Source organism: Cupriavidus taiwanensis, assembly GCF_900250115.1.
GTDB lineage: Bacteria > Pseudomonadota > Gammaproteobacteria > Burkholderiales > Burkholderiaceae > Cupriavidus > Cupriavidus taiwanensis_B.
Genome location: NZ_LT984804.1, coordinates 1 through 56,393, shown reverse-complemented (window position 1 = coordinate 56,393; position 56,393 = coordinate 1). Strand labels below are relative to the sequence as shown.

Sequence of the window (56,393 nt, the reverse complement as noted above, 5' to 3'; positions counted from 1 at the left end):
TGGTCAAGGACCAGTCCGGGCGCCCGGTGCAGCTGCTGCTGGGCCAGTACCGCCCCGACCGCTACGAATACCGGATGGAACTGTCGCCGGCCGGTGTCGACAGTGCCAACGTCTGGGTCGAGAGCGAGACCCGCCCGGGCCTGCGCGACTGACGCCACGGGAGTTGCCCCGTGCTTGCGTTGCCGCGAGTGCGCCGGACCCCGTTCCGCGCCATACTGCGCATCCCTGATCACATCGAGCGAGGAGCCGCCGCCATGCCTGAGTCCCGTCCGTCCAGCCCGACCCGCCTGCCTTCGATGCCGCGCCGCGCCATGATGCGGCGCCTCGCCACGCTCGGCACGCTGGCCGCCTGCGCGCTGGCGCTGCCGCTGCCGGCGGCGGCGCAGGCACAAAACCAGCCGCAGGCGCAGCTTGCCGGCGGCAAGCCGATCCGGATCCTGGTGGGCGCGCCGGCCGGCGGCACCACCGACACGCTGGCGCGCACCATCGCCCAGGAGATGTCGCAGGAGCTGGGCCAGCCCGTGGTGGTCGAGAACCGCCCCGGCGCCGGCGGCAATATCGCCGCGGACCTGGTCGCCAAGAGCGCGCCGGACGGCAGCACGCTGCTGATGAGCTTCACCAGCCATACCATCAACGCCACGCTGTACAAGAAGCTGCCGTTCGACCCGGTGCAGGACTTCACGCCGATCACGCTGGTCGCTACCGTGCCGAGCGTGCTGGTGGCCACGCCCCGGCTGGCGGCCAACAACGTGCCCGAGCTGATCCGCCTGGCGCGCTCGGAGCCGGGCAAGCTGAACTTCGCCATCGGCTCGGTCGGCTCGTCGCTGCACATGGCTGGCGACATGTTCAAGATGATGACCGGCACCTACATCGTCAACATCCCGTACAAGGGCACCTCGCCGGCGCTGACCGACGTGCTGGCGGGCCAGTGCGACCTGATGTTCGCCAGCACCATCAACGTGCTGCCGCACGTGCGCGCGGGCAAGCTCAAGGTGCTGGGCGTGACCAGCCCCGCGCCGCTGCCGCAGTTCCCGGGCGCGGCGCCGATCGGCAATACCGTCAAGGGCTTCGAGTCGAGTGCGTGGTTCGGGCTGTTCGGGCCGGCCGGCATGTCGCACGACACCACCCAGGCGCTGTACCAGGCCGCGCGCAAGGGGCTGGAGTCTCCCGCGGTGCGCAAGCGCCTGGAGAACGACGGCGCGCAGCCGATGGGCACGCCGCCCGAGGCCTTCGCTGCCTTCGTCAAGCAGGACGTCAAGCGCTGGGCCGGCGTGGTCAGGTACTCGGGAGCGTCGCCGGAATGAGCGCCCTTCCCGCCACGCTCGCGCAGAAGCTGGTGGCGCGCGCCGCCGGGCTGGCCCATGCCGAACCCGGCACCGTGGTGATCTGCCAGGTCGACCTGGCGATGTCGCACGACTCCAGCGGCCCGCGCCGCGTGGCGCCGCTGCTGCAGGAGCTTGGCACCGGAGTCTGGGACCCGTCGCGCTATGTGGTAGTGACCGACCATTTCGTGCCCGGCGGCGACGCCCAGGCTGAATCGATCCTGCGCTTCACGCGCGACTGGACGCGCCAGGCCGGCGCGCACTTCATCGACGCCGAGGGCATCTGCCACGTGGTGCTGCCCGAGCGCGGCCATGTGCTGCCGGGCCGCCTGATCGTCGGCGGCGACAGCCACAGCCCCACGGGGGGCGCCTTCGGCGCGTACATGTTCGGCGTGGGCGCGACCGAGATGGCCGGCGTGCTCGCCACCGGCGAGATCTGGCTGCGGGTGCCGGACACCATCCGGCTGCAATGGGACGGACAGCTCGCGCCCGGGGTCTGCGCCAAGGACATGATGCTGTTCCTGTGCGCCACGCTGGGCATGGGCGGTGGGCGCTACCAGGCGCTCGAATACACCGGCGGCGCCGTCACCGCGCTGCCGATGCAGGAGCGCATGACGCTCACCAACATGAGCACCGAACTCGGCGCGCAGACCGGGCTGGTGGCGCCCGACGCGGTCACGCTGGACTGGCTGGCTCAGGCCGGCGTGCCGGCGCCGACGCTGGCCGCCATCGATCTGGACCACTGGCGCAGCGATGCCGGCGCGCCGGTGCTGGCCACGCACCGCTTCGACGCCGCCGCGCTGGCACCGCAAGTGGCCGCGCCGCACTCGCCCGCCAACAGCGCGCCGGTCGACCAGGCCGCCGGCGAGGCGGTGCAGATTGCCTACCTGGGCGCCTGCACCGGCGCCAAGCTGGAAGACCTGCGCATGGCCGCGCGCGTGCTGCGCGGGCGCCGCGTCGCGGCCGGCGTAACGCTGCAGGTGGCGCCGGCCTCGCGCCGCGACCAGTTGCAGGCGGAGCAGGAAGGCACGCTCGGCATCCTCGCCGACGCCGGCGCGATGCTGCTGCCCAATGCCTGCGGCGCCTGCGCGGGCTATGGCGCGGCGCGCTTCCCGGCTGGCAGCCGCGCCATTGCCTCGACCGCGCGCAATTTCTCGGGCCGCATGGGCGACGCCGGCAGCGCGGTGTGGCTCGGCTCGCCGATGACGGTGGCCGCCAGCGCCGTCACCGGCCGCATCACCGATCCGCGCTCGCTGCTGGAGTAACGCGCGGCCCCCACCTCGTGCCCGCCGCCGGCGGGACAGAATTCCCGCATGACCTCTGCCCTCGCCCCCGCCCCTGCCGGCCGCCTCTGGCGCTTCGGCGACAACATCGACACCGATGCCATGGCCCCCGCCGTGCTGATGAAAGCGCCGCTGCCGGTGCTGGCCCGACATTGCCTGGCCTCGCTGCGCCCGGAGTTTCCCGACAGCGTGCGCCCCGGCGACGTGCTGGTGGCGGGAGCCAACTTCGGCATCGGCTCCTCGCGCGAGCAGGCGCCGCAGGCGCTGCGGGAACTGGGGGTGGGCGCGGTGGTGGCGCAATCGTTCGGCGGGCTGTTCTATCGCAACGCCATCAACCTGGGCCTGCCGGTGCTGGTCTGCGCCGACACCAGCCGACTGGCCGACGGCGCGCACGCGGTGCTGGACCTGGACACCGCGCAGTTGCGGCTGGACGACGGCAGCGAGATTGCGTGCGAACCGATCCCGGCGTTCCTGCGCGCCATCCTGGCCGCCGGCGGGCTGGTGCCGCACCTGAAGGCGCGCCTGGCGCGCGAACGCGGCCGCCAGGACTGAATCCCGGCGCGGCCGCTCAGGCCGCGGGCGGCGTGCGCAGCAGCGCCAGCGCCTCTTCGTCGCTGGTCTGGCTGAAATCGAGGTAGAACGCGCCGACCGCGCCGAAGCTGGGCGGCGTGTTCAGGCAGATCACCTCGTCGGCGGCCGCGGCCAGGCTGGCCAGCCCGTCCTGCGAGCCCACCGGGGTGGCGGCGATCACGCGCGCCGCGCCGGCCATGCGCACGCCTTCGAGCGCGGCGCGCATGGTGGCGCCGGTGGCCACGCCGTCATCGACCACGATCACCACGCGTCCGGCGCGGGCTGGCACCGGCTTGCCGCCGCGGTAGCGCTGCTGGCGCCGGGCGATCTCGTCGAGCTGGCGCCCGCGCTCGGCATCGAAGCTGCCGCTGTCGACGGCGCGGCGGGCCCAGGGGTCATCATTGACCACCGTATGCGGTCCGCCACCGCTGGCATCGCCCTCCACCACCGCGCCCAGCGCCAGTTCCGGGTAGCCGAGCGCGCCGATCTTGCGCACCAGCAGCACGTCGAGCTGCCCGTCCAGCGCGCGCGCCACCTCGAACGCCACCGGCACGCCGCCGCGCGGCAACGCCAGCACCAGCGGCGGCTGGCCCAGCTGCGCGGCGCCCAGGCCCAGCCCCGCCAGGTGGCGGCCAAGGTATTGGCCGGCCTCGCGGCGGTCGGCAAAGCACGGGGGCAGGGACATGGCGGCTTCCATGGGGAGAAGGGACCGCCAGCGCCGGCGGTCCCTCCGCCCAATATAGACCCTGGCGCTGCCGGCGGCGGCGGCTCGCGGGCCACATCCCGGGCGAGCCGGCGCGATTGCGCGCCACGGCGGGCCCCACCAGGGGCGCCATTGGGCGCGCTCGTGCAACAGTGTGTTGAGGCCGGGGTGGCTGACTTCGCCGCAGCGCAGCATTACGATGGCCGCTGGCGCTGACAACGCCGGACCGCCCTTGCCGGGCAGGGCACCATGCCCGCCCGGCCGACCGCATGAGCCCTGACATGACCACGCCCTCCCCCGCCCGCGCCGCGACGGCGCATCTCCAAGCCGACGCCACGGCAGACCTTTCCCCGCTCGCCGCCCCCGACATTCCGTTCGGTTCGCTCGAAGCCGCCGCCATGGCCGAGCTGCCCTACACCTTCCGCCCGGCCGGCAGCTGCGCCCGCTACTACAACGAGTTCTTCGGCTGAAGTCCGGGCGGCGCGCCCGCCGCCATCACGGTCTCGCACAGCGCGGCCAGCCGCGCCGCCATGTCGCGCGCCGCGGCCGGCAGGTCCGGCTGCGCGTGCAGGCTCAGTTCGACATCCGGCACCGCGGCCGGCCAGCCGTGCTCCAGCACGGTGTGATGCGCCGTGGCCAGGCGCCGCGGCAGCAGCGTCACGCCCAGGCCGTCGGCCACCGCCGCCAGGATGCTGGCCAGGCTGGCGCTGACAAAGGCCACGCGCCAGCGCCGGCCGCCGGCGTCGAGCGCGTGCGTCATCTCGCCGCGATACAGGCCGCCCACCGGGAACGCCACCAGCGGCACCGGGTCGCGTGCCACCGCCGGGCGGCTGCGGCTGTCGATCCAGCACAGCGGCTCCGGCCAGCTGGCCAGGCCCTGGGCCTGGCCGGTGCGCTGCTTGACCAGCACCAGGTCCAGCTCGCGGTCCTGGAAGCGCTGCCACAGTTCGTGGCTCATGCCGCTGGTCACCTCCAGCCGCATGCCCGGCCAGTCATCGGCAAACCCGGCCAGCACCGGCGTCAGCGGCCGCGCGGCAAAGTCCTCGGGCACGCCCAGCCGGATTTCGCCCTGGCCCGCGCTCTGGCGCAGCTGCCCGACCGCCTCCGCCATCAATTGCTGCAGCCGGCGCGCATAGCCCAGCAGGCGTTCGCCTTCCGGCGTGGTGGTGACATAGCGCCCGCCGCGGTCCAGCAGCACGCAGCCCAGCTGCTCCTCCAGGCGGCGCACCTGCTGGCTGACGGTGGACTGGGTCAGGTGCACGCGCTGGGCGGCACGGGTAAAGCTGCCGCTCTCGGCGACGGCGACAAAGCTCTGCAGCAGCACGGGGTCGAGACGGAGATCCTGCATGGCGGCGTATCCATTGATTTTTCCACTGCCAGCGATTTCATCATTTAATTTCCCGATTACCAAGCCCAGGCGTAGAGTTTCGGCACGATGCCCCGGCCTGCCGGGCGCCATCGTCCCGACTCCAGGCACCATGCCGCGTTGCACCCGAGCATGTACCCACTTTTTCTGCCAACCATGACCACTCACCAGGAATTCATGCGCGAGGCGGTGCGCCTCGCGGTGGCCAACCGCGACCGCGGCGCGCGCCCGTTCGGCGCCGTGCTGGTGCTCGACGGCGAAACCGTCGCCACCGGCGTCAACGACATCGTCCACAGCCACGACCCCACCACCCATGCCGAGATGGAGGCGGTGCGCGCCGCCGCGCGCAAGCTGGGCCGCCTCGACCTGCGCGGCAGCGTGGTCTATGCCAGCGGCCATCCGTGCCCGATGTGCCTGGCGGCGATGACCATGGCCGGGGTGCAGGCGGTCTACTACGCCTTCGACAACCACGATGCCGCGCCCTACGGCATGTCGAGCGAGGCGGCCTACCAGGCGCTGCGCCTGCCGCTCGACCCGCCGCCGCTGCCGCTCACGCGGGTGCCGGTCGAGCTGTCCGCCGCGCAGCTCTACGGCATGCGAGCGCGCCGTGGCTGAAGGCGCGCGCCCGGTGCCGCCGCGCTGGCTGGTGCTGGCGGCCGTGGCCGGCATCGGCCTGAACCTGCGGCCGTTCCTGACCGCGGTCGGGCCGCTCGCGCCGGCCATCCGCGGCGGCACCGGCCTGAGCTACCAGGGCATGGCGTGGCTGACGCTGCTGCCGATGCTGCTGATGGGAGTGGGCGCGTTCTTCGGCCCGGCGCTGCGGGCGCGGCTGGGCGCGCGCACCGCGGTGCTGGGCGCGCTGGCCTTGCTCGGCGCCGGCTGCGCGCTGCGGCTGGGCGTGGCCGGCGGGACCTGGCTGATCGCCTCGGCGGCGCTGTGCGGGCTGGGCGTGGCGGTAGTGCAGGCGGCGTGCCCGGGCCTGGTCAAGCAGGAGTTCCCGGCGCGCGTGGCACCGGTGATGGGCCTGTATTCGGCGGCGTTGATGGGCGGCGGCGCGCTGGGCGCGCAGCTGTCGCCCTATGTGACCGAACTTGCCGGCAGCTGGCGCGAGGCGCTGGCGCTGTGGGCCGTGCCCGCGCTGGCGGCGCTGGCACTGGCGTGGGTGGCGCTGCCGCGCGGCCCGGCGCGCGCGCCGGCACTGGTCCCGGCGGCGTGGTCCGGCGGTCCGGCCGTGGTTGCCGGCAAGACCCGCGCCTTGCTGCGGCGTCCGCGCACCTGGCTGCTGATGATCAGCTTCGGCGTGATGAATGGCGGCTATGCCTCGCTGGTGGCGTGGCTGGCGCCGTTCTACCAGAGCCATGGCTGGAGTGCGCCGGCCAGCGGCTCGCTGGTGGCGCTGATGGCAGTGGCGCAGGCCGCCGCGGCGCTGCTGCTGCCGGCGCTGGCGGCGCGCCGCCTGGACCGGCGCGCGTGGATGGGGCTGGCGCTGGCCCTGCAGGTCGCCGGCTTCGCCGGGCTGGCGCTGTGGCCGGACGCCGCCCCGCACGCCTGGGCCGTGATCGGCGGTGCGGGCCTGGGCGGCTGCTTCGCGCTCTACCTGGTGGTGGCGCTGGACCACCTGCCCGATCCTGACAGCGCCGGCGCGCTGAGCGCGGTGATGCAGGGCGGCGGCTTTCTGCTGGCGTCGCTGGCACCGTGGATCACCGCCATGCTGCAGGCGCGCACCGGCAGCTTCGCCGCGGGCTGGTGGTACCACCTGGCGTGTGCGGCGGTGGTCGGCGTGCTGACCATGCGGCTGGACCCGGCGCGCTACGGCGCCTCCTTTGCGTTGCCGGCGCCCGCCGGCTGCGCGCGGCAGGCCGGATGAAACCGGCCTGGCCGCACTGACCGCGCAAGGCTGATACCAGTCTGGCGTCAGCCGGCGCAAGCGCCCGGCTCAGCGCGCCGGCGCGGCCTCCACCACGGCCGTGGCATCCGCCGGCGCCGGCGCCTGCGGCAGTGCAAACAATGCCGCGGCGGGCGGCGACAGGCCCTGCAGCCATTGCAAGGCAAGCACGATAAGCATGACCGGCATGGCGCCTCCTTCCCGCATACGTGGCCACTTCCCATTGGTATAGCCCATCGCACCCGGGCAGCGCCCGAGGTCGACGCGCCGTTGCCACTGCGTACCCTTTTCTGCGTGGGTGCCGGGGCGGCCGGAACCTTCCAGCGACCACGCCGGGCGCGCCCGCCTTGCAAGATTTATTTCCCATGTAACGTCACATTACCTTCGCCGCCGCGCCCGTGCACCGCTCGCCGGGCCCGTCGTTCTGGCCGCGAAGCGTTGGCCGGCAAGGGTTTCCGGTGGGCATGCGAGCCCCGCGGGGGCTTGCTGGTGCCGTCACCGCATGTGAGACAGGCTTACAAGTGCAAGCGCGCAGCGCGGCGGCGGGCCGCTACATTGAGGCCGTGTCCAACGCGATCCCGCCAGGAGCCAAGATGAAACGAGCCCTCTCCCTGGTGGTGCTGCTGTCCACCGCCGCCGCACTGCTTTCCGCCTGCATCGTGGTGCCCCCGCGCGGCGGCCCGCCGCCGCGCCACCACCATCATCACTACTGATTCCGCCACCGCCCAAAGGAGCCATCCCATGAAACGCCAACTCCTGCTTGCTGCAGCCGTCCTTGCCACCGGCGGCGCCTTCGGTCTCACCGCCCCCGCCGAAGCCCACCAGGCGCCGGTCGCCCATGGCTACGGCCATCCGCCCCCGCCGCCGCGCTACGAGCCGCACCCGGCCGGGCGCCGCGGCCAGGTCTGGGTGCCGGGCCACTGGGAAGCCCGCGGCGGAAACTACGCCTGGCGCGGCGGCTACTGGCAGCCGCAGCGCGTGGGCTACCGCTATGTACCCGAGCGCTGGGTACGCGGCCCGCACGGCTGGGTCATGCGCCCGGGCCGCTGGGTCCGCTGAGCCGGGCGGCCGGCGCTATCATCCCGCAGCCGGCCTGCCCCCCACCGATGGGTGGTGGCAAGCCCGGCGCGGCCGGTGCCGCCGGCGCCGCAACGTTCATCCATGGTGGTAACCGCGCCTCATCCAGAAGCACTAGACCATGTGCGCGAAGGGCCGGCAAATCTGCCGAATTGATTTCGCAACCAACATTTCCGGAGCGCGTTTCATAATTGGAGCAGCGCGGCTGACGATGCTTTTCGGACACCCCTCAATGGGGTTATAAAATCGCCATATCCGGCCCAAGGATAATAGAATCTGTTTCAGATTTGCAACCAATTAAATTCTGTATGTCACATCGGTGAAACCACTGGGAATGGCTCCAGCGCGGCGTTTCAGGAACCTGCCGGGGATAATTACGAAATATTTGAAAGGATTATGAAGGTCCTTTCATTCCCTCCTTCATTCCAACCCTGACCCGCTGGCTTGCATTCCCCTCCCCCAACCCATAAGATGAATTCCAACTGATTTAGGAGTAAGCAGCACCTGGGTTCGGGTTTCGAGGTCATCCTTCCAGTCATGGGCAAGTTCCAGCCACAACAACGGAACCGCCCGGCATGGAAGCATGGGGGTCAGCCACAGAGCCAGCCACCAGTCACCATTCGCGGTGACGGCGGTCCTGTCACGTCTTCCATACGCAAAGTGCCCCGCAGTCCGCCCCCGGGTAAAAACGGGGAGTGAAGTCCATGAATGCGTTGCTGATCGAGGAGCATCCGCTGCTCCGGCTCGGGCTATTGCAGATGCTCGAGAACATCCAGGAATCCGCGCAGGTGGCGGCCGTTGCACCCGCGGACATCGCCAGGCTGGACGCCCGGCACCAGAACGCGGATCTGCTCGTATTCGGCATGCCCGCCGACCCTGCGCCCGGCTGGGTGCTGCTGGAACAGGCGCGGCAGACGCTCGCGCCACAACGCATCCTGATCCTTGCCGACGCCCTGCCCTTGCACGTGCCGAGCGCGGACAGCGCGCGCGGCATCTGCGGCTGCCTGCCCAAGTCCGCCTCGCTGGCGGTGATCGAGGCCGCCATCCGCATGGCCGTGTCGGGCGTGCAAGGGCTGCTCTTCACTGCCGACACGGGCACCCTGCCGTCGGCATCGCGCTCGGCGATGCCCGCCACGCAGTCACTCGCCTCGGCTGCGCCGCTGCCGCTCAGCAACGCGCATCCGGCCCAAACGCCGGGGGAGCAGCTGGCGCTGGCGCCCTGCGCCAGCACCCCGCGCGCCGCGCTGCGTACCACCGTGGCGCTGCGCGACCTGACCGAGCTGCGGCCCGGCCAGCCGTTGTCCGCGCCGGCCCCGGCGGCGGTCGCGCCCACGCCCGCGGCCATGCCGCTGACCGAGGAAGAACCCGGCTACGACGAGGCTGAGATGCTGAAGATCACACCGCGACAGTACGAGGTGCTGGTGCTGCTGGCGCGCGGCTATCCGATCAAGACCGTCAGCCGCATGCTCAACATCTCGGTGGCGACGGTGAAGAGCCACGCCTGCACGCTGTACCAGCGGCTCAAGGTGCGCAACAAGGGCGAGGCCGTCTACGCCGCCCTGCAGCGCGGCGCCACGCTGGAATGGGTCAGCGGCGACGAACGCATCACGCGCGAAACCAATGGCGCCGGGGTGGCGCCAAGGCGCAACGAACCGCCGTGCCAGGCGGTCAGGCCGGCGGTCTGAATGCCTGCCTGAAGGTTTGCCGCGCGCCGCGCCCGCACAGACGGGCCGGCGCCAACCCGGCGCTTGCCGGACGGGAGGGGTCATCATGCAAGCCAGCACGTTCTTGCCCAGCTTTTCCGTGTGCGTCAGCACGCGCGATCATCCGGAGGGCCTGCGCCGGACCTTGCAGTCGATCGCGGCCTCGACCATGCCGCCGCACCAGTTGCTGGTCTGCGACGACAGCAGCCACGACGCCACGCGCGCGCTGATGCGCGACGCTTACCCTGGCATCGCCTGCCTCGACGGTCCACGGCGCGGCGCCGCCGCCAGCCGCAACCGCCTGCTGCGCGCGGCCAGCGGCACGCACGTGCTGTTTCTCGACGACCACGCCACGCTGGGGCCGACCTTCCTGCAGCAGATGGGCGAGCGCCTCGCCGACGACTTCATCTACCGGGTCGCCGCGGGCGGCGATGCCGACGCGCTGGTGCTGGCCGGCACGGCGATGTGCGCCGGCGAATGCCTGCGCCCGCTGCGCCAGGATTTCCTCGGGCAGCCGTTGCGCCAGCCGCCGCGCCGGGCCGCGCGGGCGCGGCCGCTGTGCGCGGTGGTGCTGTCCAGCACGGTGTTCCCGCGCGCGCTGCTGGAGCGGCTGCCGTTCGACGAGGGCCTCGATGCCGACTACGACGTCGCCGACCTGGCCGGACGCGCGGTCTATGGCTGCGGCTGCCGCATCGAGCTGGTTCCCAGCGCGGTCAATCAGCTCGATGCACAGCGGCCGCCGCCATGCGCCGGAACCCCGGCCGCGGATGCCGCGCGCATGGTCACCATGTTGCACCGCTACGGCCGCAGCCAGCACCGCCACGACAAGGCCGCGTTGTTCCTGATGCTGGCCCTGCCGCACAACCTGGGCCAGCACCTGCAGCGCAGCGGCTGGCGCGGCGTGGCGCCGTTCTGGTCCACCACGCGCCTGCTGTGGCAGCACTTGCGGCTTGCGCCGGGCCACGACGGCGCCGCAGGGCGCGCCGGCGCCGAGGTCACGACGCCGATGCCGCGCACCTGATCCGTGGCGCAGCGCCCACACGGCCGGCCGCCGTTGTGTGGGGTAGCAGACGGTGCGGCGCCGCAGCGCGGCGCTAAAGTCGCCCCACTTGCTAACGGATCAGAGCCATGGGCGCAAACGAGCTGGACACACTCGGTCATATCACCGCCACCGGCCCGGAGCGGGCCCCGCCACGCGGGCGCAACGGCATCCGGCGCGCGCTGATCACCGGCATCACCGGACAGGACGGCTCGTACCTGTGCGAACTGCTGCTGGCCAAGGGCTATGAAGTCCACGGCATCAAGCGGCGCAGCTCGCTGTTCAACACCGAGCGCATCGACCACCTGTACCAGGACCCGCAGGCGCAGGAGCGCCGGCTGATCCTGCACCACGGCGACATGACCGACACCGCCAGCCTGGTGCGCGTGGTGCAGCAGTCGCAGCCGGACGAGATCTACAACCTCGCCGCGCAGAGCCACGTGCAGGTCTCGTTCGAAGAGCCCGAGTACACCGCCAACACCGACGCCATCGGCACGCTGCGCCTGCTGGAGGCGATCCGCATCCTCGGCATGGAAAAGCTCACGCGCTTCTACCAGGCCTCCACCTCCGAACTCTACGGGCTGGTGCAGGAAATCCCGCAGAAGGAGACGACCCCGTTCTATCCGCGCAGCCCCTATGCCGCGGCCAAGCTCTATGCCTACTGGATCACGGTGAACTACCGCGAGGCCTATGGCATGTACGCCTGCAACGGCATCCTGTTCAACCATGAAAGCCCGGTGCGCGGCGAGACCTTCGTCACCCGCAAGATCACGCGCGCGATCGCGCGCATCGCGCTGGGCCTGCAGGAAACGCTGTATCTGGGCAACCTGTCGGCGCTGCGCGACTGGGGCCATGCGCGCGACTACGTCGAGATGCAGTGGCTGATGCTGCAGCAGCCCGCGGCCGAGGACTTCGTCATCGCCAGCGGCGAGCAGCACAGCGTGCGCGAGTTCGTGCAGCGCGCGGCGCGCGAGCTGGGCATCACCATCACCTTCCATGGCAGCGGCGTCGACGAGGTCGGCATCGTCGAGCATGTCGATCCGCCCGCGCGCGGCGGCGGCATCGCGCCGGCGTGCAAGCCGGGCGAGATCGTGGTGCGGGTCGATCCGCGCTACTTCCGGCCCACCGAGGTGGAAACGCTGCTCGGCGATGCCAGCCGCGCGCGCGAACGCCTGGGCTGGAGCCCGCGCATCGGCTTCGCCGAACTGGTCAGGGAAATGATCGAGGCCGACTACGCCGCGGCGCGCCGCGACGCGCTGGTCAGGCTGGCCGGCTTCCAGGCCTTCAACCATCTTGAGTAGCCGCGTGCACGGCCATCGCGAGGATCCCATGAACCAGGCCCTGGCAGCGCGTCCGCGCATCTTTGTCGCAGGCCACCGCGGCATGGTCGGCTCGGCCATCGAGCGCGCCCTGCGCGCGCAGGGCGGCGCCGACATCGTCACGCGCACGCACGCCGAGCTGGACCTGTGCGACCAGGCGCAGGTGCAGGCGTTTTTCGCCAGCCAGCGCATCGACGCGGTCTACCTGGCCGCCGCGCGCGTCGGCGGCATCCATGCCAACCATACCTACCCCGCCGAGTTCATCCACCAGAACCTCGCCATCGCCACCAACGTGATCCATGCCGCCTGGCAGGCCGGCGTGCGGCGGCTGCTGTTTCTGGGATCGAGCTGCATCTACCCGCGCCTGGCGCCGCAGCCGATCCGCGAAGCATCGCTGCTGACCGGCGCGCTGGAGCCTACCAACGCGCCCTACGCCATCGCCAAGATCGCCGGCATCATGCTGTGCGACAGCTACAACCGCCAGTACGGCACCGATTTCCGCTGCGTGATGCCGACCAACCTCTATGGGCCCGGCGACAACTACCACCCCGACAACAGCCACGTGATACCGGGACTGGTGCGCCGCTTCCACGACGCCCGCCTGGCCGGCAGCGCGCGCGTGTCGGTGTGGGGCACCGGCAAGCCCTTGCGCGAATTCCTGCATGCGGACGACCTGGCGCGCGCCTGCCTGCATGTGATGGCACTGTCCGCACCGGCCTACCGCGAGGCCGCGCCCGCGGGCTTCCTCAACGTCGGCAGCGACGACGAGGTCTCGATCGGCGCGCTGGCGGCACTGGTGGCGCAGGTCACCGGCTATCGGGGCGACATCGCCTTCGAAACCGACAAGCCCGACGGCACGCCGCGCAAGCGGCTCGACAGCAGCGCCATCATGCGCACCGGCTGGCGCGCGCGCATTGCCCTGCGCGACGGCCTGCGCGGCGTCTACGAAGAGGCCTGCCGCACCGGCACCTTGCCCGGCGGCGTCGCGGCCGCACTGGCCTGATCCCCGACGCGCGCGGAGCGGCCATGAAGATCCTGATCTACTGCCAGAACTACGCGCCCGAACTGACCGGCATCGGCAAGTACACCGGCGAGCAGGCGCAATGGCTGGCCGCGCGCGGGCATGAGGTGCGCGTGATCTGCGCCCCGCCGTACTACCCCGCCTGGCGCGTCAGCGAGGGCTACAGCGCCTGGCGCTATGCCCGCGAGACGCACGGCGGCGTGACGGTCTACCGCGCGCCGGTGTGGGTGCCGCGCAAACCGTCGGGACTGCTGCGCATCCCGCACCTGATGAGCTTTGCGCTCAGCAGCGCGCCCTGCATGGCGGCACAGCTGCGCTGGCGCCCCGACGTGATCTTCGCGGTCGAGCCCACGCTGATGTGCAGCCCGGCCGCGCTGCTGCTGGGCAGCTGCACGCGCGCCCGCACCTGGCTGCACGTGCAGGACCTGGAGGTCGATGCCGCGTTCGCGCTCGGCGTGCTGCGCCATCCGCTGCTGCGCCGCCTGGCCACGCGCATGGAGCGCGCGCTGACCGCGCGCTACCACCGCGTCTCGACCATCTCGCAGGCGATGGCGGACGCGCTGCGCGCCAAGGGCGTCGGCCCCGCACGGCTGAAGCTGCTGCCCAACTGGGCCGACCTGCACGAGGCCCCGGCCGACGCGGCGCTGGAGTTCCGGCACGCCCTGGGCATTGCCGCCGATGCGGTGATCGCGCTGTATGCCGGCAACATGGGCAACAAGCAGGGCCTGGAGGTGCTGGCCGATGCCGCGCAGGCGCTGCAGGGCCACCCGCGCATCCACATGGTGCTGTGCGGCGACGGCAGCGGCCGCGCCGCGCTGCAGGCGCGCTGCGCCGGCCTGGCGCGCGTGCATTTCCTGCCGCTGCAGCCGCAGGCGCAGTTCCACGCGATGATGGCGGCCGCGGACATGCACCTGCTGCCCCAGCGCGCCGATGCCGCCGACCTGGTGATGCCATCCAAGCTCACCGGCATGCTGGCGAGCCGGCGCGCGGTCATTGCCACGGCGCAGCCGGATACCGAGCTGGGCCGCCTGGTGGCGCGCGTGGGCGTGCTGGTGCCGCCCGGCGATGGCAGCGCGCTGGCGCACGCCATTGCCACCCTCGCCTGCCAGCCGCAGCGGCGCGCCATGCATGCCGCCGCGGGCCGCGCCTGGGCCGAAGCCCATCTGGGCCGCGACGCGGTGCTGGCGCAACTGGAATCCGCACTGCAGGCGCTGGTATCGCCGCCTGCCGCGCAAGATGCCTCTGCGGTTGCTTGAGCGCAGAGGCGGCGAACGCCACTCACCCAGGGGGACCCGTCATGAGCCACGACACCGCTGCCACGCAGGCCGCGCTGGTGCAACGCCTGCTGCAGACCATCAAACCGCTGGTGCCCACCTGGCTGCGCACCTACTATCACGTGCGCCGCGAGCAGCAGCATGACGCGCGCTACGGCACCAGGCCGCCGGGCGAAGTGTTCTCCGACGTCTACCACAGCAGCCTGTGGGGCGAGGCGGACGAGCCGGGCTTCTTCAGCGGCACCGGTTCGCACGATCTGCGCATCGTCGAGCCCTACGCCGAGGCGGTCACCGCGCTGCTGCGCGAGCTGCCGCGCAAGCCCGACGTGGTCGACCTGGGCTGCGGCGACTTCCATGTCGGCAGCCGCATCCGCCCCGCCTGCGGGCGCTATGTGGCCTGCGACGTGGTGGCGCCGCTGATCGCCGCCAACCGCGCGCGCTACGCCCATCTCGACGTGGATTTCCGCTGCCTCGACATTGCCGGCGACGAGCTGCCCGCCGGCGACGTGGTGTTCCTGCGCCAGGTGCTGCAGCACCTGGACAACGGCCGGATCGCGCGCGTGCTGGCCAAGCTGCACCGATACCAGGTACTGGTGCTGACCGAACACCTGCCGCTGGCGCCGGACTTTCCGCCCAATGCCAAGAAGCAGCTGGGGGCCTCGACGCGGCTCGCGCGCATGGTGCCGAGCGGCGTGGTGCTGACCGCGCCGCCGTTCAACCTGAAGCCGGTGCACAGCCGCGTGCTGTGCGAGGTGCGCGAAGGCGCGGGCGTGATCCAGACCGTCGCCTACACCCTGCATTGAGTCGTGACCCGGGCCACGGCCCGGTCTGGCCGGCTTGCCGCCGGCCTCAGCGGGCCGTGCCGGCCTCCGCGGTCGCGGCGGCCGAGGCCGGCGCCAGCGCGGCCAGGTAGATGGCCTCGTACTGGTCCAGCGCGCGCTCCGCGGAGAAATGCCGCACCCACGCCAGCGAGTCCGCCGCAAGCTGGTCGAGCCGGGCCTGCGGCCACGACAGCAGCTCCAGCAGCACCCCCACGTTGCGCCGGGCCCAGGCCTGCGCCTGGTCCGGCTCCATCGGCTCCATCAGCAGCGCCAGCCCGCCGCCGATCTCCTGCATCGGCGCGCGCGCCGTGGTCAGCACCGGGATGCCGCACGCCATGGCCTCGATCACGGGCCAGCCGAAGCCCTCTTCCAGGCTCGGGAACAGCAGCACCGCCGCGAGCGCATAGGCGGCGTGCACGGCTGCGGTGGACATGCCCTCCAGGAAGCGCACCTTGCCGCCCAGCCGTTCCGCGCCGGCGGCCAGCTCGCGCATGGCGGGGGTCGGCTCCGGGCCGATCATCCACAGCGGGCGCGGCGCCGCGGCACCAGTGCCGCCCGCGTTGCTGGCCTCGCAATAGGCCAGGTATAGCGCCAGCACGCCTTCGCGGTTCTTGTACCACTGGTTGCCGCCGATATGGACCAGCATGCCGGGCTCGATCTCGTCGATGCTGGCCGCGCGCAGCCGGCGCATGGCGACATCGCGCGCGAGTGGGCGGAACGGGTAGTTGAGGCCGTTGTGCACGACCCGCACGTGCGGCCTCGGTCCCGGATGCAGGCGCAGCAGGTCGTGCGCGGTCTTCTCCGACACCGCGACAAAGTTCCGGCCCAGCGCGATGCCGCGCAGGATCAGCGCCTGGTAGAGCCGCCCGCTGGCCGACAGCTGGCGGCCGGGAAACTCGCCGGCGGCGGTGCGCTGCGCGATGAAGTCGTGGCAGTGGATCACATGCGGGCGACGATGCAGCAGCCACATCCACATCCCCAGCGAATGGTCGGTCAGCACCACCAGCGCGCCCGTGCTCTCGCGCCGCAGCCGCCACCACGCCCACGCCGGGAACAGCATGTACTGGTCGACATAGCCGAGCCACTTGCGCAGGCCCGGGCGCGTCGACAACCGCACCAGCACGGCGGGCGGGGTCCATAGCTGGGCCTCGTGGCCGCGCTCGCGCATGCCCTCGACGATCATGGCCGCGAAGCGGTCCATGCTGTGGCTGCCGAAAAAGACGGGATGACCGAACAGGATGAGCCTCATATTGCTTTTCTTCGCGGATCGATGTGGATGCCCGATGGGGTACGTGGCCCGCAGCCTGCCGCTAGCGCACGGGTCGCCGCCGCGGCCGCGCGCGCCGGTCCATGCGCGTCAGCCGCCCCTGCCGCTCCAGCCGCGTGACCGCCATGGTGAAGCCGACAAAGAGAAAACCCAGCACGTTGGCGGTCAGCTGCCCGATCAGCGACCATGTCAGCAGGCACAGCGTGCTCACCAGCCACAGCAGGATGGCAAAGCAGTTGCCGGTGCGCCGCGCCGCGCCGATGGCGAGCCACATGCCGGCCACGCACACGACAAACTTCAGCGCCACGTAGAGGTAGCCAAGCAGGCCGGCCTCCTCGATGGTGCGCCCGGTCTCGGTCTCGGACAGCATGAAGGTGATTTCGCCGCGCTCGAGGTAGCTGGCCAGGTTGCTGCCGCGCCCCAGCCCCGCGCCCAGCAGCGTCGGCCTGGCATAGGCTTCGCTCTCGCCCAGGAACATGGTGCCGACGCGGTCGCCGAAGTCTTCGTCTTCCGCGGCGTCGTGGAAGCGCTGCGCCGTGCGTTCGACGGACTCGCTGAACACGGCCATGCCGACGGCTCCCATCAGCACCGCCGCGCCGACCCAGACCAGCACGCGGCGCTTGGCCACGCTGCGCCCGAACATCAGGATGCACAGCGCCGCCACCGCGAACAGGCCCGGCAGCAGCAGCACGGTGGCGCGCGAACCGCTGACCAGCGCACTGACCAGCAGGCTGCCCAGCACCACCAGCGCATAAAGCCAGTGCCGCTTGCCTTCGCCGCCGAGCACGTATTGCAATGCGATCGGCATGGTGATCGCCAGGAAGGTGGTGTAGCCCAGCGTGAACGAGAACGTGCCGGTGGTGCGCACGATGTCGCCGACCATCATGAAGACCCGGTCTTCGTCGCCGTCGACCTGCCGGTTCAGGAAGCTGCCGGGCGGCAGGAAGTGCTGCATCACCACCAGCGGTGCCATCAGCACCATCAGCACCAGCGTGGTCTTGCAGATCGAGGCAATGTCCTCGGGCTCGAGCAGCAGCGCCGCGGCCACGCCGAACCACACATAGAGCAGCCAGAAGCGCAGCCCGACCAGCATGATGGCAAGGGCGCCGTCGCCGGCGATGGTCTGCACCAGCCCCCACGCCAGCACCAGCGCGCTCCACAGCAGCAGCAGACGCATCGCCGGCCGCGCCGGCGTGAAGCCGCCATAGCGCATGGCGTAGTAGATGCCATAGACCGCCAGCAGGTCGCGCAGCAGCACCAGCGGCAGGCTCAGCGAACCCGCCACCCATTTGCGCGCCGCGCCTTCCAGCACGGCCACCAGGAACACCAGCAGGAACACCGTGCCGAAGGTGGTGCGGGCCTGCCGGCGGCTGCGCGAGCGCGCCGGCGGCGCCAGGTGTGCGGCGGAGTGGCTCAGCATAGCGTCGCGATGGTTGCGACCGCGGCGCGGCGATACCTGGCCCAGGTGTACTTCTCCCCGGCCAGGCTCGCGTACGGGCGCGCCTCGTCCAGGCTGGCGCGCACCGTGGCAAGCTCCAGCATGCGGTCATACAAGGATTGCGCGCTGACCTGGACGACCCAGCCCGCGCGCGGAAATTCCCGCAGGATCTCCTTGGCCCCGACGCGCTCCGACACCAGCGCCGGCGTGCCGCAGGCGAGCGCCTCGGCCACCACCATGCCGAACGAATCGAAGCGCGACGGCAGCACCAGGCAGTCGGCATCGGCCAGCTCCTGGTAGAGCGCCGGCTGCGGCAAGGCGCCGAGCAGCGTGACCCCGGGCGTCGACGCCAGTGCCGCGGCCAGGCCGGGCTCGGCGCCGCCGCCGGCCACGGCGAGCTCCGCCTCCGGCACGCGCGCGCGCACCATGGCAAAGGCCTGCTGCAGCAGGTCGACGGCCTTGAGCGTGGTCAGCCCGCCGGCATACAGGAAGCGTGTGCCGGCGCGCGTGCGCCGACGCTGCACGTTGCCGGGCAGGCTGGCGCCAAGCAGGATCGGCCGCAGCTTGGCACCCGGCACGCCGGCCTGCGCGTAGGTCTGCGCGGCGAACTCGGAGCAGGTGATGACCAGGTCTGCCAGCTCCACCTCGCGATCCTTGCGCGCGTCGATGCAGGCCAGGTAGGGGTCGGGCTGCAGGCCCAGCAGGGCCGCCGCCGTGGCGCGATGCACCGCCGGCGCGTCGAGCACGCAGCGCGCGCCGATGCGGCGCGCCGCCTCGAAGGTCTGCATTGCCGAATTCTCGTAGGCCACCACCACGTCGGGACGCAGCGCCTCGACGCGCCGCGCCGCCCAGGCATCGAACAGGTGGAACACGCGGTGCGCGTAGGCCGACTGCGACATGCGCAGATAGCGGTTGAGCCCGACGCGGCGGTGCAGGCCCAGCTTGAGCATGACCGGGAAACACAGCGGATGGCGGCGCAGCGCCCGCGGGATGCCGACCTCGCGCACCTTGGCCGCGAGCGCCGGCGGCAGCCACCACGGCACCGGCTCGCCCGGCCCGCGCACCGGCACGCCCGACCAGTACTGGCACAGCAATCCCTGCTCGTGCAGCGCCTGCGCCATCTGGTGCGAATGCTGCAGGCCGGGGTGGGTGACCAGGACCTTCATGGACGACCTCCGTCGACGCTCAGCACGGGCGGCGGCAACAGCCGTCCGGCGCGGATCGCGCCCGCCAGCTCGCACAGCACCGCGATGCCGAGCCCGGAAGCCAGCCCGGCCTCGAACCACAGCACGCCGCGCAAGGTGGACAGGTCCAGCAGGTGCGGCGCGGCCAGGCACCAGGCGATCACCACCGGCACCTGCATGTAGTTGAAGTGGTTCAGGCCGCGGTTGGCCAGCAGTTCCCAGGCCACGCCGGCAATGCTGTAGGCGCCGGCGCCCAGGCAGGCGATCAGCAGCTCCGAGGTCAGGCCGGCGTAGTTGGCGCCGACCAGGCGCAGCAGCAGCTCGGGCCACAACCAGGCCAGCAGCACCAGCGCGCCGGCCGGCAGTGAACCCAGCAGCAGCCAGCCCAGGTACTGGCGCAGCACATGCTCGCGCGCCTGCGCGAAGCGGGGCACGACATACGCGCCGACCACGATGCTGACCGGCACCAGCAGCTGGCCGATGCGCGACAGCGCACCGATCGCCGCGGTCTGGCTGACCGCGCCGTAGAACGCGACGATGGCGAAGGCGAACTGCGACTGCAGGCAGTAGAACGCGTCCATCGGAATCTGGCGGCGCGTGATGGCGCGGATCGAACGCTGGTCCTCGGCCACCGGCTCCACCGCCTGCGCCGGCAGTTCGCGGCGCAGCCAGCGGCGCACGAACGGCACCCGCAGCCCGGCGAACAGGGTGTTGACCAGGCTGGCGGCCAGCGCGCTCTGCAGCCCCAGCAGGTAGACGCCCCATGACAGCAGCAGGCGCGCCCCCGACAGGCTGGCATCGAGCGCCTGCAGCGCCGGCGCGCGGTTGGCGAACAGCAGCACCTGGTCCACCACGCGTGACTGCATGTCGAAATACCACATCGTCAGCAGCGTCAGCAGCAACGCGGCAATCAATGCCAGCGAGGCATGGTTGCGGTACATCAGCACGCCGGCGACGATCAGCAGCGGCGGCAGCAGGAAGGCCGAGATGCGCTTGCGCTGCGCCAGCGCGGCACGGGTGGCCTGGGCCGCGCGCTCGCGGTCGGGCCAGGTGCGCCCGAGGATGGCATTCAGCCCGAAATGGATGCCGCCCTTGGTGACGATCGACATGGCGCCGACGATGGCACCGGTGACCGTGTAGATCGCATAGTCGCCGACGCTGAGCCAGTGCGCCAGCAGCAGGCCGGTGATGGCGCCGAGCCCCTGCGACAGCACCGCGAAGACGAAGATGCGCAGCGCCTTCATGGGGTGCCGCCCGGCGTGGCGCTGGTGGCGGTCCCGGCGGCAGGCGCCAGCACCGGCCGCTCGCCGAGGATGTCCAGCAGCCGCTGCGCGCTCTGGCGCACCTCGAAGCGCCGCTCGAAGCAAGCCAGCGCCTGCGCCCGCATGCGCGCCTGCGCGGTGGGATCGGCCTGCAGCCACTGGCGCAGGCACGCGCCGGTGCCTTCGGCGGTATCGGCGCCGGCCAGTCCGGCGCCATCGGCAACGATTTCGCGCCAGATGTTGACCTTGTCCGAAATCAGCACCGGCACGCCGCAGCCCAGCGCCTCGGCCACGGCCACGCCAAAGTTCTCCTGGTGCGACGGCAGGGCGAAGACTTCGGCGGCGTGATAGGCGCCCCACTTCAGGTCGCCCGAGAGCATGCCGGTCCAGCTGAGCCGCTGCGCCAGCCCCAGGCGTTCGGCCTGGCGTGCCAGCCGTTCGCGCAGCGCCGCCTCCACCGGACCGGCCAGCACCAGCTGCAGGCGCGGGTCGGCGCCGGCCACGCCGGCAAAGGCTTCGACCAGCAGGTCGCAGCCCTTTTTCTCGTGGATCCGGCCCAGGAACAGCACGATGCGCTTGCCGCGCAGCGCCGCAAACGCGCCGAAGAACGCCTCGCGCAACGGCGCGGCCGCGGTGGGTGGCTGCGCGGTACCGTATCCGGCCACCAGTTCGCGGCAGCGATAGGGCCAGAATGCGTTGCGCGAGCGCCGCCGCTCTTCCTCGCAGGTGAACAGCACCGCGCGCGCGCCGCGCAGCACCCAGTAGTCACCCAGCAGCCAGTACAGGCTCTTCTTGACGTGCTTGAGCGGATAGCGCTCGCGGAACCACGGATCGAGCATGCCGTGGGTATAGACGAAGTACGGCACCTCGCCGCCGCGCAGCGCGAGGCAGGTGGCGAGCGCATGGAACTGCCACAGGCCTTCGACCAGCACCGCGTCGTAGTCGGCCGCATGGGCGCGCAGCCACGCCAGCATCCTGCGGTTGAAGCCGTATTTGGTCGAGGTCGGGCCGAGAGCGACCACGTTCATCTCGCTGGCGCGCACGAACGGTGCGTCGGGTGCATCGCCGCAGCAGACGTCGATGACGGCGCCGCGCTCGCGCAGCGGCTGGCGCAATTGGCGGATGCCCTCGATGGGCCCGCCGCCGGCGGGGTCGATGGAGGGTATGACGTGCAGCAATCTCATGGTGCAGGGCGATCTCCGGAATCCGCGCATCGTGCCCGCTCTGTGCCGGGCACTGGCCTTCGGGGCTGGCGCCAAAGGCAAGCGCGGCCATACGTCCTCGTGAGCGCAGCATGAGCCAGCGCGCCCGCGGCCTCTGTTCGCTGCCACACACCCGCGCCGGCCAGGGCCGGCGCGGCCTGGCCAATGTGGACCAGCGCACCGAGCCGGCCCTTGCAGCGCACCAGAATGGCTTGCACCGGCGCCATCCGCATGGCGCGCACCTTGGTCCCTGCCATGCCGATTCCGATCCTGATGTACCACCAGATCGATGCGCCGCCGCCACGCCGCTCGCCCGGGCGCGGGCTGTGGGTGCCGCCCGCGCGTTTTCGCCGCCAGATGCGGCTGATGCACCGGCTCGGCTATCGCGGCCTGAGCATGCGCGACCTGATGCCGTACCTTCATGGCGAGCGCAGCGGCAAAGTGTTCGGCATCACCTTCGACGACGGCTTCCGCAACGTGTTCGAGCACGCCATGCCCGCGCTCGATGCGCTGGGCTTCACCGCCACCAATTACTTTGTCTCGCGCCAGCTGTCGGGCAGCAATGTCTGGGACCGGGACCTTGGCATCCGCCCCGCGGCGCTGATGAGCGTGGCGCAGATGCGCGCGTGGCACCAGGGCGGCCATGAGGTCGGCTCGCATACGCTGGACCATGTCGACCTGCGCCGCATGGCGCCGCACGAGGCGCGCCGGCAGATCGCCGCGTCCAAGGATGAGCTGGAACAGTGGCTGGGCGTGCCGGTGACCGCCTTCTGCTATCCCTACGGCAGCCAGGACGCCGCGCACCGCGAGATGGTGCGCGAGGCGGGCTACGCCAACGCCACCATCACCGCGCGCGGGCTGGCCCGGGCCAGCGACGACCCGTTCGGCCTGCCCCGCGTCAGCGTCTATTGCGCTACCGGCGTGTTCGGCTTCCTGCGCAAATGCCTGACCGCGCACGAAGACCGCTGGCGCGAAGCCTAGCGGCCCGCTTCGGAACCCCGCTGCTCGGGGTTGAACGGCACGCGCTCGCGCGGCTCTCTGGGATGCTGGGTGAAGCGCGCGATGGCCTCGGCATAGCGATGCGCCACCACTCTGCGTTCGTGCTCGCGCAGGAACTGTTGCGTGCCGGTTTCGTCGCGTCGTGACGCGCCGGCCAGCACCGCCGCCATGGCCGCATGCAGCGGCTCGAGTGCCGGCTCCACGACCCAGCCGAAGTCGCCGACCGCTTCGGGCAGGCCGCCGCGCCGGCTGACGATCACTTCGCAGCCCGCCGCCAGGCCTTCCAGCGCGACGATGCCAAACGACTCGTAGCCTAGCGACGGCGCCACCAGGCATCGATGCCGGCCGAGCATCGCCGCCACGCCGGCGGGGCACTGGCAGCCGGCAAAGTGAACCGACGCCGCGCAACCCAGCCGGTCGGCCAGCCGCCCCAGAGCCTCGCGCTCGGGCCCGTCGCCGACGATGGTCAGCCGCGCCTGGGGATGCCCCGCGTGCAGGCGCGCGAAGCTGCGCACCAGCAGGTCCGCGCCTTTTTCGGACACCAGCCGCCCGACGAAGATGAAGCTTCCCGGCGGCCGCGCGGCGGCTGGCGGCACCGCGGTGAACAGGTCGTCGCGATAGCCGTTGTGGATCACCAGCGGCCGGCCCGGCAGCCAGCCGGCCAGGTAGTGGCTGACGCAGATGCCGTCGTAGAAGCGCGACAGCCAGCGCTTGATCGCACCGGTCCAGGTGCCGCGGGTGTGGCCATGGATCACGTAGGGGCCGTGGTGCGTCAGCACGATGCGCCGGCGCAGCGCGCTGGCCAGCATCACGTCGTAGAAGGTCAGGCCGACGAACAGCACGCGGCGGTGGCGCAACATGGCGCGCGCGAGCTGCAGCTTGCCGCTGACCCGCGTCACGGTGAACGGGAAGGTGGTGGCGTCGCCCGGCGCGGCCGGCGTGCGCGTGGCCACTTCGACGGGGTAGCCCAGTTCCGCCAGCCCGCGCGCCAGCTCCTCGGCGAACCGCTCCATGCCGCCGACCAACGGATGGAAGGGGGCGCTGTAGATCAGGATGCTGGGCAGCGGCGCAGGGGTCTCGCGCAGCTGCAAGGGATGCATCATCGCGTCATGGCTCCGGTCGCACCGCGCGCACGCAGGTCTGGGCAAGCGGTGTCCTGCCTGCAGCATGCGCCAGCGCAGGGGTGCCGTTCCGTGCGCTGGCGCACCTGCATGGAGCGTGGGCGCGGCCGCGGCACGCCCGGTCGCCCTTCCACCGGCTTCGTGCCCGGCTTCGTAACCGGCTTCCTGCCCGGCTTCTGTGGCGCGGCGCACCGATGCGCGGGCCGGCTTCGGGCGAGCATCGCCGCAATGCCCGCCGCCCCGGAACGCTCCGTATGATCATTCAGCACACCCACCGCACCTCCGGCCCGTCGTTTTCGCTGTCCAACCGTGTACGCCGGCAGCTATGGAACTGGGTATGGCTGTGGCTGTTCCGCCCCAGCCTGCGCCCGATGCATGCCTGGCGCGCCGCGCTGCTGCGGCTGTTCGGCGCCCGCCTCGGCCGCGATGCGCGGGTCTACCCCGCCGCGCGGATCTGGGCGCCGTGGAACCTGGTGATGGGCGAGCACACCGCCGTCGCCGACGGCGTGACCCTCTACAACATCAGTCCGATCACGCTCGGCGACTACGCCATCGTGTCACAAGGCTCGCACCTGTGCACGGGGTCGCACGACTACAACAGCGAGACCTTCCAGCTGATCGCGGCGCCGATCACGCTGGAGCGCCATGTGTGGGTGTGCGCCGAAGCGTTCATCTCGCCCGGCGTGACCTTGCCCGAAGGCGCGGTGATCGCGCCGCGCACGGTGGTCACCAAGCCGCTGCGCGAAGCGTGGACGGTGTATGGCGGCACCCCTGCGCGCGCCATCGGCCAGCGCCGCCCGCAGCCGTGAGCAGCCGCCGGAGCGCATGCCAGCGGCGCATTCGACCAGTGCGCGGCAGGCCACCCAAGGCTCCGCGGCAGTGTGCGAGAGCGCACCGATTCACGCTACCCGCCGCCCTAGGCTGGGAGCATCAGGGCCTGCCGTCCCAGCGCGGGCGCGCCCCAATGTGCAGGAGCAATGTCGTGGAAACCAGTCAATGCCGCACCGCTTGCCTCACCCACCGCACCCGCTGCTTGCGCCAGCGCCCCCTGACGGGCCTGTGCGCCATGCTCGGCGCCGCCCTGCTGCTGGGCGGCTGCGCCGCATCGCCGGGTATGCACTTCAGCCCCACCGCGAACGTCGATGCCGTCGGCCCTGACGCCAAGCCGGACATCACCCCGATCACCATGGACCTGGTGCGCGAGCTGCGCGCCAAGAGCAAGCCCACCAACGATCGCGTCGAGGAACTGTTCGCCACGCCCAAGCCCTACGTGATCGGGCCGGGCGACATCATCTCGGTGGTGGTGTGGGACCACCCGGAACTGGTGTTCCCGACGCAGACCTACAGCATCGGCGCGGCCTTCGAGGTGCCGGCCTCGACCAGCGGCTCCAACATGCCGGGCTATGTGGTCAGCCCCAACGGCGACATCCAGTTCCCCTATGCCGGCGTGATGAAGGTCTCCGGCAAGACCGCGAACCAGGTCCGCGACGAGATGGCGCGTGTGCTATCGCGCGTGGTGCGCAACCCGCAGATGACGGTGCGCGTGCTGGGCTTCCGCAGCCAGCGCGTCTATGTCGACGGCGAGGTCCGAACCCCCGGCATGCTCGCCATCGACGATGCGCCGATGACGCTGGTCGAGGCGCTGAACCGCGCCGGCGGCGTGCTCAACAACACCGGCGACAACAGCCGCGTGCGCGTAACCCGCGGCGAACGCAGCTGGTACGTAAACATCCCGGCGATGCTGGCCAAGGGTGTCGATCCGTCGCGCATCCTGCTGCGCTCGGGCGACATCGTGCGCGTCGAGCAGCGCGAGGACAGCAAGGTCTTCGTCACCGGCGAAGTGGTCCGGCCGACCTCGCTGCTGATGCGCAACGGGCGCATGACGCTGAACGAGGCGCTGGGCGATGCCGGCGGCGTCAACCCCAACTCCGCCAATGCCGAGCAGATCTACGTGATCCGCAAGACCACCACCGATTCGCCCAAGGTGTTCCACCTCGACGGCACCTCGCCGGTGGCGCTGGCGATTGCCGAAGGCTTCGAGCTCGAGCCCAAGGACGTGGTCTACGTCGATGCCCGCGAAGTGGTGCGGTGGAGCCGCGTCATGACCCTGGTGGTGAGCCCGCTGGTGGGCGTCAACAGTCTCGCTACCCGACCTTGAGCCATGCTGCTGGCGCCGCCCCTGAGCTCCGATGAAGCCCCGATGATCCGCTCCATTCTGGTGGTGTGCCTGGGCAACCGCTGCCGCAGCCCGATGGCCGCCGACCTGCTGCGCCAGGCCTTGCCCGACTGCCACATCAGCTCCGCCGGGCTGGCGCCGCCGGTGGGCGCCGGCGCCGATCCGCGCGTGATCCGGCTGCTGGCCAAGGACGGCCTGGACCTGGCCGCGCATCGCGCGCGCGAACTCGATGACGACATGGTCGACGGCGCGGACCTGGTGCTGGTGATGGACAGCGAGCAACGCGAATGGCTGGAGCAGCGTTTCCCGAGGGCGCGCGGCAAGACCTTCCGCCTGTGCGAGGCCGCGCAGGCGGATATTCCCGATCCCTACGGCGGCTCGCAGGCAATGTTCCTGATCGTGCTGGGGCTGATCCGCGAGGGCGTGCAGGCATGGACCGCACAGATTCAATCCGAAGCACAGGCAACCCGCTACGGGGAGGCAACATGAGCAACATCAAGAACCTGCGTGACTACGAGGCCCAGGCCCCGGAAGGCGATGAGCCGTCGTCGGACCTGACTTCGTATGTCGACGTGCTGATCCGTTACCGCTGGACCTTCATCGCGGTCGCCGCGGCGGTAATGGCCGTGGGCCTGCTGTTCGCGTTGCTGTCCAGGCCGGTCTACCGCGCCGACATCCTGGTGCAGGTGGAGGACCAGAACAGCGGCAACGTCAACAACACCAACAAGCCCACCGCCACCGTGTCGCCGGTATACGACGCCAGGCCCGCCCCTTCGACCGAGATCGAGCTGCTGCGCTCGCGCATGGTGGTAGGCAAGGCAGTCGACGCGCTGCAGCTGGACGTGTCCGCGTCGCCGTACTACTTCCCGGTGATCGGCGCGGCCGTGGCCGGCTTCAACCGCGAGCTGTCGCAGCCGGGCCTGTTCGGCAAGGGCGGCTATGCCTGGGGCAGCGAAGCGATCGCGGTATCCCGCCTGGACGTGCCGCCGGCGATGGAGCGCCGGCTGATCACGGTGACCGCGCTGGGCAACGGCAAGTACCGGCTGGCCTTCGCCAGCAACGATGCCGAGGCCGAAGGCCGCGTCGGCATGCCGCTGACGGTGGCGACCCAGAGCGGCACCGTTACCATCGAGATCAGCCAGCTCGAAGGCCGCCCCGGCGCGGTGTTCCATGTCTCGCGCGTGCCGCGCGCGGTGGCCATCGCCGACCTGCAGAGCCAGCTGATGATCACCGAGCGCGGCAAGCAGAGCGGCGTGATCGGCGTGGCGCTGGAGGGCACTTCGGCCGAGAACACCGCCGCCATCCTGAACGAGATCGGCAACGAGTATGTCGAGCAGAACCTGCGCCGCAAGGCCGCCGAGGCCGAGAAGTCGCTGGCCTTCCTGGAAGCGCAGCTGCCGCAGCTCAAGCAGCAGCTGGAAGGCGCCGAGTCGCGCTACAACAACATGCGCAACCAGCGCGGCACCATCGACCTGAACGAAGAATCGCGGCTGGTGCTGTCGCAGTCGGTGGCCGCGCAGACCAAGCTGGCGGACTTGCGCCAGCGGCGCCAGGAACTGATTGCGCGCTTTACGCCCAACCATCCGGCCATCGAGATCATGGACAAGCAGATTGCCGACGTGAACGCCGAGATCGGCGCCGTCGGCGGCAAGATCCAGCGCCTGCCGGATCTCGAGCAGAACGTGCTGCGGCTGATGCGCGATGTCCGGGTCAGCACCGAGATGTACCAGTCACTGCTGAACGACGTGCAGCAGCTCAGGCTGGTCAAGGCCAGCAAGATCGGCACGGCGCGGCTGGTCGACCCGGCCGAGGTGCCGATCCGCCCGGTCAAGCCCAACCGCAAGCTGATCGCCGCGGCCTCGGTGCTGCTGGGCCTGCTGGCCGGCACCGCGGTGGTGGTGCTGCGCCGGCTGTTCGATGGCGGCGTCGCCGATGCGGACGAGATCGAGCGCGAGACCGGCATGACGGTGTACGCCACGGTGCCCTACAGCGCCGCGCAGACGCGCCTGCGCGGCGGACCCGATATCGACAAGCTGCTCGCCAGGCGCATGCCGGACGACCCGGCCGTGGAAAGCCTGCGCAGCTTCCGCACCTCGCTGCAGTTTGCGCTGCTCAACAGCGATAGCAACAACGTGGTGGTGATCACCGGGCCGGCGCCGGAAGTGGGCAAGTCATTCATCTCGGCCAACTTCGCCACGGTGCTGGCCACCGCCGGGCGCCGCGTGGTGCTGGTCGACGCCGACCTGCGTCGCGGCGGGCTCAACCACCATTTCGGCAAGCCGCGCGTGCCGGGGCTGACCGAACTGCTGACCGGCACGCCGCTGGAGCAGGTGCTGCAGCGCGACGTGGTGCCGGGACTCGACTTCATCGCCACCGGCTCGGAACCGCCACTGGCCGCCGACCTGCTGCAGACGCGCGGCATGGATACGCTGCTGGCCACGCTCAGGAACCGCTACGACGTGGTGCTGGTCGATACCCCGCCGGTGCTGGCCACTTCGGATGCCGGCGTGCTGGCGACCAAAGCCGGCGCCGTGTTCCTGGTGGCGCGGGCCGATGCCAGCACCGCATCAGAACTCAAGGCGACGCGGCGCGCGATCGTGCAAGCGGGGAGCGATATCAAGGGGGTGATTTTCAATGGGTTGAAGGTGGAGGGGCGGTGGTATCGGGCGCATTATCATTTTGGGAAGTATCGGTATATGAATCAGTATGGGGGCGCTAGTTCTAAGAGGGCTTAGGGATTGTTTGGTGGATGGGGGTGTTGGGCCCTTTGGGTGGGCGCGCTGTTGGTGACATGCTGTTGGCGTTTGAACCGCCTGGTTCCGCCCTCCTGGGCGGGTCACTTTTTGGCCGAGCGCCAAAAAGTAACCAAAAAGCGCGTTTACTGCCCTGGGGCAGCATGTCTTATCGTAGTGTGCGCTGGGCTTTCGTACGGGGCTGGGCTTCCTCACAGAGCGGGACTGCCTGCCGCGAGGGTGCGCGACGGTGGGTGGGGCGTTGGAATGGTGTTTGAACGAGCCCGGAGCGCTGAGTGGTCCCTGCTGCGGGCCTTGTCGCAGGAACGCCTTCGGCTGCGCTGCGCGCCAGTCCTAGCGCGGAGCGTGGGCTCTGGCACGGTACGCGTCGCTGCGCTCGCTGGGCGCTGACGGGCCCGCCAGGCCCCTGTTTTTTCGCTGTCGGAGCCCCGACTTCGTTGAGGCTCCGCCCTCATCCCCGCCCCTCTCCCGCAGGCTGTATGGACCGGGGACATAGGTAACAGGTGTGCCAGGACATGGGTAACACTTTTCCCGCTTAGTCAGCGGGAGGAAAACGTTGCCCTGGAGCCAAACCACCGTGAAGCAGCAAAGAGAAGAGTTCGTCCGCCTGGCACGCCAGGCGGACGCCAATATTGCGGAGCTTTGCCGCCGCTTCTGCATCAGTCGCAAGACCGGTTACAAGTGGTTGAACCGAGAGGATCTGGACGACCGAACTCGGCGGCCACATAGCTCTCCCGGCCGAACTCCAGCTGCCGTCGAAGAGAGCGTGCTAGCGATACGAGCCGAACATTCGGCCTGGGGCGCCCGCAAGATCGCACGCGTGCTGGAGCGTGACCACTGCGTCCAAATCGCCCCGAGCACAGTCAATTGGGTGCTGCGCCGCCATGGCTTGATCGATGCGGCCGCCAGCGCGGCCGCTACAGCCTGGCAGCGCTTCGAGCACGACCGGCCCAATGCACTATGGCAAATTGACTTTAAAGGCCACTTCGCTACCGACACGCAGAGGTGCCACCCACTCACGGTCTTGGACGATCACTCCCGGTTCAATGTGCTGCTCAGGGCCTTGGGCAACGAACAGTTTGAATCCGTACAGGAAGCGTTAGAGAAGGCTTTTGCGCGCTATGGGCTGCCCGAACGGATCAATGCAGACAACGGCCCGCCCTGGGGTTCTCCAGTGCCCCGAGCATTAACCACGCTGGGCGCGTGGCTGATTCGCCTGGGCGTGCGGCTCAGTCATAGCCGACCTCGCCATCCGCAGACCAACGGTAAGGACGAGCGCTTCCATCGAACCATGCAGGCAGAGCTGTTGGCCAACCAGCGCTTCCGGGATCTGGGCGATGCGCAGCATCACTTCAGCCATTGGCGCCACGTGTACAACTTCAAGCGCCCACACCACGCGCTGGATATGGAGACACCCGCAAGCCGCTATGCGCCTAGTCCACGGACGATGCCGCGCGAACTCCCGCCTATCGAGTACGGCAGCGATGACATCGTGCGAAAGGTAGGCGACGGTGGGCGCATCTGTTTCCGAGGAAAGACGTTCCGGGTCGGACGAGCCTTGGTCGGAACGCCCGTAGCGCTGCGCCCTCGCGTGGATCTGGACGGCACCTTTGACGTCTACTTCTGCCATCAAAAGGTCGCCACAATAGACCTACAGCAGGCCGATTAAACTGGAGACTGGACTGTTACCCATGTCCTGGCACATGTGTTACCCATGTCCCCGGTCCATACAGCGAGCGGGAGAGGGGAGAAAACCGGCGGCATTGGGCGCGTTCGAGCGCCAAGCGGGCGCAGCGACGCGTACCGTGCCAGCGCCTACGCCCCGCGATACTGCCGGCGCAGCAGCCGTAGGCGTTCCTCCGACAAGGCCCGCAGCAGGCGGCCACCGACCGCTCTGGGCTCGTTCAACCACCACTCCAACGCGCCTGCCACCGTGGTGCCCCCTGCGGCAGGCTGTCCCGCTCTGTGTGGAAGCCCAGCCCCGTACAAAAGCCCGGGCACACTACGATAAGACATGCCGCCCGCAGGGCAGTAAACGCGCTTTTTGGTTACTTTTTGGCTCGGCCAAAAAGTGGCCCGCCCAGGAGGGCGGAACCAGGCGGTTCAAACGCCGACAGCATGTCAACAACAGCGCCCACCCAAAGGGCCCAACACCAAATCTACCGCCGACACGCGACCGCATGGCAATAGCCCAACAGCCCCATCCGCCAATCCGCCCGAACCCTCAACAAACCTTAGCCGCCTGCGGCAACCCATCCCCCACCGCCTCCATCGCATCCAGTGTCGCCACGACATGCTTGACCACCTGGTCACAGAAAATCTGCCTCCCCTCTGCCAGAAACAACGCATGATCCATGCACCCGTGCCGATGCACAGTGATATGCGTGAACGCCGCCAGCGCTTCCAGATCTCTGCCAAACCGCAGCTGGGCCTCATCGAGGCCCATGTCCTCCGACCCATACAGCATGTCAGTCCGGATCCCACGCTCATTCAGGCTCCGCATCGCTGCCCGCGCGTAAGCGGTGGCTGATGCCAGATCTTCGCCACCGCGCAGCCGCGTCAAGCGGAACGCGGCGCGCTCGGTGGCGTGCCGGTACGCATGGCGCGCCATGGCCGCGGCGAGCGGGCCGATCCGCACCTCTCCGTGCAACACCCGTTGCCAGTTGCCGCTACGGCGCGCGGCCGAGAGCCAGCCCTGCCATGAGCGCGCGCCCTTGCCTGCGCTGCGGTCGTCGGCGCGGTCCCAGCGGAATTTCACCAGATTGGCCAGCACCAGGCCGTTCACGCCCGGATTGGCCAGCGCCGCGTGCAGGCTGAGGAAGGCGCCCGAGCACACCCCGGCCAGCACGATGCCGCGGAACCCGCGCGCGCGCATCCAGTCGACCGCGGCGCTCACGTCCGCGCGCGGCCCGGGCGAGTAGATCGCGGGAATGCTCATGGTGCGGGGCGTGCACGGGCTGTCGCCCAGCGCGGACACGTCCAGCCGCAGCGACACCACGCCCAGCCTTGCCAGCCGGCGCGACAGCGTGACGAACATGCGGCCATCGCCGACATGGTGGTTGCCGCCGGTATTCGGGAAGATCACCGCGACCGGCGCGGGCGCCGCGTCGCGCGGCAGGCACAGGATGCCGAACTGGCGCCGCGCGTCGAGCCAGACCGACTCTTCGACCACGCCATCGACGGCCACGCACAGCGACGCCGCGTGCAACGCGCCGTGCATGGACCAGCGTGCCGCCGGCAGCGCGGCCGGCATCCGCGCCAGCCACTGCACCAGTTGCCGCCAGGCCTGTGCCGGCACCCCGGCGAACTCGGCCGATTGCATCATGCCGGAGTATTCGGGGAAGGCGGCCACTTCGACCTGCACGCCGCCCTGCGCGTAGTGCTGCGCCAGCGCGCCGGTGGCCGAGGTGGCGCCGGGCCAGGGGTCGAGCAGCAGCACGCGCGGCGCGGGACAGCCCGTGCCGCGGTCCAGCCGCAGCGCCTCGAGTTCGCGCACGGTGTCGGCAGTAAAGCGGAAGGCCAGCACATCGAGCGCATCGGCCGGCGCCGCTGCCGGGGTCTCGGTCGGCCCGACGCTGTTCAGCCAGTTCAGATGCAGCGCGCGCAGCTCGCGCAGGTAGGCGCGGCCATTGACCACGGGCGCAAGCAGCACCAGCCCGGCCACGCCGCCCTGCCAGGCGGGATGCGAATGCATCGCCTCGGCGGCCTGTACCGCGAGGCTTGCGCCGGCGCGCAGCCCGCACAACACGATGCGCTCCACCCCGGTCAGCGCGCGCAACTGCGCGGCAGCGGCGACGATGCTGGAGGCGGCGCGCCCCAAGAAATGCGCCGCGTCGCAGGCCCCGGCCGAGTCGCCGGTGCACGGATAGTCGAAGCGCAGCACCGGCATGCCGGCCGCGGCGAGATCGTCGGCGAGATGCCGCCATGCCCGGTGCGACCACATGGCCTCATGGCCCAGCGGCGCGCACAGGACTACCCCGGTGGTTCCTTGTGCCTCGTGCAGCCAGCCGGCACAGCCTTCAAACATAAGCCGCCTCATGTCGCCTCCTGGCGAGCGGATGGCCAGCCGCCGAGCCGGGGGAGCCACACCCGCATTGGCACGCAGGAACGGGTACGCAGGGAGCGCTCGCCCGCTTCCGCGCCCCCTATTCTTTTTTCTCTTCGCGGTGCAGCGCGTGCCCGATCCGGCGCGAGATCGGGGCCGTCGCCGGCATGCCTAGGTAAGGATTGACGCTATGGAACTCGGCGCGGTTGCTGCGCTTGGCGATCACACAGTTGAGGATGCCGCCCAGCAGGCGCGCATCGGCCCGTTGCAGGCGCTTGAGCGTCTCATCGACCTGGCCGGGCAGGGTAGCGTCGGCACGCAGCACCACCAGCGTCGAACCAGCGAGGTTCGCGACCAGGCTGGCGTCGGCCACCGCCAGCACCGGCGGCGTGTCGATCAGCACCAGGTCGAAGCGGGCCGCGCACTGGCGCAGCGCTTCGGCCATGCCCGGGCGCATCAGCAGTTCGGAAGGATTCGGCGGCGGCAAACCCGCCGGCAGGATCGACAGGCCGTTGACCACCGTGGGCCGCACCGCGGCGGACAGCGGCACGCGCCCGGTCAGCAGTTCGGCCAGGCCGGATTCGGCGGGCTGGTCGAACCAGCTGGCGACGCGGCCGCGGCGCAGGTCGGCGTCGATCAGCAGCACGCGCTGGCCGGCTTCGGCGAACAGCACCGCCAGGTTCACCGACGCAAAGGTCTTGCCCGCGCCGGGTGCCGGGCTGGTGACGGCGATGACATGGTCCGGCGCGCTGCGCAGTGCGAAATGCACCGCGGCGCGGACATTGCGCAGCCCTTCCACCGCCAGCGAGTGCGGCGCGTTGCGCGCCAGCAGGAACTGGTCGTGCAGGCCCAGCCGCAGCATGCGCTCGGCGCTGTCATCCTCCAGCGCGGCCACGTCGATCACCGCGCTCGACGGCCGCGGCCGCTCCAGGCGCGCCGACGGCGGCGCGGCATAGCCCGCGGCCACGCCCAGCAGGGCCTTGGCCGAGACCATGCGCTCGAGCGCGGCCTGTTCGCGGCTGAAGGCAATGTCGCCCAGCATGGTGATGCCGAGCTTGTCCTCGGCGTCATTGGCGGTGGCCACGGTGGGCCGCACGCGCTGGCGCAGCGTCAGCGCCCCGGCCGCCAGCAGCATGCCCAGCACGCCGCCGCCCGCGGCCGGCGTCCACGGCCCCATGCCGACCGGCACGGTGGGCGTGAGCGCGTTGTCGACTATGCGCACCTGCCCGGTGCGGTCGAGCTGCGCCAGCGACAGCTGCTCGACCTTGTTGCGCAGCGTCATGTACATGTCCTCAGCCACCTTGACGTCGCGCGTCAGCGCCACGGATTCACGCTCGGACGCCGACAGGTTCTGCATGCGCGCGTCCATCTCCTGGCGCTCGCGCGTGAGCTGCAGGATCTGGCTGTCGACGGTGCGGACCTCGTTGGCTTCGGTGGTGAAGCGCTGCAGCAGCTTGGTGCGCTCCAGGCGCAGCAGCGCGATCTGGCGCTGGTATTCCATGCTGCCGTTCAGGTAGGACTGCACGTCCTGGCTCGGCGCCAGCGAGCCCGAGCGCGAGCGGTAGCGCGTCAGCGCGCTCTCGGCGCGTTCGAGCTCGGCCTTCACGCGCGGCAGTTCGCCCGACAGGAAGGCCAGCGTCGCGGCGGTGTCGTCCTGGCGCTGGTCGGCCTGGCCCTTGATATAGGAATCGGCGATGCCGTTGACCAGCGCCGCCGCGGTGGCGGGGTCGCGGTTCTGCCAGCTGATGCGCAGCGTGGTGGCGTCGCTCGATTCGCTGTCGACGCGCAGTTCCCGCGCGACGCCATCGACGGTCAGCGTCAGGTCGCGCCGCGTGACCAGGAAACGCGTGCCCGGGCGCGCCTCGATCCGTCCCACCAGCATCGAGATGCCACCGGCCTCGGCAACCTGGCCCGCGCGGCCCTCGAGCTGCGCCTCCGGCCCGCTCAGCCGGAAGCCGTTGTCGGGGAGGACCTCCAGCGTCAGCGGCACGTTGAGCAGGCGTGCCGGCACGTTCAGGCGCTCCACCGCCACCCGCTCGCCGCCCCACGCATAGCCCAGCTCCGCCGGCCACGGCCCGCGCAGCTTGCCGGGCTCGGCGAAGTGGTTGACCAGGCTGCCCAACAGCGGCGCGCGCAGCGGCCGGATCTCGATGTCCAGGTGCAGGCGCTCGACCACCGGGCCGACCACGGCACGGCTCTTCAGCATGCCCAGGTCGAGCTGCGGCTGGGCCATGCGGCCGGCGGCGTCGCGGGTCTGCAGTTGCACCAGCGACTTGGCGCGATACATGTCGGGGGTGGACAGCCAGGCCATCCAGCCAATGGCCGCGCCGGTCAGCCCGGCGGCGACGATCCAGCCCGCGTGGTCCAGCAGCATGCGCGCGTTCGCGCCGCTGCGTGGCGACACCTGGTCGGGTACCGGTACGGCTCCGGCAAATGACATTCTGCTCACGACTTCTCTCCCGCCACACGCTGCCTCACGCCAATCTCGCAGCCACCGGTGCGTGCCCGCGCGCCTGCCGGCGCCCGGGCGCATGCACTGGCCGCCGACCCCTTATTTGCGCCCGTAGTTGTCTTCGAACCTCACGATGTCGTCCTCGCCCAGGTAGGCGCCCGACTGCACCTCGATGATCTCTAGCGGAGTCTTGCCCGGGTTCTCGAGCCGGTGCAGGGTGCCGATGGGGATATAGGTCGACTGGTTTTCCGAAAGAATGCTGATGTTGTCGCCGCAGGTCACGCGCGCGGTGCCGCGCACCACCACCCAGTGCTCGGCGCGGTGGTAGTGCATCTGCAGCGACAGGCTGGCGCCGGGCTCGACCACGATGCGCTTGACCTGGAAGCGGTCGCCGCGATCGATCGAGTCGTAGCAGCCCCACGGCCGGCGCACCTTGCGATGGTTCACCACTTCATTGCCATGCTCGGAGCGGATGCGCTGGACGATGTTCTTCACGTCCTGCACGTGGGCCTTGTCCACCACCAGCACCGCGTCGGCGGTTTCCACCACCACCACGTCCTGCACGCCGACGCACGCGATCAGGCGGCCTTCGGAATGGGCCAGGCACGAACTGGCGCCGTCGAACAGCACGCGGCCGCGGCCGGCATTGCCGCTGGCGTCCTTGGGCGCGATATCCCAGATCGCCGCCCACGAGCCCACGTCGGACCAGCCCGCATCCAGCGGCACCAGCATGCCGGCCACATCCGGCAGGGTCTCGAGCTTCTCCATCACGGCGTAGTCGATCGAATCGGACGGGCAGGCGTTGAACGCTTCCTTGCCCAGGCACAGCACCTCGCCGGCGCAGGCGGCGTGTTCGCTCGCCGCATAGGCGGCGCGGCATTGGCGCGCCATCTCGGGCTGGAGCTCGGCCACCGCGCGCAGCCACACCGAGGCGCGCACCACGAAGATGCCGCTGTTCCACCAGAACTCGCCGGACTCGACATAGTGCTTGGCCAGCTCCAGGTGCGGCTTCTCGACGAAGCGGTCCAGCATGAAGGCGCCGTGGTCGGCGCTGCCGGCGGCGCGGATGTAGCCGAAGCCGGTTTCCGGCGCCACCGGCTTCACGCCCAGCGTGACGATGGCACCGTGGTCCGCATGCTGGATCGCCGTGGCGATGGCCTCGCGGAAGGACGCGACGTCGGCCACGCTGTGGTCGGCCGGCGTCACCACCAGCACCGCATCGGCACCCTCGCCCGCCGCCGCCAGCGCATGCAGCGCGGCCACCGTCAGCGCCGGCGCGGTATTGCGCCCGCACGGCTCGGACAGCACGCGCGCCGGCTTGCCGGCGCGCTTCATCATGTCGGTGATCATGAAGCGGTGCTCTTCACCGCAGACCACGATCTGCGCCGCCTCCATGCCGTCGGCGCGGCCCGCCAGCGCAGCCACGCCGGCGACGCGGTTGGCCGTGGCTTCCAGCAGCGTGTCTTCGGCAATCAGGTTCAGCAGCTGCTTGGGGAACTGCTCGCGCGACAGCGGCCACAGGCGCGTACCGGCGCCGCCGGCGAGGATCACGGGCTGCACCACCGGCAACGCGGCGCAATGCGCCGCCCTGTCGCCCAGCCCCTGCAGCGCTGCATGGATTTCGCCGTTGACCGGCGGCGGCGTCTGGTTTTCTTCCCGGGTCCGAATTCGCATCATGCCTCCTGGCTTGTCGGCTGTTCCAAGCGTCCCGCGCCTTGCGCCCGGCCCTGCCTGACCGCCGCGACGGTCCCGCAGAAACGGGTACGCCCGGCAGCGGTCCCTGACCGCCATGACGGGGATGCCAGCCAGTCTAGGCAGGCGTCCTGGCGCAATCTGTTCGATTCCGCACACGCTACTTGCGCCGCCGCGGCAGGCCGCGCGCACGCGTGCCGCTGTGGCCTGCGATCGCGCGCGCTCTGTTGGAGAACGCACCGATAGCCACGGCCGGCGGCGTTGCAATACAGTGGGCCGTGCGGGCGCAGCGCCTGCCATCGCGGCCCGGCGGCATGCGCGCACGGGGGAGGAACGACATGGAGCGGGCGGTGGCAACCACGGCAACGATCTCGCCAATGACAACGAGCACGGCAACCACGGCCACCGGCCGCGGCGGCTATCACTACACGCGCCAGCTGCCGTGCCACGTGGCCCGGCCGGTGCGGCGCTGGCTGCACGATGAAGCCTCGGTCTGGCAGGAGAGCAATTGCTACATGGACCTCTGGATCGAGCTGCTGTATGGCTGGGGGCTCGACCCGCGCGCGGCGCTGGCGTTCACCGTGGCGCAGGACTACGAGGGCGACCATTTCACCTTCTTCAAGTACCCGCCGGCGGACATCGAGCTGTTGTATGGCACGGTGGTGCAGGAGATGGCGGTCTATGACACGCTGGAGGCCCACCTGGTCGAACAGGTCGGGCGCGGCCATACCGTGCTGGTCGAGATGGACAGCTACTACCTGCCCGACACGCGTGCCACCGCCTACCGCCAGGCGCACGTGAAGACCACCGTCGCCATCGACCGGATCGACCCCGCGGCGCAGCGGCTGTGCTACTACCACAGCCTCGGCTACCACACCGCCGCCGACGACGACTACCGCGGCCTGCTGCGCCTGACGCCGGGGCTGCGCGACGGCAACATCCTGTTTCCGTACGCCGAGTGCGCCAAGCGCGTGCGTGCGCCGCTGCAGGACGCGGCCGCGGCCGACGCCGCCGCGGCGCTGATGCGCCACCACCTGGGCCGGCGCCCCGCGCTGAACCCGGTGGCGCGCTGGCGCGCCGACTTCGACCAGCACGTCGCGGTGATCCTGGCGCGCGGCGATGCCTACTTCCATCACTATGGCTTCAACCTGCCGCGCCAGCTGGGGGCGAACTTCGAGATGCTGCATCACTGCCTCGCTTGGTTCGGCGAGCATGGTTACGATGTGCCTGCGCGCGTCGCTCGGGCGGCCAACGGCATCGCCGCGGAAGGCAAGGTGCTGCAGTTCCGCCTGGCCCGGGCCATGGCGCGCGGCCGTCCGGACCGCTGCAGCGAGTGCCTGGATACCATGGAGAGCGCTTATGAAACGGTCATCGCCGGCCTGCTGTCGTCGTTCGGCGCCGCCGATCCCGCACAGCCGGCCCGCACCTGACGCCAACGGCAAGCGCCGCCGGCACCGCGGGCGCACGGCTGCTGCCGTGCCGCGCGCCCGTGGCGCTTCAGGCGTGGGCCAGCGCGGGCAGCAGGCGGTCGTATTCGCGCTTGACCAGCTTGTAGCATTCGCAGGAATGCTTCTCGAGCCCGCAATGATCGAGGATGGTGATATGGCCGCGGCTGTGGTGAATCAGCCCGAGGTTTTCCAGCTTGCCCGCCGCTTCGGTGACGCCTTCGCGGCGCACGCCGAGCATGTTGGCGATGACCTGCTGGGTGATGACCAGCTCGTTGGAGTTCATGCGGTCGCGCGCGAGCAGCAGCCAGCGGCACAGTTGCTTGTTCAGCGAGTGGTGGCGGTTGCATGCCGCGGTCTGCGCGATCTGCGTCAGCACCGCCTGCACATACAGCAGCGTGACGCGCTGCAGGGTCGGCAGGTAGGACAGCTCGGCGCGCAGCGCGCGCGCGGGAATGCGGTAGGCGAAGCCCGGGCTGCGCACTTCGACGCGGCTGGGCATGGTGTCGCCGCCCGTCACCACCGGAATGCCGACCAGGCCTTCATTGCCGACCGCGGCGAACTCGACCGTGGCACCGTCCTCGAGCAGCGACAGCAGCGACACCACCGACGTGGTCGGGAAATACACATGCACGATGCGCTGGCTGGTGTCGGTCAGCAGTTCGCCGGCACGCAGCCGCACCAGTTCAAAGTGGCGCGACAGCGTTTCCCATTCCTGCCGCGGCAGGGCATTGAGCAGATGATTGACATGCAGGTCCGACCGTTGCGTGATCATGCTGATTCTCCCCGTTGACCCGGGACCGGCACTGGGCCGCCGCTCGCGCGCTGGCTGCGTGGTGCAAAGCCCGGCTGTACCGCTCCACCCGTGACTGATGCTTACCGACTTGTTGACACCGCGTATGACTGACCGATGACGGCTGCGATCCGCTTTCCGTCCCGACGCGCAAGCCCCGCGGTGCGCTGTGTGCCTGCCTCGTCGTTTGACTGTATTAAGTGCTATGGCGCACTGAAGCGACAGTAGGCAGACGGTTGGTACTCGTTCATCCTTTGGTTGGTTGGTAGCAGGCCGGCGCGGCGCCTGCGGCTGGCGGCGAATGCAAGTGCCGGGGTGCCGCGATGCCGGCGTCGGGCCGGCACCGGGGCGGCGGCGGGCCGGCACCGACAGGCTGCCAGGCAAGGCATGACAAGGGAGGATGCGGCCCGCGGTGGGGCCTGGTGAGGCCTGTGCGCCGCCTATGCGCCGCCTGTATGCCCTATGCGCCCGGCGCGTCGTAACTGGCGGGCCGGTCGGCGTTGATGGCGTAGATCTCGCCCGAAGGGATGGCGCCGGCCGCGGCGGCCGGGCCGCCCTCATGCATCAGGCGGATGCGCCGCGTTTCACCGGGGCCCAGGTGGAACCAGTCCTGCTCCGGCAGGAAGACGTGATCCTCGATATGCACCCAGCGCGCGAAGCGGCGCGTACCGACGTGCAGCCACCACTGGCCCTGTACGCCTTCGACGCTGCCATGCAGCTCGGGCGCCGCCAGTGCGGCGGCGCTGCGGTCAGGCAGGTAGACCGCCTGGCTCAGCGGCGTGCCGGCGCTGTCGTCATCGGCATGCAGCGTGGCCAGCACCACGTCGTGGGCCGGCGGCCCGAAGCGGTAGGCGTAGGTGAAGTCGAAGAACTGGTCGAGCATCGCCGCCGCGGCGATCCGGCACGACTCGCGCGGATGCAGCCTCACCACCTGCTGCGCCTGCGCCGCCACCGTCTCGCCGTCGCGCAGGCAGCGCAGCGTCAGCAGCACCGTGCGCGGCTGCGCGGTTTCATTGATGACATGCACGTGCAGGCCGTTCAGGCCCTCGTCGGTCAGCAGCACCTGCAGCGGCTGCCACACCGCGCGCAAGGCATGCCAGGGCGACTTGGGGCGCCCGCACGCGTCGATAATGCCCCAGCCGGCACCGGGCAGCAGGTCCTGCAACAGCCACACCAGTCCGCCGGAGCAGCTCGAGCCCACGCGGCGCCACTCGCTGAAGACCTCGGTCATGACCTCGGCCACCACCGCGCGCGACAGCGCCAGGTAGCGCGCCGGCCGCTCATAGCGCAGGCGCGGCGGATCGACCTGGTACAGCTCGCGCAGGTAGAAGTCGCGAATATCCTCGAAGTCCCACGCCGCGCCGGCATCGCGCGGCACCCGCGCCTTCCAGCGCGGATCGTGCAGCGGCTGGGTCAGGCTGTGTTCCCGCAGCGTGCGCGCGCACGGCACGTTGGCAAAGGCCAGGCATTCGGAAGCAAAGCGCACGCGGGCCAGCCGCGCATCCGCCAGCGGGCGCTGGTAGGCGCCCACGCCGTAGTAATGCGTGACGCCGGTGTCGGGCTGGAACGGCCACGCGCCTTCGCTGGGCGAGTTGCGCACGTAGACCACGTCGGCACGGTGCGCGGCCACCAGGCCGGGAATCAGTGCGTCGAACAGCGGCTGGCGCCAGTCGCCGCGCGGCGTGCCCAGCATGGCCGCCTGCTGCTCGGCTTCGCTGCCGCCGCACAGCACCGCGATGGCCGGATGCGCGCGCGTCGACCGCAGCCACTGGCCGACTTCGCGCGCGGCATCGTCCATCAGGCCGCGCGACGCTTGCGCGTCCGCGCCGTAGTCGAAATTGGCGAACATGAAGTCCTGCCACACCAGCAGGCCGAGCGCGTCGCAGCCGCGGTAGAAGGCCTCGCCGGGGTAGCAGGTGACGCCGCTGACCCGCACCATGTTCATGCCCGCGTCGCGCGCCAGCCGCAGCCAGCGCCCCACGGCCTCGTCGCTGTCGGCCAGCCCGGGCAGGTCATGGCTGGAGAGGCAGGCGCCGCGGCAGAAGATGCGCTCGCCGTTGACGCGCAGGGCAAAGGCGCCGGGCTCACCGTCGCGGTCTTCCTCCACGGTGCGGAAGCCCACCTGCGCGCAATGCAGGGCCTGCGTGCCGATGCGGGCCTCGACCCGGTACAGGGCTGGCTCGCCATGCGTATGCGGCCACCACAGGCGGGCCTGGGGCACGCGCAGCGTGCCGGCCAGCACATGGGTGGAGGTGCGCGCCAGGCTGCCCCGGATCTCACTGTCGCCGTGCGCTGCAAGCCAGCACGCCTGCGCCGGCGCGGGCCCCGGGAAATGCAGCGCCAGCGCGATGATGCCGTCGCTGCCGTCCAGCCGCGTGCTGGCCTCGGCGCGCACGCCGTGCAACGGATCGGCGCTGGCCGGATCGAGCAATTCAATACTGCGCCACGGGCCGACCGCGTGGACCGGCGGACACCAGCCCGGCATATGGCCCAGCAGCGTGGTGCGGACCGCGCGCAGCGTAGGCGGCACGATCATGCGCGGCTTCCAGCGGACCTGGCCGCGCTGCGCGCGCAGCCACGGATGCAACGCGCGGAAGCACAGGTGCAGGGTGTTCTCGCCGGCCAGCTGCACCGCCACCTGGTGGGCGGCGAACATATGGCGCGTGGTCAGCACCAGCACCCCGTTGAGCCACACCTGGGCCAGCGTCGCCAGGCCGTTGCAGCGCAGCGTGCGCGCGCCGCTGCCGGCAAAGCGCACGCAGTACCAGTAGTCATGCCGGTGCAGCGGGGGCGGCGCAGCGTCGTCCCAGCGGCCCGCCGCACGCATCGCCGCGGCCACGGTGCCGGGGACGGGCGCGGGCAGCCAAGCCGCATCGGGCGCCAGCTCTGCCGGCGTTTGCGCCGCGCCCGCCAGCGTTTCCAGCCAGCGCCATTCGCCGCCCAGGGCGCACGGGCCCACGGCCACGCCGGGCGTCGGGTCGGTCGCGGCCGAGGCTACAGGGGCAGCGGCGGTGGTGGCGTTGGTCACTCCCGCGGACTGGCCTGGCACCAGTGCCGCCGGGTCGCGCGCGCTCATGCCACGCTCGCGCCGAAATGCGAGGCCAGGGCCGGCACCGTGCCCTGGTAGGCCTGCTCGAGCTGGTCCAGGCAGTCCTGGCAGGGATCGGACTTGCGGCTGATCACCGCGCGCATCAGCCGGAACTGCATCACCATGGCTTCGGAGGCCATGGTGTAGCAGGCCTCGCCGATGCAATCGGGCAGCGAGTGCCCGTGCAGCACCAGCCAGCGCAGGTAGCGGCCGAGCAGCTCGAAATTGACACCGAGCTGGCGCAGCACGCTCGCCGCGTAGACTTGGAAGTTGGGCTCGCCGCGCGCCATCAGGTGTTCGAGATGGCCCGGGAACGCCATGCGGAATACGCTGATCGGGTTGTGCTGCGGACGGCGCGACAGGTGATGGCGCAGCAGCTCCAGCGAGGTCCGCATCAGCGCGGCATCGGTCAGCGCGGCAAAGCGCCGCCGCGCCACCGAGGCATGCGGAAACGCCGCCACCTCGCCGTAGCCCACCGTCGCCGGACGGAAGATGGCGGCATAGTCCTCGCCGCTGGCGGTGTGGTAGCCATCGCCATGGAAGTAGCCGACCGCAGCCGCCTCGGGCACCAGCACATCAATGCCGATGCACGAGCGCATATGCTGGCGGCGATAGGTGCCGGCCGGCTGCGGCAGCTGGTAGCTGTCGACTTCCAGCAGCACCACGTTGCCGCGCGCGGTCTGGGTGGCCACATGCGCCTCGAGCCGGTCGTACATCGACAGCTCGTGCGTGACAATGCCGTACAGGCGTTCGAGGTCGTTGGCAGGGAATGCCGAGAACGTGAACTGGTCGCCCTCGAAGTCCTGCGCCACGGTGAACGGCAGTGCGGCAATGGGCTCGAGATCCCAGCCCTGCAGCAGCTCGACCCACAGGTCGATCTGCTGGTTCGCGTGGGACCAGACCGGATTGCCGCCATGCCAGGTGGAGCGGCCTGCGCGAACCCTGGCCCTGCCGTCGCCGTACATTTACCCCCCCCACAGCGTGTCGCGGACGGTTTGGGGCCAGCCTGCCGGATCCAGCCCGTGGTGGCGCAGCAGCGCCAGCGCCATGCGCTCGATGCCGATGCCGACGCAGCCCGTGTGCGCAGTGGCGCCGTCCGCGCTGCGCAGGTCCCACATGTGGCCGAAGTGGTCCATGTGGTAGTTGAAGCTCATGCACGCCGTGGGCGGCGCGCCGTCGTTGATGGGAATCAGCAGCTCGAACTTGAGCCTGAGCTCGCGCTGGCTTTCGGCGACGAGCTTGCCGCCGCGCCCGAAGAACGGATCATTGGCGACGTCGATCTCCACCGGCAGCTGCAGCGCCGTGCCCAGCTCCGGCACGCGCTCGAGCCACTGCTCGCGGAACGCGGCGATGCGCTGCGGCGTCCCCAGGCAGACATACTCGCGCTGGCGAAACAGCTGCATGCGGGTCGGCTCGAGCGAGGACTCATGGCGGAAGCAGTACGACATCACGTCGACCACCTTGCCGCCCTCGGGCAGCGGGCCGCGCCGCGCGATCACGGGATAGACCGGATAGCACGCGGCCGGGGTCAGCACCACGCCGGTCGGCTGCTGCTGATCGGTCCAGTCGTCCTTGGCTTCCAGGCGCGCCAGCAGGCGGCGGTGGCCCTTGTCGTCGCCGCAGAAGCTGTGGACGGTGCCCGCCAGCTGCGGAAAGCTCTTCAAGTAGCCGCTGGTCTCGAAATCCGCCTGGCCCATGGCCGGCGGGAAGTGCAGCGTTTCCGCGCCGAGGCCCTGCCCCAGCCGCGTCATGACGTTGTTCATGCCTTCGCAGATCGATTCGAAGGTGGTGTTGCGACCATACAGGCCGGGCACGCCGGTCGGGATCATCAGGCCCTCGGCCACCAGCTGCTCGAGGAACGTGGGGCCGGATGCGCGCGGCGCCGGCTTGCCGTGCCGCGAGGCGGCGTCGGGCTCGACCGCTGCGCCACCCTGGGCAGCGCCGTCGGTCAGGGTATGGAGGTCCATGCGATCTCCCTCAGGAACGATCGGCCAGCAACAGATTGGCCGTGTTGGTCAGGATGCGATCGTTGTTGATCATCAGCGGCGCCGACCAAAGATCGCGCAAGTGGCGGCCCAGGCTGAACGGCGTGCCATGCTTGTAGCCCGCCATGCCGCACACCAGCATGGCTTGCTGCACCGCCTCCAGCGCCAGCGTGGACACAGTGGTCTTGAGCCCGTTCATGCCCGCGGCCAGTGCGAACGCGCTCGCCACCGGCGGCTCGGCATGGCGCCGTTGCTCCAGCGCCAGCTCCAGCCGCCCTTCAATCAGCTGCAGCAGGCTGACCGCTTCGGCCACGCGCGGCGCCGACGGCGGCAGCGCGCCTGGCCGCGCCCGTGCCTGCCCCTGAAAGAAGGTCTTGGCGCGCGCCACCGCATCGCTGCAGATGCCGAGCCACAGCGCACTCCACAGGATGTGCGACACCGGCGTCATGGTGGCGTCGGCGATCTCGCCGAACGGCACCGGCAGCACCTGCGCCAGCGCGCCGGTGGCTTCGAGCCGGAAGCCGTTGCTGCAGGTGCCGCGCATGCCCAGCGTGTCCCACGCGTTCAGGCTTTGCAGCGAGTAGTCCGGCTTCAGCGCGCACACCAGCACCTGGTCCGATGGCGCGGCATCGGCATGGCGGCGCGACGTGATCAAAATGCCGTCGGCATGCGCGCCATACGAAATCGTCGGCGCCATCTTGAGCAGGTGGAAGCGTTCGTCGGCGACGTTGAGCGCGCAGCCGCTGCTGCGCAGCGCGCCGCCGATGGCTTCCTCGGACGTCGCCGAAGCCAGCAGCAGCTGCTCGTCGGCAATGCGCGCGAGCAGGCCCTGGTGCCAGGGGCTGCCGCTGCCGTGTTCGATCACGCAGGCCACCTGGATCTGGTGCATGGCGTAGATCATCCCGGTCGACGCGCACGCCGCGCCGAGCACGCGGCAGATTGCCGCCACCGTGTCCAGCGAAGCCCCGGCGCCGCCCTGCGCGGCCGGCACCATGGCACCGACCAGGCCGTGCTCGCGCAGGCTGTCGAAGGCTTCTTGCGGAAAGCGCGCGTCGCGGTCGACCGCGTCGGCATGGGCCTGCGCGACCGCAGCGGCGGCCCGGGCGGCGGCGAGCAGCGCCTCGGCTTGCGCGCACACGGCGCCCCCGCTGGAAGGCGCCAGCGCCATCCTGGCCACGGGGTTCATGCCGCCTCCTGCTGCCGCCGGATCTGCTCGACCGCGGTGGCCAGGGAATCGATGCTGCGGAACAGCTGGCGCGTCAGCATCTGGTCCGGGATCTCGATGTCGAAAGCGTTCTCGAGCGCGAGCATCACGTGCACGGTGGCCAGCGAGGACAGGCCGGCCGCATACAGGTCATCGCTGTCGGCCAGGTCGGCGAGCGGCACATCGAGCCGGGCAACTTCGCCCAGGATGCTGCGGATGGTTGCTTTCATGGAACGCCTCCGGTTTTTATGGGTGCGACCTATTGCACGCTTAACAGCCTGCGGCTTCGGTACGTTTGCGCACCAATCCGTGCGCCCCCCGGCACCGCCGCGGCTGTCCCTCAATACGCACTGGCGCCGGTCCAGCCGTGCAGCGCGGTGCGCAGGATGATCTGCAGGTCGAGCTGGAACGACCAATGCTGGATGTAGTAGATGTCGAACTCGATACGCCGGCGCATTTTCTCGACGGTATCGGTCTGGCCGCGCAGGCCGTTGATCTGGGCCCAGCCGGTGATGCCAGGCTTGACCCGGTGCCGCAGCATGTAGCGGTCGATCAGCTCCTTGTAGAGCTCGTTGTGCTCCATCGCATGGGGGCGCGGCCCCACCACCGACATCTCGCCGCGCAGCACATTGAAGAACTGCGGCAGCTCGTCCAGGCTGGTGCGGCGCAGGAAGGCGCCGACCCGGGTCACGCGCGCATCGCCGCGTACCGCCTGTGTCACGCCCACGTCGGCGTGCTGGCGCATGGTGCGAAACTTGAAGACATCGAACGGGCGCCCGTCCATGCCCAGTCGCCGCTGCCGGAACAGCACCGGCCCGGGCGACGACAGCTTCACCAGCACCGCCACCACCAGCAGCAGCGGCGCCAGCCCGACCAGCGCGGCCAGCGCGAAGGCGCGGTCGAAGCTGGCCTTGAGCAGGCCGGTGATGCCCGACACCGGCGGGCTGTTCAGGTCGATCACGGGGAGGCCGAGGAACTCGCTGAAGCGATGCCCGAGCAGCTCCACCGACATCACGTCGGGAATCCAGCGGATGTCGATCAGCTCGTTGCGGAACTGCCGCACCACGTCGTACAGGTCGCGGCACGCCACCATCGGCAGCGTCAGCCAGATCTCCCTGACGGCCTGGCTGCGCACGAACAGGTTGACCTCGTCCATGGTGCGCAGCGAGACCACGCCGTCGGGCACGGCGATCGGCTCCTCATGGTAGATGCCGACCACGCGGTAGCCCGCGGCGCGGATCTGGTCAACGCGCAGGTACATCTCGCGCCCCAGCGGCCCGTAGCCGAAGATCACCACGCGCTTGGCGTTGATGCCTTGCTCGCGCACATTGCCCAGCATGCGGAACATGACGGCACGCACCCCCGCCAGCGCCAACAGGCTGGAACCGAACCAGCCCAGCGACCAGACCCGCGACACCGCCGCGATCTGGTGCATCAGGAACGCCGCCATCAGCCCGACGATGAACACCGTGGTCCATGCCGCCAGCAGGCGCAGCACCAGCGCCGCACGGCTGCGGCCGCGCCAAGATTCGTAGATGCCGAACGCGGGAAACACCGCCGGCACCGCGATCGAGCACAGCGCGGCAAGGAAGCCGTGCACTGGCGCGGCGCCGCGAATGCCCTCCGGAAAGTACAGCGCACCCATCATCACCGCGCAGGCGCCTACCAGCACGGCGTCGGCCAGCCGGTACAACAAGTGCAGCGCCGTGTGGCGCTCTGCCGCAAAGGTCGAACTGGATGCCATGGCTGCCCACCGCGAATGCAATGCTCGATGGAGCGATGGTTGCCGAGCCGCCCGCCAGTGTCTGTTGGCGGGCGCACACAGCCCGTGGCGCGAAAATCGGCGCGGCGCGGTCGCGCTCAGCCGGGCCCGGTGCGCACCGCGGCGTGCACCGTGGCGTACCCGGGCAGGCGCCAGTGCATGGCCCATTCGCCGCGCTGGAAGGGTCGGTCGCGGCCGGACAGCAGCATGGCCAGTTGCTGGATCAGCGCGTGCGAGGCGCCCACGGTGCCGGCCATCGGCATCACCAGCGCGGAGGCCAGCACCACGCTCGCCAGCACCATCGCCAGCGGACCGTGCGGCGTGGTGCGCCGCAAGATGAACGGCAGGCTGACGCACAGGCCCACGCCCAGGCCGCCCGCCACCTCCGACACCGAGTGCGCATGCAGCGCCAGCCGCGACACCCCCACCAGCAACGCCAGGCCTACGCCCGCGGCGGCGGCCAGCCAGCCCAGGCGCCGCCACGCGGCCGGCACCGCCAGGTAGAGCAGCACCGGCAGCACCGACGCCGCCATCATCGCGTGGCCGGAGAAGCCGGTGAAGTTCAGCGCCGCACTGCCGATGCCCCAGCCCATGAACGCGAGCTTGGATGCCAGCACCAGCAGCGCGGCCGCGGCGAACGCCAGCACCCAGTGGCGCGCGCTGCCAGGCGCGCCGCGCCAGTACAGCCACAACGCCAGGAACACGGCGCAGGGCAGCAGGTAGGCGGATTCGCCGAACAGGGAAACGAGATGCCAGTGGCTCATGGGCGGGCGCAAGCAGTAAGCGTCAGGGTCTGGTGGCGCAGCGTAACACCGCGTCGCGCGTGGCGGCATCGGCCGCCTGGTCCAGCGCCGCACGCGCGTGCGGCCAGGCCCCGGCCTGCGCCGGTAAGGGTGCAGACAGGTTGAGAGTGCATGACTGCATTGGCCGTCTGGTGGATAGAGAGTCTTTGCGCAATTCGATATGTTCAATCGGGATCGCTGCCCTTGCATCACCGGGGCAGCGTTTTCAAAGCCCGCATGGTCCCCCGGTCGGCGGGCTTCTTTTTTTGCCGGCCGGGAAGGCATCGTCGCGACGGCGGCATCAAGCGCGCGATTGCGCCGCCCGCACAGCGACCCACCACTGCAGCCAACCACTGCGACCAACCACTGCGACCAACCACTGCGACCAACCAGGGCGGACAACACAATGCGGCCCGCACAAACGCACAGCGGCACCGGGCGCTCGCGCCGGGTGCCGCTGCACAACAGCTGCGCGTGCCTGCAGGTTCAGCTCACCAGTGACGGCGGCACGCGGTGCCGATGCTGCGCGATGATCAGTGCCCTGAGGCTCTCCACGCGCAGCAAGGCTTCGCGCTCGCCGGCCGCGCGCGCGGCATCGGCGGCGGCCAGCTCGCAATCGAACTGGCGCCCGTGCAGTTCTCCCCGATAGAGCAGCGGCTCATCGCTGCCGGCAGCGCCATCCGCGCCGCAACCTTCGCCGCGATGGGCGGCGAGCCTGATCTCGAAGCAGCACGCCCACTTTCCCCGGCCCTCGCGCACCGCAAAGCCGCGCACGACGAGGAACTCCAGTCCGGCCTCCATACGACCCCCTTCTCCCCGGGACGGCCAGCCTGCAAATGAGGGCCAGCTTCTGCCTCCGGGCGAATCAAGCATAGGCCATCAGCAATATTGCGCCCTCATCCGGTGGTTGTAGGAGGGGTCGCACAAAGGAGGGAGGGCGCTGGCGCACAGGTCGCGCCCAGCGACAGCGCCATGCGCGGGAAACACTGGCCGCCGGCCCACACCAGCGCGGTGGCCGCGCACACCAGGTCCATCGCCGCGGGCAACGCCAGGCAGCCGCTGGCGCCGAGCAGCGCGGCATGCACGATCAGCGCGGGCTCGAGGCGATCCGACAAGACCAGCCAGCGCCGCGGCGCCAGGCGCGCGTGCAACTGGTCCAGCCATGCGCGCGGATCGCCGTCGAGGCCGCTGCAATCGATCACGGCAATATCCGCGGGATCCGGCGGCAGTTGCGCGGCAGCCTCGGCGCCGGCGTGCGCAGGCGTGTCGCCCGCGACGGTCTGAAGCTCCTGCGTTGCGGTTTGCGTCGGCGCAGCCGATGCCGGGGCCTGCGCCGAGGTTTGCAGCCATTGCGGCGTGCGGCAGTTGATCGGCTTGGGCAGGTCCAGGGCGTGCAGGCGTCGGGCCAGCACCCGGCACATCATTTCATTGCTGGCGATCAGGTAGGTCGGCATTGACTCGGTCCGGCGGCAACCCGGGCGGCCATGGCAGTGGCCGCGCGGTCGGTTCCGGGCGGCGGGGCGGCCCGGCGGGGAAGGCATCGCGCCAGCGCCAACTCGCCGGCGTCGGTCTGTGCGGATCTCTTCCCTCAGAAGGTAGCAAGCCGCCGCCACCCCTGCCTCATGCTTTTGGCGGAGCGTGGCGCAGCAGAAGGATGAGCCACGAGGGCGCCCGCGACCAGCATCGCCGTCGCGGGCAAGCGGCTCAGGCCGCCTGGCCTACCGGCACCGGCACACGCGCCGGCGGTGCCGCCGGGTCCGGTCCCGCCCAGTTGAGCGTGGCACCCCTTTGCAGGGCCACGTAGACCGCTTCGCCCTTGTTGCGCACATGCAGGCGCTGATACAAGGTGCAGGCATGCGTCTTGGCCGTGGCGATCGAGATGTTCAGCATGCGGCTGACGGTCTTGATCGGATAGCCCCGCGCCAGCAATGCCAGCACTTCGTACTGGCGCTCGGTGATGTTGAGCAGGTGCGCGCCGGCCGATGGCGTTTCGTACGCACTGGCGTGCGCGGCGAACTGGCGTTGCACCGCCGGCACCGCGTTGTCGTGGCCGGCATCGTCCGCGCCGGGGCGCAGCGCCACCACCCGGGCATCGCCCGGGGCCGCCGGCGCCAGGCGCGCCGCGACGGCATCCGTGCCGGCGTGCCGGCCCGGCAACGGCTGGCTCGACGCCGGGAAGCATTCGCCGCCGGCCAGCACCAGCCGCACCGCCGCATCCAGCGCGTCGGCGCTGCAATGCTTCGGCACGCAGCCGCGCACCGGCTCCGGCAGTCCGGCCTCGGGCAGCGCCGGCATCGCCGGCTCGCTCAGGACCAGCACTCGCTGTGGCCGCAGCCGCTGGCACAACTGCTCCAGCAGGGACCAGCCGCTGGCGTGGTCGGCCGGCAGTCCGTAGACCATCAGGTCGGCATCGTTGAGCCACAGGTCGGAATCGATGGGCGCCAGCGGATCGATGTCCAGCAGGTCGCCGTCGAGGTGTGCTTGGGCCAGCAGGTGGCGCAGACCCAGGCGCAGGAGGGGGTGAGGCTCGATCAAGAGGATGGTGGCCATGGCCGCTCTCTTATTATTGCGGCAAGCCCGGACCCCGCGAAAATCCGTGCTTGCTTGTCGGACGTGCCCCGCTATCCTGCGGTTGCACCTCCATACGATCCGCCATTGCTCCGGGGACGCCGCGCAGCCTACCCGTCTGACTGCAAGGTCGCCCTTACCCTGGAGATACCGGATCGCCCCGGTGTGCGTGTGAAACGCTTATGTTGCAAGAGCCTTAGATTCGGCTGAAATCTGATCTAAGTATTTATAACTCCTGAACTGCAGCATATGAAACGCGCCCCGCGAATGCAAGGTAATGGTGCGCTGCAGCGGGTAATCCCCAACCGGCGCTTTGCGCCGCCGCTTGCCCGGTCTCATGCCGGCTGATTGCAGCCTACGGATGAGACCGTGCCGGCGGGCCTGTGCATTCTGCGCCATTGCGCATAAAATTATCGGCATTGCATTTTGCTATGCATTTCGGGCCGGACGATTTCTGCCTCCGCCGGAGTGCCTTATAAATCAATAAGTTAGCGATACTGCGCAAGCTACCGATGATTCCTGCCGCCCCCTCTGTCAGCCTCACTCGCAGCGAGTTCGCCGCCGTGCGTGCCTATGTCCAGGGCATGCCGGCCGCAATGGTGGTCCCCCGCTATCTCTCCGACGACACGGACGACGATGACGCCGGGGCCGAGTCGGCGCTGCGCATCCTGCTGGGCTTGCGCGACCGCATGGTCCAGCTCGCCCACCTGCACGGCCGCGCGGACCTGGCCGAGTTGCTGCTGGCCGGCCCCGGGCGTTCGAACCGGGGCATGGACCGCCGGGTGGAGGCCCTCGGTGAGCTAGAACGGCTCGGCATGGCAGCTCCCCAGGCCCAGCACAGTGTGGAGTTGTGGTTTGCTCCGGCGCTGGCGCGGCGCCTGCGCAATGCCGAAATTGTGACCCTTAAAGCTCTTTTGGATCTCGCCAATCTGCGCGGCACGGCCTGGTGGCGGGCCGTGCCGCGCATTGGCGCGCTTGCCGGCACGGCCATCAACCGCTGGCTCGGCGAGCACCGCACGGTCTTCAAGGGCGCGGATGGCGCGCCGCTGCTGCACGCGCACGTCGGCAACCGCGCGCCGCTGCAACCGTTGGCACTGGGTCCGGCGCTGCCACAGCCATTGCCGCTCGAGTTGATCGACGAAGCGCCCGGGGCGGGCGGCACTACCGCCCCGGGCGACGATGCCTGTCCGTACCGCCACGGCGTAACCGTCGTCAAGGCGTGGCTGCGCCATAGCACTGGAGGCCACCGCAGCACCTTTGCCGCGTATCGCAAGGAGGCCGAGCGGCTGTTGCTGTGGGGGGCGCTGGAGCGCGGCAAGGCACTGTCGCAACTGGACCTGGGCGACCGCGAGGCCTACCTGGCGTTCCTGTCGAGGCCGGAACCCGCCAGCCGATGGTGCGGACCACGCGCACCGCGCCACCAGGCCGCATGGCGGCCGCTGACCGGCGCGCTGAGTCCGGCCAGCCAGCGCCACAGCTTGCGCGTGCTGGCTGCCTTGTTCCGATGGATGCACGATAACGGCTACCCGTGCGCGGCGCGCTGGCCCGCGCAGACCGCAGCCGAAATGGCTGCGACACCGGCAACGACGGGCGCGACGCCGCCCCCCCGCGCGCCGCTGCCGCACGACAGCGTCGCCGCCTTCCTGTCATGGCTGGCGTCGCAAGCCGAGGCCAGCGACGGGCAGCGCTACCGCGCCGCGCTCGCCGCCATCCTGCTGTTGCGCGAGCAAGCGCTCAGCCTCGATCGGTTGTCATCGGCGACGCGGCGATCGCTGTCCTTGGCCGGGCCCGCAGGCGGCACGGCCGTCGACTCGGGAACCCTCGGCAATCGTGGGGACGCGCCCGGCCCGCGAGGCGGCCTTGCGCCCGCGACACAGTTGGCGCTGGCGCGCCACTGGCATGACCGCGACCTGCAATGGGATGGCCCGGGCATGGAAGACGTCTGCCTGATCGGGCCGGCGACGGCGCCGCCCACCGGGCGTGCCCGCCGCAAGCGCGCGGTGCAGCCGCTGGGCGGCTATTCGGTGCGGGGCCTGCATGCCCTGCTTGCGGCGACCCTGGCGCGCTATCGGGAACGCTGCGATCCGGCATTCGCGGCACGGTCGCCGCGCGATCTGATCGCCTGAAAAACAATGAGGGGCAGTGTCGCCACTGCCCCCCTAATTTGTCCCGCCTGGCATCTCGGCGCCCCCGTCAGCGGCGAGCCGAACACCGGTGATCGCTGGTCTCAGCGTTTCAAAGCAATGTCTTGTCGAGTCCGAAGCGAGACTTCAGGGCTTCAACCAGTGCCTCGCGCGCACTGCGGTCGGTCAGTTGCACGTCCAGCATCACGCGTCCGGAATCCCATTCCTTGATGGTGCCTAGCAGCTGGCCGCTGTCGGTGCGGATCTTGTACTGGCGGCTGATCTCCTTGACCTTGCGCGCCTTGCCTTCCTGCGCCTGCTTGCGGATCGCCTCGACCTCGCGGCTGGACAGCCCATCGTGGATGATCCGCCCTGCCAGCTCGCGGGTGCGCTCTTCGCCCGCCAGCTTGAAGTAGAGCGTCAGTTCATAGCCGGCGGCGATGCCGATTGCGCTCGGGCATTCGCGCATCACGCCCAGTACCGACTCCGGCAGGCGCAGCAACGCAAGGGTCTTGTTCACGGTGCCTGCGGAAATGCCGGTCAGCTCGCAGATTTCCTCTTCCTTCTGGACCTTGCCTTCGTCGAGCAGCTGGCGCCAGGCAATGGCATTGTCGAGCGCGGACTGGTCCGAGCGCTGCTCGTTGAGCATGAACGACAGCCGGTAGAAATCCAGGTCGCTCAGGTCGCTCTCGACAAAACACTCCATCTCGAGCTTGCCGGCGGATGCCAGGGCGCGCTTGCGGTAATGGCCATCGATCAGGATGTAGTGGCCCGGGCGCTCCGGATCTGGCGCCGCCAGGCCAGGGGTCTTCTGGCCATGCGTGGCGATCGACGCGGCACGCTCCTGCACCACCGCAGGATCGTAGATACGGCGCGCATTCAGCGGGTTGTCATGCAGCTGCGCCAGCGGAATCCGGATCAGTTGCCGCCCCGCGGCGACGTCGTCGAGACTTTCAGCGCTGAAACCGGGCGACGTTTCTGCCGCCGCCCTGCCCTGCAGCAGGCCGTTGGGGTGCTGGGAAATGGCCGCTTCCGCCCGCGCGAAGCGGTCCATCGTATCGTTACGGCTCTTCTCGGCCGCCATGCCGGCGAGCATGCCGGCTTTCAGGCTTTTTAGTTTGGTAGCCATGCCTATTGCTCAATCAAAGACAACACTTCATCGACCATCATGTCGACCTCCTGCACTGCCTCGCGCGCACCGGCCACGCCATGGACAGTGCAGCCGATCGCCTGGCATTCGCGGAACGCCGAACGCGAACCGATCATCGAATTCAACAGCGGGACGTCGCCATCATCACCAAGGATTTCAATCGCCTGGCGGGCAATCGACACCCGGCGCTGGACCATATTCGCCATGACCCGGATCAGCAGCGATTCATTCTGTACCTGGGCGTGCTGGGCCAGCGTCTTGGCTGCCACCGCCGCCCACAGGTCTGGCGGGGACGGCACGACGGGAATGATCGCGAGGTCGGAGATCAACAACGCGCTGGACGGCGCCGCTGAATGGACTGCCGGCGGGCAGTCCACAACGATGTAGTCATAATCCTGGACGAATTTGCGGACCTCACGATGCATGGCCCCTCCGGATGGCGCCAGCCCGATGACCGAGGCCGGGAATGGCCGCTCGTCGCTGGCCTGGGCCGCCCATCGGGTAGCGGTACCTTGCTCGTCCATGTCGACCAGCATCGAGCGCGCCCCGCGCAGGCCCAGCGTGCCGGCCAGGTGCATGCTGACCGTCGTCTTGCCGCAACCGCCTTTCTGGTTGAAGACCGTAATGATTTTGGCTGGCACTGCGACCTCTCTTTCAGCGCTGAAAGCGCGGTTGATTCTTAAGGCGCAACTGTAGCCAAAACCAGGTGACGTATCAACCTTTTCCCAATTTAACAAATATTGTGTTTCGAGCCAGTGGTTACGGGACTGCCATTTAGACGGGTGAATTTGGGCAAGTCAGTAAAATTGCTTGAAAAGCAGACCGGAATGTGCCTAAAGTATCTGTAGTGCGCATTACGCCGCACATGACACCGTAATCCAAAGTGGTTATGATGCGCGCTACAGTCGAGTCAAGTCGTGTCACCTCGTCGGCTTCCGTTCGGTATCTACGAGAACTCAACGTGCTTGAACGGTTGTTTGCGTTGTGTACAAGAACTTGCTTCGAAAAGGAAATTCCTATGGCAACCGGTACGGTCAAGTGGTTCAACGAGACCAAGGGCTTTGGCTTCATTACCCCGGACGACGGTGGTGCAGATCTGTTCGCGCACTTCTCCGAAATCCAGGGCTCGGGCTTCAAGACTCTGAAGGACGGGCAGCGCGTGACGTTTGAAGTCAAGCAAGGCCCGAAGGGCTTGCAGGCTTCGGCAATCAAGCCGGCCTGATCCAGCCTCGGCTGACCCCTCACCCGCCGCGACGCGTTCGCAGCGGGCAACAAAAAAGGCAAGCGCGGAGCGCTTGCCTTTTTTGCGTCCGGGCCTGCCCGCCCGTAGTGCGCGTCAGCCCAGCTTGCGCACGCTGGTGCGCGACGGCTGCAGGATCAGCGCCTTGGACGAATCCGCGTCCACCTTGGCACCCGGATAGACCACCAGCACGTCTTTCAGCGCCTTGCGGAACAATGCGCGGAACTTGCGTTCGCTTTCGGTTTCCGTGCCGAACTGCATCTGCAGCGCTTCCCAGGGGATCTCGGTGCGGCGCTGAATCGTAAAGAAACGGTAGGTCAGCCACGAATACACGTCGAGCGCGAACGGTGACTGCTTGAGGGCCTTCAGCGCACGCATGTCCACCGGTACTGGCCGGTTCACCAGTTCGTTGAAGAACGGCTCGGACAGCACCACGAAACTCTCGAACATCGAGCCCTGGCCGGGCTGCATCGGATCCCACCAGGTCGACAGTTGATCGGCCAGCAGGTATCCCACGCGATCGATCGACAGCGGCTCGTGGTTCGGATTCTGGTTCTGGCTCGGCGTCGACTTGTTCTGCACGATCGCGATGGTCGCCGAGAACAGGCGGATCATCTGCTGGCGAACCAGCGTCATGGTGCCGCGCTTGCCCCCGGTGGCCATCGGAATGCCGAGGTTGTACATGAACTCCGACAGCGAATTGCCAAGCGAAATACGCCGGTCTTCCACCGTGCCAGTGAATTCCCCGCGCTTTTTCTTCGCCATGATCTCCTTGCCGATCCAGGCCAGCATCAGGCGCGGATAGGAGCCATACGGGTACCCCAGCGATACGGTCTCCGACACCAGCTTCTGGCGGCCGTTGGCGGCGCGCTCGGAGCGCTGCTGCGTGAAATAGCCCGGCTGGATCATCAGCGAAATATTGCCGCTGGTGCGGGTCCAGACCGGGGGCGCGCCCTTGGGCGCGCGATATGGCAGCGTGACCTGCACGCTGGCGCGGCTGAGGAAGCCGACTTCGCCGCTTTGCCAGGCGTCTTCGCGCTCCATGGCCTGCGCTTCGTCGAACAGGCGCTGGAATTTCTCGGACGGAACCAGGATGTTCTCGTTGCCGGGAACAATGATGCGGGAGGGTTCGGCGTCCAGATCGAGGACGCTTCGATCCCCCGTGGCGGCCGGGGAGCGTTTGATGGGCATAGTGGCTGGCTTCGGATTACCCGCCTTTGTACTCGAAGCCGCAAAGCTTGTCACGCAGAAACAGGTACACAAGCCACCGCATTGCTAG

49 protein-coding genes (1 of these 49 running past the window's edge) are annotated in these 56,393 nt (G+C 69.9%); 23 read left to right on the top strand and 26 right to left on the bottom strand.

Features of this window, described 5'->3' with window-relative positions; translation table 11 throughout:
* The 4 genes from CBM2586_RS17080 to CBM2586_RS17065 all read left to right on the top strand — a co-directional run.
* A protein-coding gene (locus tag CBM2586_RS17080; protein WP_115665830.1) for a GntR family transcriptional regulator crosses the window boundary here: on the top strand, positions 1–152 show its 3' portion. It extends 634 nt beyond the left edge of the window; the window shows 152 of its 786 coding nt (coding positions 635–786); its start codon lies beyond the left edge, outside the window; it ends in the stop codon at positions 150–152.
* 102 nt (positions 153–254) lie between these two features.
* Positions 255–1,304 (top strand): tripartite tricarboxylate transporter substrate binding protein, encoded by a 1,050-nt coding sequence (locus CBM2586_RS17075; protein WP_115688843.1) that lies wholly within the window; start codon positions 255–257, stop codon positions 1,302–1,304.
* The gene (locus CBM2586_RS17070) at positions 1,301–2,587 is read left to right on the top strand and encodes a 3-isopropylmalate dehydratase large subunit (RefSeq protein ID WP_115688841.1); all 1,287 of its coding nucleotides are present in this window, start codon (positions 1,301–1,303) and stop codon (positions 2,585–2,587) included. Before CBM2586_RS17075 ends, CBM2586_RS17070 begins: the two co-directional genes overlap by 4 nt.
* Positions 2,588–2,635: 48 nt before the next feature.
* Complete coding sequence (locus CBM2586_RS17065; protein ID WP_115665833.1) at positions 2,636–3,157, top strand: 3-isopropylmalate dehydratase; 522 nt, start codon at positions 2,636–2,638, stop codon at positions 3,155–3,157.
* A gap of 16 nt (positions 3,158–3,173) precedes the next feature.
* Here the strand turns inward: CBM2586_RS17065 and CBM2586_RS17060 are convergent, their stop codons facing one another.
* On the bottom strand, positions 3,174–3,860 hold the full coding sequence (locus tag CBM2586_RS17060) for a phosphoribosyltransferase (protein WP_115691337.1): 687 nt from the start codon (positions 3,858–3,860) through the stop codon (positions 3,174–3,176).
* A 299-nt stretch (positions 3,861–4,159) separates the two neighbouring features.
* Here CBM2586_RS17060 and CBM2586_RS17055 point away from each other — a divergent pair, with 299 nt between their 5' ends.
* Complete coding sequence (locus CBM2586_RS17055; protein ID WP_115688839.1) at positions 4,160–4,348, top strand: hypothetical protein; 189 nt, start codon at positions 4,160–4,162, stop codon at positions 4,346–4,348.
* Here the strand turns inward: CBM2586_RS17055 and CBM2586_RS17050 are convergent.
* Positions 4,327–5,226, bottom strand: a complete 900-nt coding sequence (locus tag CBM2586_RS17050) for a LysR family transcriptional regulator (protein WP_115688837.1) — start codon at positions 5,224–5,226, stop codon at positions 4,327–4,329. The two genes, CBM2586_RS17055 and CBM2586_RS17050, sit on opposite strands and share 22 nt — an antisense overlap.
* 174 nt (positions 5,227–5,400) lie before the next feature.
* On the opposite strand from CBM2586_RS17050, the gene CBM2586_RS17045 reads away from it, so the two are divergent.
* Positions 5,401–5,859, top strand: a complete 459-nt coding sequence (locus tag CBM2586_RS17045) for a nucleoside deaminase (protein WP_115688835.1) — start codon at positions 5,401–5,403, stop codon at positions 5,857–5,859.
* Positions 5,852–7,111, top strand: a complete 1,260-nt coding sequence (locus tag CBM2586_RS17040; protein ID WP_115688833.1) for a cyanate transporter — start codon at positions 5,852–5,854, stop codon at positions 7,109–7,111. The genes CBM2586_RS17045 and CBM2586_RS17040 overlap by 8 nt, the downstream gene beginning before the upstream one ends.
* 69 nt (positions 7,112–7,180) lie before the next feature.
* Here the strand turns inward: CBM2586_RS17040 and CBM2586_RS17035 are convergent, their stop codons facing one another.
* Positions 7,181–7,318, bottom strand: coding sequence for a hypothetical protein (locus CBM2586_RS17035; RefSeq protein ID WP_172583379.1), 138 nt, complete (start codon positions 7,316–7,318; stop codon positions 7,181–7,183).
* A gap of 552 nt (positions 7,319–7,870) precedes the next feature.
* On the opposite strand from CBM2586_RS17035, the gene CBM2586_RS17030 reads away from it, so the two are divergent.
* From CBM2586_RS17030 to CBM2586_RS17000, 7 genes are all read left to right on the top strand, one after another.
* Positions 7,871–8,188 (top strand): YXWGXW repeat-containing protein, encoded by a 318-nt coding sequence (locus CBM2586_RS17030; RefSeq protein ID WP_115665838.1) that lies wholly within the window; start codon positions 7,871–7,873, stop codon positions 8,186–8,188.
* A 722-nt stretch (positions 8,189–8,910) separates the two neighbouring features.
* Entirely contained in the window at positions 8,911–9,891 is a 981-nt protein-coding gene (locus CBM2586_RS17025; protein ID WP_115688831.1) for a helix-turn-helix transcriptional regulator, read from the top strand.
* A gap of 85 nt (positions 9,892–9,976) precedes the next feature.
* Positions 9,977–10,930: a glycosyltransferase family 2 protein gene (locus CBM2586_RS17020; protein ID WP_115665840.1), complete on the top strand. Its 954-nt coding sequence runs from the start codon at positions 9,977–9,979 to the stop codon at positions 10,928–10,930.
* 107 nt (positions 10,931–11,037) lie between these two features.
* A complete protein-coding gene (gmd, locus tag CBM2586_RS17015) occupies positions 11,038–12,249 on the top strand; it encodes a GDP-mannose 4,6-dehydratase (protein WP_172583380.1) in 1,212 nt (403 codons plus the stop codon).
* A gap of 28 nt (positions 12,250–12,277) precedes the next feature.
* Positions 12,278–13,270: a GDP-L-fucose synthase family protein gene (locus CBM2586_RS17010; protein ID WP_115665841.1), complete on the top strand. Its 993-nt coding sequence runs from the start codon at positions 12,278–12,280 to the stop codon at positions 13,268–13,270.
* A gap of 23 nt (positions 13,271–13,293) precedes the next feature.
* On the top strand, positions 13,294–14,544 hold the full coding sequence (locus CBM2586_RS17005) for a glycosyltransferase WbuB (protein WP_115688829.1): 1,251 nt from the start codon (positions 13,294–13,296) through the stop codon (positions 14,542–14,544).
* A gap of 41 nt (positions 14,545–14,585) precedes the next feature.
* Positions 14,586–15,365 (top strand): class I SAM-dependent methyltransferase, encoded by a 780-nt coding sequence (locus tag CBM2586_RS17000; protein ID WP_115665843.1) that lies wholly within the window; start codon positions 14,586–14,588, stop codon positions 15,363–15,365.
* A gap of 46 nt (positions 15,366–15,411) precedes the next feature.
* Here the strand turns inward: CBM2586_RS17000 and CBM2586_RS16995 are convergent, their stop codons facing one another.
* The 5 genes from CBM2586_RS16995 to CBM2586_RS16975 form a co-directional block, all read right to left on the bottom strand.
* Positions 15,412–16,632 carry a glycosyltransferase gene (locus CBM2586_RS16995; RefSeq protein WP_115688827.1) on the bottom strand — a complete coding sequence of 407 codons (1,221 nt, stop codon included), beginning with the start codon at positions 16,630–16,632 and terminating at the stop codon, positions 15,412–15,414.
* 61 nt (positions 16,633–16,693) lie between these two features.
* Entirely contained in the window at positions 16,694–18,070 is a 1,377-nt protein-coding gene (locus tag CBM2586_RS16990) for a hypothetical protein (RefSeq protein WP_115688825.1), read from the bottom strand.
* Positions 18,064–19,254, bottom strand: coding sequence for a glycosyltransferase (locus tag CBM2586_RS16985; protein ID WP_115665846.1), 1,191 nt, complete (start codon positions 19,252–19,254; stop codon positions 18,064–18,066). The genes CBM2586_RS16990 and CBM2586_RS16985 overlap by 7 nt, the downstream gene beginning before the upstream one ends.
* Complete coding sequence (locus tag CBM2586_RS16980; protein WP_115665847.1) at positions 19,251–20,516, bottom strand: hypothetical protein; 1,266 nt, start codon at positions 20,514–20,516, stop codon at positions 19,251–19,253. Before CBM2586_RS16980 ends, CBM2586_RS16985 begins: the two co-directional genes overlap by 4 nt.
* The gene (locus CBM2586_RS16975) at positions 20,513–21,718 is read right to left on the bottom strand and encodes a glycosyltransferase (protein ID WP_115665848.1); all 1,206 of its coding nucleotides are present in this window, start codon (positions 21,716–21,718) and stop codon (positions 20,513–20,515) included. The genes CBM2586_RS16980 and CBM2586_RS16975 overlap by 4 nt, the downstream gene beginning before the upstream one ends.
* A 273-nt stretch (positions 21,719–21,991) precedes the next feature.
* Between CBM2586_RS16975 and CBM2586_RS16970 the strand changes: the two genes are divergently transcribed.
* Complete coding sequence (locus tag CBM2586_RS16970; RefSeq protein ID WP_115666527.1) at positions 21,992–22,717, top strand: polysaccharide deacetylase family protein; 726 nt, start codon at positions 21,992–21,994, stop codon at positions 22,715–22,717.
* Here the strand turns inward: CBM2586_RS16970 and CBM2586_RS16965 are convergent.
* A complete protein-coding gene (locus CBM2586_RS16965; RefSeq protein ID WP_115688823.1) occupies positions 22,714–23,838 on the bottom strand; it encodes a glycosyltransferase family 4 protein in 1,125 nt (374 codons plus the stop codon). The genes CBM2586_RS16970 and CBM2586_RS16965 overlap by 4 nt on opposite strands.
* Positions 23,839–24,110: 272 nt before the next feature.
* Between CBM2586_RS16965 and CBM2586_RS16960 the strand changes: the two genes are divergently transcribed.
* The 5 genes from CBM2586_RS16960 (at position 24,111) to CBM2586_RS16940 (ending at position 30,454) form a co-directional block, all read left to right on the top strand.
* On the top strand, positions 24,111–24,665 hold the full coding sequence (locus CBM2586_RS16960) for a putative colanic acid biosynthesis acetyltransferase (RefSeq protein ID WP_115665850.1): 555 nt from the start codon (positions 24,111–24,113) through the stop codon (positions 24,663–24,665).
* A gap of 257 nt (positions 24,666–24,922) precedes the next feature.
* Positions 24,923–26,014, top strand: a complete 1,092-nt coding sequence (locus CBM2586_RS16955; RefSeq protein WP_115665851.1) for a polysaccharide biosynthesis/export family protein — start codon at positions 24,923–24,925, stop codon at positions 26,012–26,014.
* 42 nt (positions 26,015–26,056) lie between these two features.
* The gene (locus CBM2586_RS16950; protein WP_231942656.1) at positions 26,057–26,521 is read left to right on the top strand and encodes a low molecular weight protein-tyrosine-phosphatase; all 465 of its coding nucleotides are present in this window, start codon (positions 26,057–26,059) and stop codon (positions 26,519–26,521) included.
* On the top strand, positions 26,518–28,767 hold the full coding sequence (locus tag CBM2586_RS16945; RefSeq protein ID WP_115688819.1) for a polysaccharide biosynthesis tyrosine autokinase: 2,250 nt from the start codon (positions 26,518–26,520) through the stop codon (positions 28,765–28,767). The genes CBM2586_RS16950 and CBM2586_RS16945 overlap by 4 nt, the downstream gene beginning before the upstream one ends.
* 574 nt (positions 28,768–29,341) lie before the next feature.
* Positions 29,342–30,454, top strand: coding sequence for an IS481 family transposase (locus CBM2586_RS16940; protein ID WP_115688817.1), 1,113 nt, complete (start codon positions 29,342–29,344; stop codon positions 30,452–30,454).
* 555 nt (positions 30,455–31,009) lie between these two features.
* Here CBM2586_RS16940 and CBM2586_RS16935 read toward each other — a convergent pair.
* From CBM2586_RS16935 to CBM2586_RS16925, 3 genes are all read right to left on the bottom strand, one after another.
* Positions 31,010–32,812 carry a serine aminopeptidase domain-containing protein gene (locus tag CBM2586_RS16935; RefSeq protein WP_240988372.1) on the bottom strand — a complete coding sequence of 601 codons (1,803 nt, stop codon included), beginning with the start codon at positions 32,810–32,812 and terminating at the stop codon, positions 31,010–31,012.
* A 118-nt stretch (positions 32,813–32,930) separates the two neighbouring features.
* A complete protein-coding gene (locus CBM2586_RS16930) occupies positions 32,931–35,270 on the bottom strand; it encodes a polysaccharide biosynthesis tyrosine autokinase (RefSeq protein WP_115688813.1) in 2,340 nt (779 codons plus the stop codon).
* A gap of 111 nt (positions 35,271–35,381) precedes the next feature.
* Positions 35,382–36,959 (bottom strand): mannose-1-phosphate guanylyltransferase/mannose-6-phosphate isomerase, encoded by a 1,578-nt coding sequence (locus tag CBM2586_RS16925; RefSeq protein WP_115688811.1) that lies wholly within the window; start codon positions 36,957–36,959, stop codon positions 35,382–35,384.
* Between the two features lie 392 nt (positions 36,960–37,351).
* Here CBM2586_RS16925 and CBM2586_RS16920 point away from each other — a divergent pair, with 392 nt between their 5' ends.
* On the top strand, positions 37,352–38,404 hold the full coding sequence (locus tag CBM2586_RS16920) for a DUF1839 family protein (protein ID WP_231942657.1): 1,053 nt from the start codon (positions 37,352–37,354) through the stop codon (positions 38,402–38,404).
* Between the two features lie 67 nt (positions 38,405–38,471).
* Here the strand turns inward: CBM2586_RS16920 and CBM2586_RS16915 are convergent, their stop codons facing one another.
* The 11 genes from CBM2586_RS16915 to CBM2586_RS16865 form a co-directional block, all read right to left on the bottom strand.
* Positions 38,472–39,194 (bottom strand): Crp/Fnr family transcriptional regulator, encoded by a 723-nt coding sequence (locus CBM2586_RS16915; protein WP_012354880.1) that lies wholly within the window; start codon positions 39,192–39,194, stop codon positions 38,472–38,474.
* Between the two features lie 478 nt (positions 39,195–39,672).
* Positions 39,673–42,288, bottom strand: a complete 2,616-nt coding sequence (locus CBM2586_RS16910; protein ID WP_240987948.1) for a glycosyl hydrolase 2 galactose-binding domain-containing protein — start codon at positions 42,286–42,288, stop codon at positions 39,673–39,675.
* The gene (locus CBM2586_RS16905; protein WP_115665858.1) at positions 42,285–43,265 is read right to left on the bottom strand and encodes a DUF1839 family protein; all 981 of its coding nucleotides are present in this window, start codon (positions 43,263–43,265) and stop codon (positions 42,285–42,287) included. The genes CBM2586_RS16910 and CBM2586_RS16905 overlap by 4 nt, the downstream gene beginning before the upstream one ends.
* A complete protein-coding gene (locus CBM2586_RS16900; protein WP_115688809.1) occupies positions 43,266–44,267 on the bottom strand; it encodes an amino acid--[acyl-carrier-protein] ligase in 1,002 nt (333 codons plus the stop codon).
* Between the two features lie 10 nt (positions 44,268–44,277).
* Complete coding sequence (locus CBM2586_RS16895; protein ID WP_115665860.1) at positions 44,278–45,471, bottom strand: acyl-CoA dehydrogenase family protein; 1,194 nt, start codon at positions 45,469–45,471, stop codon at positions 44,278–44,280.
* The gene (locus tag CBM2586_RS16890) at positions 45,468–45,719 is read right to left on the bottom strand and encodes an acyl carrier protein (protein WP_115665861.1); all 252 of its coding nucleotides are present in this window, start codon (positions 45,717–45,719) and stop codon (positions 45,468–45,470) included. Before CBM2586_RS16890 ends, CBM2586_RS16895 begins: the two co-directional genes overlap by 4 nt.
* 110 nt (positions 45,720–45,829) lie before the next feature.
* A complete protein-coding gene (locus tag CBM2586_RS16885; protein ID WP_115665862.1) occupies positions 45,830–47,233 on the bottom strand; it encodes an undecaprenyl-phosphate glucose phosphotransferase in 1,404 nt (467 codons plus the stop codon).
* A 116-nt stretch (positions 47,234–47,349) separates the two neighbouring features.
* On the bottom strand, positions 47,350–48,015 hold the full coding sequence (locus tag CBM2586_RS16880) for a phosphatase PAP2 family protein (RefSeq protein WP_115665863.1): 666 nt from the start codon (positions 48,013–48,015) through the stop codon (positions 47,350–47,352).
* A gap of 504 nt (positions 48,016–48,519) precedes the next feature.
* Positions 48,520–48,834, bottom strand: coding sequence for a hypothetical protein (locus CBM2586_RS16875; RefSeq protein WP_115665864.1), 315 nt, complete (start codon positions 48,832–48,834; stop codon positions 48,520–48,522).
* A 95-nt stretch (positions 48,835–48,929) separates the two neighbouring features.
* Positions 48,930–49,487, bottom strand: coding sequence for a response regulator transcription factor (locus CBM2586_RS16870; RefSeq protein WP_115665865.1), 558 nt, complete (start codon positions 49,485–49,487; stop codon positions 48,930–48,932).
* A 250-nt stretch (positions 49,488–49,737) separates the two neighbouring features.
* Entirely contained in the window at positions 49,738–50,583 is an 846-nt protein-coding gene (locus CBM2586_RS16865) for a helix-turn-helix transcriptional regulator (protein WP_115665866.1), read from the bottom strand.
* A 530-nt stretch (positions 50,584–51,113) separates the two neighbouring features.
* On the opposite strand from CBM2586_RS16865, the gene CBM2586_RS16860 reads away from it, so the two are divergent.
* Entirely contained in the window at positions 51,114–52,727 is a 1,614-nt protein-coding gene (locus CBM2586_RS16860; RefSeq protein ID WP_115688807.1) for a phage integrase family protein, read from the top strand.
* 109 nt (positions 52,728–52,836) lie between these two features.
* On the opposite strand, the gene CBM2586_RS16855 is transcribed toward CBM2586_RS16860, so the two are convergent.
* Positions 52,837–53,853 (bottom strand): ParB/RepB/Spo0J family partition protein, encoded by a 1,017-nt coding sequence (locus CBM2586_RS16855; RefSeq protein ID WP_115665868.1) that lies wholly within the window; start codon positions 53,851–53,853, stop codon positions 52,837–52,839.
* A gap of 2 nt (positions 53,854–53,855) precedes the next feature.
* A complete protein-coding gene (locus tag CBM2586_RS16850) occupies positions 53,856–54,515 on the bottom strand; it encodes an AAA family ATPase (protein WP_012354867.1) in 660 nt (219 codons plus the stop codon).
* Between the two features lie 377 nt (positions 54,516–54,892).
* Here CBM2586_RS16850 and CBM2586_RS16845 point away from each other — a divergent pair, with 377 nt between their 5' ends.
* Positions 54,893–55,096: a cold-shock protein gene (locus CBM2586_RS16845; protein ID WP_006159056.1), complete on the top strand. Its 204-nt coding sequence runs from the start codon at positions 54,893–54,895 to the stop codon at positions 55,094–55,096.
* A gap of 114 nt (positions 55,097–55,210) precedes the next feature.
* On the opposite strand, the gene CBM2586_RS16840 is transcribed toward CBM2586_RS16845, so the two are convergent.
* A complete protein-coding gene (locus CBM2586_RS16840; RefSeq protein WP_115665869.1) occupies positions 55,211–56,305 on the bottom strand; it encodes a replication protein RepA in 1,095 nt (364 codons plus the stop codon).
* Between the last annotated feature and the right edge of the window lie 88 nt (positions 56,306–56,393).

What these genes read in the sequence shown, in the direction of transcription:
- CBM2586_RS16900 (WP_115688809.1), bottom strand. Translation starts at nt 44,267, where the DNA reads ATGGACCTCCATACCCTGACCGACGGCGCTGCCCAGGGTGGCGCAGCG.
- CBM2586_RS16950 (WP_231942656.1), top strand. Translation starts at nt 26,057, where the DNA reads ATGATCCGCTCCATTCTGGTGGTGTGCCTGGGCAACCGCTGCCGCAGC.
- CBM2586_RS16920 (WP_231942657.1), top strand. Translation starts at nt 37,352, where the DNA reads ATGACAACGAGCACGGCAACCACGGCCACCGGCCGCGGCGGCTATCAC.
- CBM2586_RS16905 (WP_115665858.1), bottom strand. Translation starts at nt 43,265, where the DNA reads ATGTACGGCGACGGCAGGGCCAGGGTTCGCGCAGGCCGCTCCACCTGG.
- CBM2586_RS16880 (WP_115665863.1), bottom strand. Translation starts at nt 48,015, where the DNA reads ATGAGCCACTGGCATCTCGTTTCCCTGTTCGGCGAATCCGCCTACCTG.
- CBM2586_RS16895 (WP_115665860.1), bottom strand. Translation starts at nt 45,471, where the DNA reads ATGAACCCCGTGGCCAGGATGGCGCTGGCGCCTTCCAGCGGGGGCGCC.
- CBM2586_RS16915 (WP_012354880.1), bottom strand. Translation starts at nt 39,194, where the DNA reads ATGATCACGCAACGGTCGGACCTGCATGTCAATCATCTGCTCAATGCC.
- CBM2586_RS16910 (WP_240987948.1), bottom strand. Translation starts at nt 42,288, where the DNA reads ATGAGCGCGCGCGACCCGGCGGCACTGGTGCCAGGCCAGTCCGCGGGA.
- gmd (WP_172583380.1), top strand. Translation starts at nt 11,038, where the DNA reads ATGGGCGCAAACGAGCTGGACACACTCGGTCATATCACCGCCACCGGC.
- CBM2586_RS17070 (WP_115688841.1), top strand. Translation starts at nt 1,301, where the DNA reads ATGAGCGCCCTTCCCGCCACGCTCGCGCAGAAGCTGGTGGCGCGCGCC.
- CBM2586_RS17065 (WP_115665833.1), top strand. Translation starts at nt 2,636, where the DNA reads ATGACCTCTGCCCTCGCCCCCGCCCCTGCCGGCCGCCTCTGGCGCTTC.
- CBM2586_RS17050 (WP_115688837.1), bottom strand. Translation starts at nt 5,226, where the DNA reads ATGCAGGATCTCCGTCTCGACCCCGTGCTGCTGCAGAGCTTTGTCGCC.
- CBM2586_RS16860 (WP_115688807.1), top strand. Translation starts at nt 51,114, where the DNA reads ATGATTCCTGCCGCCCCCTCTGTCAGCCTCACTCGCAGCGAGTTCGCC.
- CBM2586_RS17010 (WP_115665841.1), top strand. Translation starts at nt 12,278, where the DNA reads ATGAACCAGGCCCTGGCAGCGCGTCCGCGCATCTTTGTCGCAGGCCAC.
- CBM2586_RS16870 (WP_115665865.1), bottom strand. Translation starts at nt 49,487, where the DNA reads ATGCCGACCTACCTGATCGCCAGCAATGAAATGATGTGCCGGGTGCTG.
- CBM2586_RS16960 (WP_115665850.1), top strand. Translation starts at nt 24,111, where the DNA reads ATGATCATTCAGCACACCCACCGCACCTCCGGCCCGTCGTTTTCGCTG.
- CBM2586_RS16995 (WP_115688827.1), bottom strand. Translation starts at nt 16,632, where the DNA reads ATGAGGCTCATCCTGTTCGGTCATCCCGTCTTTTTCGGCAGCCACAGC.
- CBM2586_RS16925 (WP_115688811.1), bottom strand. Translation starts at nt 36,959, where the DNA reads ATGATGCGAATTCGGACCCGGGAAGAAAACCAGACGCCGCCGCCGGTC.
- CBM2586_RS16990 (WP_115688825.1), bottom strand. Translation starts at nt 18,070, where the DNA reads ATGCTGAGCCACTCCGCCGCACACCTGGCGCCGCCGGCGCGCTCGCGC.
- CBM2586_RS16965 (WP_115688823.1), bottom strand. Translation starts at nt 23,838, where the DNA reads ATGATGCATCCCTTGCAGCTGCGCGAGACCCCTGCGCCGCTGCCCAGC.
- CBM2586_RS16975 (WP_115665848.1), bottom strand. Translation starts at nt 21,718, where the DNA reads ATGAGATTGCTGCACGTCATACCCTCCATCGACCCCGCCGGCGGCGGG.
- CBM2586_RS17005 (WP_115688829.1), top strand. Translation starts at nt 13,294, where the DNA reads ATGAAGATCCTGATCTACTGCCAGAACTACGCGCCCGAACTGACCGGC.
- CBM2586_RS16985 (WP_115665846.1), bottom strand. Translation starts at nt 19,254, where the DNA reads ATGAAGGTCCTGGTCACCCACCCCGGCCTGCAGCATTCGCACCAGATG.
- CBM2586_RS17035 (WP_172583379.1), bottom strand. Translation starts at nt 7,318, where the DNA reads ATGCCGGTCATGCTTATCGTGCTTGCCTTGCAATGGCTGCAGGGCCTG.
- CBM2586_RS16885 (WP_115665862.1), bottom strand. Translation starts at nt 47,233, where the DNA reads ATGGCATCCAGTTCGACCTTTGCGGCAGAGCGCCACACGGCGCTGCAC.
- CBM2586_RS17020 (WP_115665840.1), top strand. Translation starts at nt 9,977, where the DNA reads ATGCAAGCCAGCACGTTCTTGCCCAGCTTTTCCGTGTGCGTCAGCACG.
- CBM2586_RS16970 (WP_115666527.1), top strand. Translation starts at nt 21,992, where the DNA reads ATGCCGATTCCGATCCTGATGTACCACCAGATCGATGCGCCGCCGCCA.
- CBM2586_RS16890 (WP_115665861.1), bottom strand. Translation starts at nt 45,719, where the DNA reads ATGAAAGCAACCATCCGCAGCATCCTGGGCGAAGTTGCCCGGCTCGAT.
- CBM2586_RS17025 (WP_115688831.1), top strand. Translation starts at nt 8,911, where the DNA reads ATGAATGCGTTGCTGATCGAGGAGCATCCGCTGCTCCGGCTCGGGCTA.
- CBM2586_RS16855 (WP_115665868.1), bottom strand. Translation starts at nt 53,853, where the DNA reads ATGGCTACCAAACTAAAAAGCCTGAAAGCCGGCATGCTCGCCGGCATG.
- CBM2586_RS17030 (WP_115665838.1), top strand. Translation starts at nt 7,871, where the DNA reads ATGAAACGCCAACTCCTGCTTGCTGCAGCCGTCCTTGCCACCGGCGGC.
- CBM2586_RS16845 (WP_006159056.1), top strand. Translation starts at nt 54,893, where the DNA reads ATGGCAACCGGTACGGTCAAGTGGTTCAACGAGACCAAGGGCTTTGGC.
- CBM2586_RS16930 (WP_115688813.1), bottom strand. Translation starts at nt 35,270, where the DNA reads ATGTCATTTGCCGGAGCCGTACCGGTACCCGACCAGGTGTCGCCACGC.
- CBM2586_RS17000 (WP_115665843.1), top strand. Translation starts at nt 14,586, where the DNA reads ATGAGCCACGACACCGCTGCCACGCAGGCCGCGCTGGTGCAACGCCTG.
- CBM2586_RS16980 (WP_115665847.1), bottom strand. Translation starts at nt 20,516, where the DNA reads ATGAAGGCGCTGCGCATCTTCGTCTTCGCGGTGCTGTCGCAGGGGCTC.
- CBM2586_RS16865 (WP_115665866.1), bottom strand. Translation starts at nt 50,583, where the DNA reads ATGGCCACCATCCTCTTGATCGAGCCTCACCCCCTCCTGCGCCTGGGT.
- CBM2586_RS16875 (WP_115665864.1), bottom strand. Translation starts at nt 48,834, where the DNA reads ATGGAGGCCGGACTGGAGTTCCTCGTCGTGCGCGGCTTTGCGGTGCGC.
- CBM2586_RS16955 (WP_115665851.1), top strand. Translation starts at nt 24,923, where the DNA reads ATGCTCGGCGCCGCCCTGCTGCTGGGCGGCTGCGCCGCATCGCCGGGT.
- CBM2586_RS17060 (WP_115691337.1), bottom strand. Translation starts at nt 3,860, where the DNA reads ATGTCCCTGCCCCCGTGCTTTGCCGACCGCCGCGAGGCCGGCCAATAC.
- CBM2586_RS17075 (WP_115688843.1), top strand. Translation starts at nt 255, where the DNA reads ATGCCTGAGTCCCGTCCGTCCAGCCCGACCCGCCTGCCTTCGATGCCG.
- CBM2586_RS16935 (WP_240988372.1), bottom strand. Translation starts at nt 32,812, where the DNA reads ATGTTTGAAGGCTGTGCCGGCTGGCTGCACGAGGCACAAGGAACCACC.
- CBM2586_RS17055 (WP_115688839.1), top strand. Translation starts at nt 4,160, where the DNA reads ATGACCACGCCCTCCCCCGCCCGCGCCGCGACGGCGCATCTCCAAGCC.
- CBM2586_RS17045 (WP_115688835.1), top strand. Translation starts at nt 5,401, where the DNA reads ATGACCACTCACCAGGAATTCATGCGCGAGGCGGTGCGCCTCGCGGTG.
- CBM2586_RS16945 (WP_115688819.1), top strand. Translation starts at nt 26,518, where the DNA reads ATGAGCAACATCAAGAACCTGCGTGACTACGAGGCCCAGGCCCCGGAA.
- CBM2586_RS16840 (WP_115665869.1), bottom strand. Translation starts at nt 56,305, where the DNA reads ATGCCCATCAAACGCTCCCCGGCCGCCACGGGGGATCGAAGCGTCCTC.